The sequence below is a fragment of the Zoogloea sp. genome (assembly GCF_028689785.1).
In the GTDB taxonomy this organism is placed as follows: Bacteria; Pseudomonadota; Gammaproteobacteria; order Burkholderiales; family Rhodocyclaceae; genus Zoogloea.
In genome coordinates this window covers 112,824-168,883 of sequence record NZ_JAQVCN010000002.1, presented here as the reverse complement: position 1 = coordinate 168,883, position 56,060 = coordinate 112,824, and the positions used below count along the sequence as shown (strand labels likewise).

Annotated in this window: 55 protein-coding genes (2 of these 55 cut by a window edge); 15 read left to right on the top strand and 40 right to left on the bottom strand. The window is 65.6% G+C overall.

The features are described 5' to 3' along the window. Positions 1–444: the 5' portion of a TRAP transporter small permease gene (locus PHI64_RS01990; protein WP_299877875.1), read on the bottom strand. 249 nt of this gene lie to the left of the window's left edge; the window shows 444 of its 693 coding nt (coding positions 1–444); its start codon is at positions 442–444; its stop codon lies beyond the left edge, outside the window. 99 nt (positions 445–543) lie between these two features. Continuing rightward, a complete protein-coding gene (locus tag PHI64_RS01985) occupies positions 544–1,548 on the bottom strand; it encodes a TRAP transporter substrate-binding protein (protein WP_299877760.1) in 1,005 nt (334 codons plus the stop codon). A 173-nt stretch (positions 1,549–1,721) separates the two neighbouring features. Here PHI64_RS01985 and PHI64_RS01980 point away from each other — a divergent pair, with 173 nt between their 5' ends. Together PHI64_RS01980 and PHI64_RS01975 are read left to right on the top strand one after the other, a co-directional pair. Continuing rightward, positions 1,722–3,695: an ATP-binding protein gene (locus PHI64_RS01980; RefSeq protein WP_366945107.1), complete on the top strand. Its 1,974-nt coding sequence runs from the start codon at positions 1,722–1,724 to the stop codon at positions 3,693–3,695. Continuing rightward, complete coding sequence (locus PHI64_RS01975; protein ID WP_299877755.1) at positions 3,692–4,297, top strand: response regulator; 606 nt, start codon at positions 3,692–3,694, stop codon at positions 4,295–4,297. Before PHI64_RS01980 ends, PHI64_RS01975 begins: the two co-directional genes overlap by 4 nt. Positions 4,298–4,299: 2 nt before the next feature. On the opposite strand, the gene tilS is transcribed toward PHI64_RS01975, so the two are convergent. Together tilS and PHI64_RS01965 are read right to left on the bottom strand one after the other, a co-directional pair. Beyond that, a complete protein-coding gene (tilS, locus tag PHI64_RS01970; protein WP_299877753.1) occupies positions 4,300–5,631 on the bottom strand; it encodes a tRNA lysidine(34) synthetase TilS in 1,332 nt (443 codons plus the stop codon). Then, positions 5,618–6,586 carry an acetyl-CoA carboxylase carboxyltransferase subunit alpha gene (locus PHI64_RS01965; protein WP_299877750.1) on the bottom strand — a complete coding sequence of 323 codons (969 nt, stop codon included), beginning with the start codon at positions 6,584–6,586 and terminating at the stop codon, positions 5,618–5,620. Before PHI64_RS01965 ends, tilS begins: the two co-directional genes overlap by 14 nt. Positions 6,587–6,755: 169 nt before the next feature. Here PHI64_RS01965 and murJ point away from each other — a divergent pair, with 169 nt between their 5' ends. After that, positions 6,756–8,291, top strand: coding sequence for a murein biosynthesis integral membrane protein MurJ (gene murJ / locus PHI64_RS01960; RefSeq protein WP_299877747.1), 1,536 nt, complete (start codon positions 6,756–6,758; stop codon positions 8,289–8,291). 62 nt (positions 8,292–8,353) lie between these two features. Continuing rightward, positions 8,354–8,983 carry a YbhB/YbcL family Raf kinase inhibitor-like protein gene (locus PHI64_RS01955; RefSeq protein WP_299877744.1) on the top strand — a complete coding sequence of 210 codons (630 nt, stop codon included), beginning with the start codon at positions 8,354–8,356 and terminating at the stop codon, positions 8,981–8,983. A 32-nt stretch (positions 8,984–9,015) separates the two neighbouring features. Here the strand turns inward: PHI64_RS01955 and PHI64_RS01950 are convergent, their stop codons facing one another. The 7 genes from PHI64_RS01950 to PHI64_RS01920 all read right to left on the bottom strand — a co-directional run bounded on the left by PHI64_RS01950 (position 9,016) and on the right by PHI64_RS01920 (position 14,052). After that, positions 9,016–10,269: a 6-phosphofructokinase gene (locus tag PHI64_RS01950; RefSeq protein WP_299877741.1), complete on the bottom strand. Its 1,254-nt coding sequence runs from the start codon at positions 10,267–10,269 to the stop codon at positions 9,016–9,018. Positions 10,270–10,347: 78 nt separating this feature from the next. Further along, entirely contained in the window at positions 10,348–11,001 is a 654-nt protein-coding gene (gene adk / locus PHI64_RS01945) for an adenylate kinase (RefSeq protein ID WP_299877738.1), read from the bottom strand. Positions 11,002–11,048: 47 nt separating this feature from the next. Next, positions 11,049–11,822 carry a 3-deoxy-manno-octulosonate cytidylyltransferase gene (gene kdsB / locus PHI64_RS01940; protein ID WP_299877735.1) on the bottom strand — a complete coding sequence of 258 codons (774 nt, stop codon included), beginning with the start codon at positions 11,820–11,822 and terminating at the stop codon, positions 11,049–11,051. A 1-nt stretch (position 11,823) separates the two neighbouring features. Further along, positions 11,824–12,012, bottom strand: a complete 189-nt coding sequence (locus PHI64_RS01935) for a Trm112 family protein (protein WP_299877732.1) — start codon at positions 12,010–12,012, stop codon at positions 11,824–11,826. Beyond that, positions 11,993–13,003, bottom strand: coding sequence for a tetraacyldisaccharide 4'-kinase (lpxK, locus tag PHI64_RS01930; RefSeq protein ID WP_299877729.1), 1,011 nt, complete (start codon positions 13,001–13,003; stop codon positions 11,993–11,995). The genes PHI64_RS01935 and lpxK overlap by 20 nt, the downstream gene beginning before the upstream one ends. Before the next feature lie 11 nt (positions 13,004–13,014). After that, positions 13,015–13,437: a biopolymer transporter ExbD gene (locus tag PHI64_RS01925; protein WP_299877726.1), complete on the bottom strand. Its 423-nt coding sequence runs from the start codon at positions 13,435–13,437 to the stop codon at positions 13,015–13,017. Positions 13,438–13,446: 9 nt separating this feature from the next. After that, entirely contained in the window at positions 13,447–14,052 is a 606-nt protein-coding gene (locus tag PHI64_RS01920; protein WP_299877723.1) for a MotA/TolQ/ExbB proton channel family protein, read from the bottom strand. 299 nt (positions 14,053–14,351) lie between these two features. Here PHI64_RS01920 and xseA point away from each other — a divergent pair, with 299 nt between their 5' ends. The 3 genes from xseA to PHI64_RS01905 all read left to right on the top strand — a co-directional run bounded on the left by xseA (position 14,352) and on the right by PHI64_RS01905 (position 18,186). Beyond that, the gene (gene xseA / locus PHI64_RS01915; protein WP_299877720.1) at positions 14,352–15,704 is read left to right on the top strand and encodes an exodeoxyribonuclease VII large subunit; all 1,353 of its coding nucleotides are present in this window, start codon (positions 14,352–14,354) and stop codon (positions 15,702–15,704) included. Positions 15,705–15,807: 103 nt separating this feature from the next. Further along, on the top strand, positions 15,808–16,395 hold the full coding sequence (locus PHI64_RS01910) for a Fe-Mn family superoxide dismutase (protein WP_299877717.1): 588 nt from the start codon (positions 15,808–15,810) through the stop codon (positions 16,393–16,395). 105 nt (positions 16,396–16,500) lie between these two features. Further along, positions 16,501–18,186 carry an adenosylcobinamide amidohydrolase gene (locus PHI64_RS01905; RefSeq protein WP_299877714.1) on the top strand — a complete coding sequence of 562 codons (1,686 nt, stop codon included), beginning with the start codon at positions 16,501–16,503 and terminating at the stop codon, positions 18,184–18,186. A gap of 143 nt (positions 18,187–18,329) precedes the next feature. Here the strand turns inward: PHI64_RS01905 and PHI64_RS01900 are convergent, their stop codons facing one another. The 21 genes from PHI64_RS01900 to PHI64_RS01800 form a co-directional block, all read right to left on the bottom strand. Then, positions 18,330–19,199, bottom strand: coding sequence for an alpha/beta hydrolase (locus PHI64_RS01900; RefSeq protein ID WP_299877711.1), 870 nt, complete (start codon positions 19,197–19,199; stop codon positions 18,330–18,332). Between the two features lie 10 nt (positions 19,200–19,209). Continuing rightward, positions 19,210–19,899, bottom strand: coding sequence for a dienelactone hydrolase family protein (locus tag PHI64_RS01895; protein WP_299877708.1), 690 nt, complete (start codon positions 19,897–19,899; stop codon positions 19,210–19,212). Between the two features lie 131 nt (positions 19,900–20,030). Next, positions 20,031–20,468, bottom strand: a complete 438-nt coding sequence (locus PHI64_RS01890) for a hotdog fold thioesterase (RefSeq protein WP_299877704.1) — start codon at positions 20,466–20,468, stop codon at positions 20,031–20,033. A gap of 44 nt (positions 20,469–20,512) precedes the next feature. Next, positions 20,513–20,932, bottom strand: a complete 420-nt coding sequence (locus PHI64_RS01885; protein ID WP_299877702.1) for a PaaI family thioesterase — start codon at positions 20,930–20,932, stop codon at positions 20,513–20,515. Position 20,933: 1 nt separating this feature from the next. Beyond that, positions 20,934–21,683: an ABC transporter ATP-binding protein gene (locus PHI64_RS01880; RefSeq protein WP_299877700.1), complete on the bottom strand. Its 750-nt coding sequence runs from the start codon at positions 21,681–21,683 to the stop codon at positions 20,934–20,936. Continuing rightward, positions 21,680–23,440, bottom strand: coding sequence for a branched-chain amino acid ABC transporter ATP-binding protein/permease (locus PHI64_RS01875; protein WP_299877869.1), 1,761 nt, complete (start codon positions 23,438–23,440; stop codon positions 21,680–21,682). The genes PHI64_RS01880 and PHI64_RS01875 overlap by 4 nt, the downstream gene beginning before the upstream one ends. 29 nt (positions 23,441–23,469) lie before the next feature. Then, the gene (locus PHI64_RS01870) at positions 23,470–24,519 is read right to left on the bottom strand and encodes a branched-chain amino acid ABC transporter permease (RefSeq protein ID WP_299877698.1); all 1,050 of its coding nucleotides are present in this window, start codon (positions 24,517–24,519) and stop codon (positions 23,470–23,472) included. Positions 24,520–24,540: 21 nt separating this feature from the next. Beyond that, positions 24,541–25,542 (bottom strand): FAD-binding oxidoreductase, encoded by a 1,002-nt coding sequence (locus PHI64_RS01865; protein WP_299877695.1) that lies wholly within the window; start codon positions 25,540–25,542, stop codon positions 24,541–24,543. Positions 25,543–25,547: 5 nt separating this feature from the next. Further along, the gene (gene dmpG / locus PHI64_RS01860) at positions 25,548–26,609 is read right to left on the bottom strand and encodes a 4-hydroxy-2-oxovalerate aldolase (RefSeq protein ID WP_299877693.1); all 1,062 of its coding nucleotides are present in this window, start codon (positions 26,607–26,609) and stop codon (positions 25,548–25,550) included. A gap of 11 nt (positions 26,610–26,620) precedes the next feature. After that, positions 26,621–27,577: an acetaldehyde dehydrogenase (acetylating) gene (locus PHI64_RS01855; protein ID WP_299877690.1), complete on the bottom strand. Its 957-nt coding sequence runs from the start codon at positions 27,575–27,577 to the stop codon at positions 26,621–26,623. A gap of 75 nt (positions 27,578–27,652) precedes the next feature. Beyond that, positions 27,653–29,452 carry a feruloyl-CoA synthase gene (locus PHI64_RS01850; protein ID WP_299877687.1) on the bottom strand — a complete coding sequence of 600 codons (1,800 nt, stop codon included), beginning with the start codon at positions 29,450–29,452 and terminating at the stop codon, positions 27,653–27,655. Between the two features lie 12 nt (positions 29,453–29,464). Beyond that, entirely contained in the window at positions 29,465–30,610 is a 1,146-nt protein-coding gene (locus PHI64_RS01845; protein WP_299877684.1) for an ABC transporter substrate-binding protein, read from the bottom strand. Positions 30,611–30,667: 57 nt separating this feature from the next. Beyond that, on the bottom strand, positions 30,668–31,450 hold the full coding sequence (locus tag PHI64_RS01840; RefSeq protein WP_299877682.1) for a fumarylacetoacetate hydrolase family protein: 783 nt from the start codon (positions 31,448–31,450) through the stop codon (positions 30,668–30,670). 41 nt (positions 31,451–31,491) lie between these two features. Beyond that, entirely contained in the window at positions 31,492–32,496 is a 1,005-nt protein-coding gene (locus PHI64_RS01835; protein ID WP_299877679.1) for a nitronate monooxygenase, read from the bottom strand. Between the two features lie 66 nt (positions 32,497–32,562). After that, positions 32,563–33,357, bottom strand: a complete 795-nt coding sequence (hcaB, locus tag PHI64_RS01830) for a 3-(cis-5,6-dihydroxycyclohexa-1,3-dien-1-yl)propanoate dehydrogenase (protein ID WP_299877676.1) — start codon at positions 33,355–33,357, stop codon at positions 32,563–32,565. Between the two features lie 9 nt (positions 33,358–33,366). Beyond that, the gene (locus PHI64_RS01825; protein WP_299877673.1) at positions 33,367–33,903 is read right to left on the bottom strand and encodes a 3-phenylpropionate/cinnamic acid dioxygenase subunit beta; all 537 of its coding nucleotides are present in this window, start codon (positions 33,901–33,903) and stop codon (positions 33,367–33,369) included. After that, complete coding sequence (locus tag PHI64_RS01820) at positions 33,900–35,273, bottom strand: SRPBCC family protein (protein WP_299877670.1); 1,374 nt, start codon at positions 35,271–35,273, stop codon at positions 33,900–33,902. Before PHI64_RS01820 ends, PHI64_RS01825 begins: the two co-directional genes overlap by 4 nt. A gap of 30 nt (positions 35,274–35,303) precedes the next feature. Next, entirely contained in the window at positions 35,304–35,648 is a 345-nt protein-coding gene (locus PHI64_RS01815) for a non-heme iron oxygenase ferredoxin subunit (RefSeq protein ID WP_299877667.1), read from the bottom strand. Positions 35,649–35,657: 9 nt separating this feature from the next. Continuing rightward, positions 35,658–36,494 (bottom strand): protocatechuate 3,4-dioxygenase, encoded by an 837-nt coding sequence (locus tag PHI64_RS01810; RefSeq protein WP_299877664.1) that lies wholly within the window; start codon positions 36,492–36,494, stop codon positions 35,658–35,660. A 17-nt stretch (positions 36,495–36,511) separates the two neighbouring features. Then, positions 36,512–36,811, bottom strand: a complete 300-nt coding sequence (locus PHI64_RS01805; RefSeq protein ID WP_299877661.1) for a hypothetical protein — start codon at positions 36,809–36,811, stop codon at positions 36,512–36,514. 14 nt (positions 36,812–36,825) lie between these two features. Then, positions 36,826–37,647, bottom strand: coding sequence for an alpha/beta hydrolase (locus PHI64_RS01800; RefSeq protein ID WP_299877658.1), 822 nt, complete (start codon positions 37,645–37,647; stop codon positions 36,826–36,828). Between the two features lie 381 nt (positions 37,648–38,028). Here PHI64_RS01800 and PHI64_RS01795 point away from each other — a divergent pair, with 381 nt between their 5' ends. After that, positions 38,029–38,583 (top strand): TetR/AcrR family transcriptional regulator, encoded by a 555-nt coding sequence (locus tag PHI64_RS01795; protein WP_299877654.1) that lies wholly within the window; start codon positions 38,029–38,031, stop codon positions 38,581–38,583. Between the two features lie 83 nt (positions 38,584–38,666). After that, positions 38,667–39,926 carry a putative Na+/H+ antiporter gene (locus PHI64_RS01790; RefSeq protein WP_299877651.1) on the top strand — a complete coding sequence of 420 codons (1,260 nt, stop codon included), beginning with the start codon at positions 38,667–38,669 and terminating at the stop codon, positions 39,924–39,926. 49 nt (positions 39,927–39,975) lie between these two features. Here PHI64_RS01790 and PHI64_RS01785 read toward each other — a convergent pair whose 3' ends face one another. After that, on the bottom strand, positions 39,976–42,444 hold the full coding sequence (locus PHI64_RS01785) for a M28 family peptidase (RefSeq protein ID WP_299877648.1): 2,469 nt from the start codon (positions 42,442–42,444) through the stop codon (positions 39,976–39,978). 401 nt (positions 42,445–42,845) lie between these two features. Here PHI64_RS01785 and PHI64_RS01780 point away from each other — a divergent pair, with 401 nt between their 5' ends. Beyond that, the gene (locus PHI64_RS01780; protein WP_299877645.1) at positions 42,846–43,484 is read left to right on the top strand and encodes an alpha/beta hydrolase; all 639 of its coding nucleotides are present in this window, start codon (positions 42,846–42,848) and stop codon (positions 43,482–43,484) included. A 241-nt stretch (positions 43,485–43,725) separates the two neighbouring features. Then, positions 43,726–44,211, top strand: a complete 486-nt coding sequence (locus tag PHI64_RS01775; protein WP_299877642.1) for a hypothetical protein — start codon at positions 43,726–43,728, stop codon at positions 44,209–44,211. Positions 44,212–44,301: 90 nt separating this feature from the next. On the opposite strand, the gene PHI64_RS01770 is transcribed toward PHI64_RS01775, so the two are convergent. The 5 genes from PHI64_RS01770 to PHI64_RS01750 are packed head-to-tail and all read right to left on the bottom strand — an operon-like array spanning position 44,302 to position 49,102. Then, positions 44,302–45,246: a CysB family HTH-type transcriptional regulator gene (locus tag PHI64_RS01770; protein WP_299877639.1), complete on the bottom strand. Its 945-nt coding sequence runs from the start codon at positions 45,244–45,246 to the stop codon at positions 44,302–44,304. Continuing rightward, positions 45,246–46,355 (bottom strand): sulfate ABC transporter ATP-binding protein, encoded by a 1,110-nt coding sequence (locus tag PHI64_RS01765; protein ID WP_299877636.1) that lies wholly within the window; start codon positions 46,353–46,355, stop codon positions 45,246–45,248. Before PHI64_RS01765 ends, PHI64_RS01770 begins: the two co-directional genes overlap by 1 nt. Position 46,356: 1 nt before the next feature. Beyond that, on the bottom strand, positions 46,357–47,253 hold the full coding sequence (gene cysW / locus PHI64_RS01760) for a sulfate ABC transporter permease subunit CysW (protein WP_299877866.1): 897 nt from the start codon (positions 47,251–47,253) through the stop codon (positions 46,357–46,359). Then, positions 47,253–48,089, bottom strand: coding sequence for a sulfate ABC transporter permease subunit CysT (cysT, locus tag PHI64_RS01755; protein ID WP_299877633.1), 837 nt, complete (start codon positions 48,087–48,089; stop codon positions 47,253–47,255). Before cysT ends, cysW begins: the two co-directional genes overlap by 1 nt. Beyond that, complete coding sequence (locus PHI64_RS01750) at positions 48,089–49,102, bottom strand: sulfate ABC transporter substrate-binding protein (RefSeq protein ID WP_299877630.1); 1,014 nt, start codon at positions 49,100–49,102, stop codon at positions 48,089–48,091. The genes cysT and PHI64_RS01750 overlap by 1 nt, the downstream gene beginning before the upstream one ends. Before the next feature lie 194 nt (positions 49,103–49,296). Here PHI64_RS01750 and PHI64_RS01745 point away from each other — a divergent pair, with 194 nt between their 5' ends. Then, positions 49,297–49,815, top strand: coding sequence for a hypothetical protein (locus tag PHI64_RS01745; protein WP_299877627.1), 519 nt, complete (start codon positions 49,297–49,299; stop codon positions 49,813–49,815). Here PHI64_RS01745 and PHI64_RS01740 read toward each other — a convergent pair. Beyond that, positions 49,812–51,125: a hemolysin family protein gene (locus tag PHI64_RS01740; protein WP_299877624.1), complete on the bottom strand. Its 1,314-nt coding sequence runs from the start codon at positions 51,123–51,125 to the stop codon at positions 49,812–49,814. The two genes, PHI64_RS01745 and PHI64_RS01740, sit on opposite strands and share 4 nt — an antisense overlap. Positions 51,126–51,302: 177 nt before the next feature. Between PHI64_RS01740 and PHI64_RS01735 the strand changes: the two genes are divergently transcribed. From PHI64_RS01735 to PHI64_RS01725, 3 genes are read left to right on the top strand one after another with little or no spacing between them, the layout of a single operon-like run. Continuing rightward, positions 51,303–52,196 (top strand): hypothetical protein, encoded by an 894-nt coding sequence (locus PHI64_RS01735; RefSeq protein ID WP_299877621.1) that lies wholly within the window; start codon positions 51,303–51,305, stop codon positions 52,194–52,196. 55 nt (positions 52,197–52,251) lie between these two features. Then, a complete protein-coding gene (gene glpK, locus PHI64_RS01730) occupies positions 52,252–53,742 on the top strand; it encodes a glycerol kinase GlpK (RefSeq protein ID WP_299877618.1) in 1,491 nt (496 codons plus the stop codon). Next, positions 53,739–55,286, top strand: a complete 1,548-nt coding sequence (locus PHI64_RS01725; protein WP_299877615.1) for a glycerol-3-phosphate dehydrogenase/oxidase — start codon at positions 53,739–53,741, stop codon at positions 55,284–55,286. The genes glpK and PHI64_RS01725 overlap by 4 nt, the downstream gene beginning before the upstream one ends. 374 nt (positions 55,287–55,660) lie before the next feature. Here the strand turns inward: PHI64_RS01725 and cphA are convergent, their stop codons facing one another. Beyond that, positions 55,661–56,060, bottom strand: partial view of a cyanophycin synthetase gene (gene cphA / locus PHI64_RS01720; RefSeq protein ID WP_299877612.1) — the end only. The gene runs 2,171 nt beyond the window's last position; 400 of the gene's 2,571 nt are visible here — the last part of the coding sequence; the start codon falls outside the window, past its right edge — the gene reads right to left on this strand; it ends in the stop codon at positions 55,661–55,663.

Here is a 56,060-nt window from a genome sequence, read left to right as displayed (position 1 = left end):
CAGGTCCGGCGTGGTGGGGCCTTCGGGGATATCGCCGATCTCGGCACCGGTCATGTGCAGGAAGGCGTAGTGGGCACCGTTCTCCCATACAAAGTGGCCGCCCAGGGTCGCGACGATACCGGTAAAGAGGGCTCCGGCAAGCAGGCCGAAAATGATGAACTTGCTGCGGTTACTGTCGGAGAGGCGGTTGATCAGAACATCGACGCCCACGTGGATGCCGGTACGCACGCCATAGGCAGCGCCGAACTTCGCCATCCACACGAACATGATGATGCACAGCTCCTGGGCCCAGCTGAAGTTGAGCGAGAGCAGCCAGTCTTGCAGGCCGGGAATGCTGATACCCGCCAGATAGCGGTGCACCACCGACAAAAAAATGATGGCCGTAGCCCCGCCCATCAGGAAGGTGATGATCCACTCTTCCAGGCGATCTAGTAGTTTCATGATGAATCCTCGCAGTGAAGTGCGATCGGAAGCCCGGAAAGGAATCCGGGCCGGAGCCCCCCGCAGCGCGGAGGGCTCATTCAGATGTGAGGCGGGTGTCGCTTACAGCTTCGCGGGGTCGAAGCCGGTTTCCTTGTAGATGGACTGGATCAGATCCTTGCCGATGCGCCCTTCCATCTTCTGGTGCACCGGGACCATGGCCTTCTTGAAGGCCAGCTTCTCTTCCTTGGTCGGCACGTAGATCTGGGTCTTGCCGCTCTTCTTGATGCCTTCCAGAGACTTGTCGTTCTCTTCCTGGGCGATCTTGTTGGCGTAAACGGTGGATTCCTTCATCGCGGTTTCCAGTTGGCCACGGATGTCGGCAGGCAAGCCGTCCCAGAACTTCTTGTTGGCGATGACCGCGTAGCCCAGGTAACCGTGATCGGTCACGGTCAGGTGCTTCTGCACCTCATGCATCTTCTGGGTGAACATGTTGGAGTGGGGGTTCTCGGTGCCATCCACCACACCAGTCTGCAGGGCCTGGTAGACCTCGGAGAAAGCCATCACTTGGGGCAGGCCACCCACCGAGCGGACTTCCTCTTCAAGCACCTTGGAGGACTGGATGCGCAGCTTCTTGCCCTTCAGGTCAGCCGGGGTGCGGATCGGGGTGTTGGCGGAAAACGACTTGAAACCGTTGTCCCAGTAGGCCAGACCGACGATTCCCTTGGGTTCGAGCTTCTTCAGGATGCTGGCACCGACGGGCCCCTGGGTGATGCGGTGCAATTCGTTGTAATCATCGAAGATGTAGGGCAGATCGAAGACCTCGAACTCCTTCACGCCCAGGGGGCCGAACTTGGCGAGGGATGGGGCCAGCATCTGCACGGCGCCCAGCTGGAGCGCCTCCAGCTCTTCCTTGTCCTTGTACAGTGCACTATTGGCGTACACCTCGACCTTGACCTTACCCTTGGTCAGCTCCTCGGCGCGCTTCTTGAAGTACTCTGAGGCCTTGCCCTTGGGCGTATCCGCGGCCACCACGTGACTGAACTTGATCACGATCGGAGCCTGGGCAGACGCCGAGGCACAGAAACCCAGTGCAACAAGGCTGAACATTACAGTGCGCAGTTTCATTTTTTGTCTCCGTAATTGGAAGTTGTACTTGGTTAGAGCTGCCGAGGTAACGACAGGCTGCCCGTGTACTATCGACAAGCCCAGGACCCGCATCAATTGTGGTCATCCCCACTGTGGAAAGTTCCGATGGCCCTTCCAGCCCACTCCGGCGATAACGTGATCCCACTCCACCCGTGATTCTCGACCCTTTGCCACCCACCCCAACCTCCCCGCCCCCAAGCTGGTACTGGAGCCTGCCTTACGCTGCCGTCGCGCTGTTCATCGCCACCATGGCGGCACTGCTGTGGCTGACCCACCGGCAGGACAGCGAGGAACAGCGCGCCACACTGATCAACGATGTGCTGTGGATGGAACAGAACCTCGGTTTCCAGTTCGAGCGCAACAACAATCACCTCACCCAGCTTGGCCCCGATCTGCTCAAGGGCGGCCCTCTCTCGTCCACCACGCAGGCGCGGCTGCGTCAGGCGCTCGATCCGGAAAGCGGCCTCATCCGCATTCTCTGGCTGCACATCAATGGCGAAGTGCGAGGCGCCCAGCCTCCCTATACCGACAGCCACCTGGTGGGCGAGACAGGAGGCACCTTTCCCTCCAACTCTGCCTATCGCCTGTCCCGCTCCATGGGTCGGCCGGTGTATAGCGATGCCTACGCGGTCATCGAAAACCAGACCCAGTTCGAGGTACACGTACCGATATTCGACGGGGGGCGCTACCTCGGGTCGGTGGTCGGTGTGTACTCCCTCAACAACATGGTCTCCCATCAGGTTCCATGGTGGTTCTCGGAGCGCTACCGGGTGTCGGTGGCCAACCATCTGGGGGTGGAGATCGCCGCCAAATCAAGGGTTTCCCCCCTCTCCAGCCTGGCCTACGAGATCCCCTTCGAGCCACCCGGCCATGGCCTCACCCTCAATGTCACCGCCTACAAGAGCGAAGTACGCTGGATTCCATTGCTCCTCATGGGCTCCCTCGGGGTGCTGGCTGCGGCCATCGTCTGGAGCCTGTGGCAGCTACGTCGCCACATGCAGCGCCGGCAGGCAGCCGAGCAAGCCCTGCGCGCCGAACATGCCTTCCGCAAAGCCATGGAGGACTCCCTCAACACCGGCATGCGTGCCCGCGACCTCAAGGGCCGAATCACCTATGTCAACCCGGCCTTCTGTCGCATGGTCGGCTGGAGCGCAGAGGAGCTGGTCGGCCTGCTGCCCCCCATGCCCTACTGGGCGCCAGAAGCCCTGGAGCGGACCCTGACCGTCCACGAAATGGTCCTCGGCGGGAATGCACCCGCTCAGGGCATCGAGATTCGCCTGATGCGCCGCAATGGCGAGCGTTTCGACGCCCTGCTGATCGAAGCGCCACTGATCGATTCGGAGGGTCGGCACATCGGCTGGATGGGGTCGATGGTGGACGTCACCGAGCAGAAGCACGCCCAGGAGCTCTACCGCCAGCAGCAGGAACGCCTGCAGGCCACCGCCCGGCTGGTCACCATGGGAGAAATGGCCTCCACCCTGGCCCATGAGCTCAACCAACCTCTGGCCGCCATATCCAGCTACAACACTGGCTGCATCAACATGATCGACAAGGGGGACATGTCCCCCGGCGAGCTCAGTGGCATCCTCGAAAAGATCGGCAAACAGGCCCAGCGAGCAGGGCAGATCATCCGGCGGGTCCATGCCTTTGTCCGACGCAGCGAACCCAAGTGCGAGCCCGTCGACGTCAATGCCATCCTGCGCGAAGCCGTAGGCCTGGTGGAGCCCGACGCCGAGCGGCGCGGGGTGAGCATCCAGCAGGATCTGGCCGAGGCTCTACCTGCCGTCGCCGCCGACCCGGTGATGATCGAACAGGTGGCCATCAACCTTATCCGCAACGGCATGGATGCCATGGCCGACGCACCCCGCCCCCAGCGCAACCTCAATCTCACCACCCGCCTGCAGGACGGCATGCTGATCCTGAGCGTTGCCGACCGGGGCAAGGGCATTCCCCCCGAAGTGGCAGAGAAGCTCTTCGCCCCTTTCTTCACCACCAAGGAAGAAGGAATGGGCATGGGGCTCAACATCTGCCGCTCCATCGCCGAGTTGCACCGGGGCCGCCTGAGCTTCGAGGACAACCCCGGGGGTGGTACGATTTTCCACTTCTCCCTTCCCGTCCAGCCATGACCGCACCCCTCGCCCACATCGTCGACGACGACGAAGCCATCCGCGATGCCCTCACCTGGCTGCTGCGTACCCGCAATGTCTCGGCCCGAACCTGGTCTTCGGCCGAGGAGTTCCTCGCCGGATGGCAGCCGGACTTCAATGGCTGCATCGTGCTGGACATCCGGATGCGTGAAATGAGTGGCCTTGAGTGCTTCGACGCCCTGCTCGAACGCCGCAACCCCATGCCAGTGATCTTCCTCACCGGTCACGGGGACGTGCCCATGGCCGTCGGCACTCTCAAGAAAGGCGCCTTCGATTTTCTCGAAAAGCCCTTTGACGACAATGCCTTGGTGGACGTGGTGATCCGGGCCATGGAAAGCGATGCCCGCCGCCTGGCCAACCAGGAAACCCAGGCGACCGTAAGCGGCCGCCTGGCCCAGCTCACCCCCCGGGAGCACGAGGTGATGCATCTGGTCCTCGCCGGCAAGTTCAACAAAGTGATTGCGGATGAGCTGAACATCTCCATGCGTACAGTGGAAGTGCACCGCTCCCGCGTGTTCGAGAAAATGGGGGTGCGCTCAGCAGTCGAGCTGGCCCAGCTGCTCTCCCCCGGGCGCGACTGAATTCAGGCGGTTCCGGACCAGCCTGCCACCACCCCAGGCTCACCCGGCGGACAACGGAACTCCGCAGCAACCCCTACCCCGGCCACCCAGGCCAGGCGGCCATCCACCCACAGCAAAGGCAGCAAGGGGCGATACCAGGGCGGAACGGCCGCTTCCTGCAACAGATTCTTCAGGCTCCGACCCGGGCCATCGGGCCTCAGACGCAGCCGCTCGCCGCCACTCCTCCCACGCAGCTCACAGCACACCCCGGTCAGGGCCGCAGCCGCAATCCCTTGCCCCACCGCCGGAACAAGGCTCACCAAGCCCCCCGCCCAGCCCACCGTCTGCTCGTCCGTCCACGCACGCGCTGCAGGAACGGCAGGCAGTTCAGCCGGTTCGATCCACCAACCATCGCGGTATACACAGACGGCGTGCGTCCCGAGCACCAGCCGCCAGCCGGCTGCAGCCGTGCCACGGCGCAATTGCCGCTCCGCCTCGCACAGCCGGTCTTCGTCGGGCATCAGGGCCCCGGCGCGTTCCAGGGCACGGCGCATCACGTTGCGCAGACGGGGCGGCGCCAGACTCAAGGCTGCGGCATGACTGAAGCGCCCCGCCTCCCCACCTCCCATGGCCGCAAGATCCAGGTCGGCCAGATCATCGAGGAGATCGGCCGCCTCCGCGCACAGACGCCCGGTTCGGGCCAGCGCGGCAGCTGCGCCCGGCTGGCGCACCTCGATGCGGGGCAGCACGTCCAGACGCAGAAAATTGCGGGAAAAGCGCAGGTCCTGGTTGCTCGGATCCTCGACCCAGTCCAGGGCATGCGCCGTGGCGTAGGCCTGCAGATCCCGACGCGGCGCCTCCAGAAACGGACGCCAGATGCCGGCCCCTCCAGACCGGGCATCGAACACCCGCATACCCCCCGCTCCCCGCACCCCCGCCCCCCGGAGGGCGCGAAAAAGCACGGTTTCGGCCTGATCGTCCCGGTGATGAGCCAGAACCAGCAACGCACCGTCGGCGTCTTCTCCCAGGGCGGCATGGCGGGCCTCCCGCGCTGCGGCCTCAAGCCCGCCCGGGTGATCACGCCGGACCACCACCTCACGCACCGCAAATGGAACGTCCAGGCGCTCGCACAGCCGGGCACACGACTGTGCCCACGCGGCCGAACCGGGAATCAGCCCATGACTGACATGGATCGCCGTGAGTTCGAAGCCGAGCGCCTCGCGCAAACCGGCGAGGACATGCAGGAGAACACAGGAATCAAGCCCGCCGCTGAGGCCGACCCTGAGCCGGGCCGGCGCGACGGGAAGCTGCCGCCACTGACGGACGACAGCGGCAACGAGCTCAGTCGACGGCAATTTCCTTGAACTTGCCGTAGCTCATCAAACGCTCGAAACGCCGCTCAAGCAGTTCGGAGGGAGACAATTCGGAAACCTGGCGCAGGGCATCCTGGAGCGCCCGCTTGAGGTTCTGGGACATGGCTCGATGATCCCGATGGGCGCCCCCCACCGGCTCACTCACCACCTTGTCGATCAGGCCCAGGGACTTGAGCCGGGATGCGGTGATACCCATTGTCTCCGCCGCATCGGGCGCACGCTCGGCACTCTTCCAGAGGATGGAAGCGCAACCTTCCGGCGAAATCACGGAGTAGGTGGAGTACTGGAGCATCAGCAACTGGTCGCCGACGGCAATCGCCAGCGCACCACCGGAACCGCCCTCGCCGATGATGGTGCAGATCAGCGGCACCTTCAGCTCGGCCATCACGAACAGGTTGTGGCCGATGGCTTCGGACTGGCCCCGCTCTTCGGCGTCGATGCCCGGGTAGGCGCCGGGCGTGTCAACAAAGGTGAACACCGGCAGATTGAACTTCTCGGCCAGTTTCATCAGTCGCATGGCCTTGCGATAGCCCTCCGGCCGGGGCATGCCGAAATTGCGGTGGATCTTCTCTTTGGTGTCACGCCCCTTCTGGTGACCGATGATCATGCAGGACTGGCCATTGAAGCGGGCCAGACCGCCCACGATGGCCTTGTCGTCGGCAAAGCTGCGATCCCCGTGGAGCTCTTCGAAGTCGGTGAAGATGTGCTGCACGTAGTCGAGGGTGTAGGGACGCTGGGGGTGGCGTGCCACCAGGGCACACTGCCAGGGTGTCAGCTTGCCGTAGATGTCCTTGGTCAGGCCGTAGTTCTTCTGTTCCAGGCGGCCGATCTCCTCGGAGATGTCCACCGCCGAATCATCCTGCACAAAGCGTAGTTCTTCGATCTTTGCCTCGAGTTCCGCAATAGGCTGTTCAAAATCTAGGAACGTGGTTTTCATCAGGTCGAGCTCACAAAAATTTTTGCCATTTTACCCCATCGCCCTCCGCGACGGGCGCCACGGCCATGCCAAACGCGGCCGAACGCGGAAAATCGCATTGCTGCAGGGCGCCATAAGCCGCTAACATCGACCCTCTTTGCCCTTGCAACACCCTGATTCCATGGCCTCGATGAACCTCCTCCGCGCCCTTGCCACGGTCAGCGGCATGACCCTGCTTTCGCGCATCCTGGGGTTCGTGCGTGACTTCGTGCAGGCCCGCGCTTTTGGCGCCGGCATCGAGATGGACGCCTTCGTGGTGGCCTTCCGGTTGCCCAACCTGCTGCGCCGCATGTTCGCCGAGGGGGCCTTCTCCCAAGCCTTCGTCCCCATCCTCGCCGAATACAAAAACAAGCGCGGCGAGGAGGAAACCCACCGCCTGATCAATCACGTGGCAAGCGCCCTCGGGCTGGTGGTGCTGATCGTCTCCATTCTCGGCGCCCTGGCCGCCCCTGCCATCATTTACGCCACCGCCCCAGGCTTTTCGGACGACATCAAAAAGTTCGAGCTCACCGTCGAACTGACCCGCATCACCTTCCCCTACATCTTCTTCATGGCCCTGGTGGCTCTCGCCGGTGGCGTGCTCAACACCTGGAGCCGTTTCGCGATCCCGGCCTTCACCCCGGTGCTGCTCAACTTGAGCTTCATCGGCATGGCCCTGTTCGCCGCGCCCTACTTCAACCCGCCCATCCTTGCCCTGGGCTGGGCAGTGTTCATTGGTGGGCTGGCCCAGGTGCTGCTGCAACTGCGCCCCCTGGCACAGATCGGCATGCTGCCACGCTTCTCCCTCAACTTCTCCGACCCGGGCGTGCGGCGCATCCTGAAGCTCATGGGCCCCGCCATGCTGGGCGTCTCGGTGAGCCAGATCTCACTGCTCATCAATACCGTTTTTGCCTCCTTCCTGCCCAGCGGCAGCGTATCCTGGCTGTATTATGCCGACCGCCTGATGGAGTTTCCGGCCGGCATGCTGGGCGTAGCGCTGGGCACCATCCTGCTGCCCAGCCTTTCCAAGATGCACGCCGACGAGAAGCCCGCCGAATTTTCAGCCCTGCTCGACTGGGGCCTGCGCCTGACCCTGATGCTGACCCTGCCCGCCTCCCTCGGCCTGGCTCTGCTGGCGGTGCCGCTGATCAGCACCCTGTTCCACCACGGGGCCTTCGGCGCCGACGACGTCCTGCAAACCCGCACCGCCCTGATCGCCTACAGCATCGGCCTGACCGGGCTGATCCTGGTGAAGGTGCTGGCGCCGGCCTTCTACTCCCGCCAGGATGTGCGCACTCCGGTGCGCATCGGCATCTTCTCGCTGGTCATCACCCAACTGATGAACCTCGTCTTCATCGGCCCCTTCCAGCACGCCGGCCTGGCCCTGTCCATCGGCCTGGCCTCCTGCGTCAATGCCGGCCTGCTTTACCACGGCCTGCGCAAACGAGCGGTCTACACCCCTCTCCCCGGCTGGGGCAGGTTTGCGGCAAAGCTGCTCGTCGCCCTCATCGCGCTTGGGCTGTCCGTGCATTTTGCTGCCGGCAGCAACGCCCTGTGGCTGACTGCATCCGGGCTTGAGCGGGTGCTGCGCCTGCTGGCCCTCGTGATCGGCGGCATGAGCGTCTATTTTGCGGTGCTGTTTGCCCTCGGCTTCCGGGTCAGGGACTTCCGTCGCGGCAGTGCATGAGTGGCAACGCACCGGCCAAACTTGGCTAAAATCCCCTGACTTAAAGGGGAGAGCACAACACAATGCAAGTGACTAGCCAGAGCTTTGCCGATGGGGCCGTGATTCCCGGCTCCTTCACTTTCTGCATTCCCGCCGCCGAAGGGCACGTCTGCCTTGGCAGCAACCGCAATCCGCAGCTCAGCTGGAGCGGAGCACCAGCGGGCACCCGCAGCTTCACCGTGATTTGCCACGACCCCGACGTACCCAGTCGCGGGGACGACGTAAACCAGGAAGGCCGGCAGGTTCCCGCCGAACTTCCGCGGGTGGATTTCTTCCATTGGGTGCTGATCGACCTGCCAGAAAACACCACGAGCATCGCCGAGGGGGAACACTCCCACGAAGTGACGCCCAACGGCAAGCCGGGCCCCGACCTGCCCGACGGGAGCCGTCACGGCCTCAATGACTACACCGGCTGGTTTGCCAACGACGAGCAGATGAAGGGCAACTACTTCGGCTACGACGGCCCCTGCCCGCCCTGGAATGATTCGATCCGCCACCGCTACGTGTTCACGGTGTACGCGCTTGATGTACCCACGCTTTCCGTGTCCGGCCCCTTCGACGGCCAGCAGGCACGCAATGCCATGGTCGGTCACATCCTGGCCAAGGCCAGCCTCACCGTCACCTACAGCCTCAACCCGGCAGTTCCGGCCTGACGTCGCCGCAGAGTGCGGGCGTGCTCCTGCCCTCAGGGTTCGTAGCCCGGCAGCTTCCGCTCCAGCAGCGGGAGTTGCAGATGCAGGTAGTCCGGCAGTCCATCCACGAAGCGCGGCAGATCCTCACCCGCAATCAGCGGCCGGCACCAGTTACGAAAATCCTCAGTCACGCCCAGACCATCCGGCGCAATGAAATCGGGCGGCAGCGTGCGTTCCAGGTTGGCCACCTTCTCGAAGGCCTGCAAGGTGGTGCGCCAGCGATAGGGCCGCCCGGACAGGCGCTTGATACCGATGACCCCGGGGCTTCCGGCCAAAGCCCGGCGCACGGCAGCCTTGCCCACCGCAAAGGCCTGGGCGGTGTCGGTCTTTGAAGCCAGATGACGCGCAGCACGCTGCAGGTAGTCCGCCACTGCGTAGTGCACCTTGTAACCCAGCGCCGAATGAATGCGATCGGCGATGGCCTCCCCAGCCCCGCCCAACTGCACGTAACCTTTGGGATGCTGCGCCTGCATCGACAGGATCTGCCCGTCCGGCCCACGCAAACCTTCGGCAACAACGATAGCGCAAGACCCGAGGCGCTCAACCGTCTCCCGCACCCGGGCCAGGAAGGGCCTCTCGTCGAAAGGCACTTCGGGCAGCAGGATGATATGCGGTGCGCAATCAGATCGATCGGCGGCCAGCGCACATGCCGCTGCCAGCCAGCCGGCATTACGCCCCATCACTTCCAGCACAAAGGCCCGGCCGCCGGTGGTGGTCATGGCCCGCAAATCCAGCCCCACCTCCCGGACCGAGGTGGCCAGGTACTTCGCTGCAGAGCCGAAGCCCGGGCAGCAATCGGTATGCACGATGTCGTTGTCGATGGTCTTGGGCACGCCCACCACGGTCAGAGGATAGCCCCGGGCGCGGGCCGCAGCCTGGATCTGCCGGCAGGTTTCCATGGAGCCGTTGCCGCCGTTGTAGAGGAAGTAACCCACATCATGGGCGGCCAGCACCTGAAAGAGCCGGTCATACTGGGCCGGGTTGCGTTCCTCCGCATCCAGATCAAAGCGGCACGACCCGAAGGCGCCCCCCGGCGTGCCCCGCAGTCGCGCCAGATCATCGGCCGAGATGGCAGCCGTATCCACCAGGGTCTCGCGCAACACCCCGAGAATGCCGTTGCGTGCGGCCAGCACCCGGCCGATGCGCTCGCCGGTCTCCCGGGCGGTGGCGATCACCCCCGCCGCCGAAGCATTGATCACTGCCGTCACGCCGCCCGACTGGGCGTACAGAAGATTCATGGCCATCATTCGATCACCCGCAGCGGGACACCTGAAAAAGACAAGGGCCGACCCTTGGGCCGGCCCTCAGCGCCTGGCAATCGGAGCTTACTTGAGTGCTGCGAAAGCCCGCTCGCGGATCTCGTCAACCTTGCCGAGACCAGCGATCTTGCGATACTGGGGTGCGGTCGCATCGCCCTTGGCCGCCCAGTCGGAATAATAGGCAACCAGCGGCTTGGTCTGGGCGTGGTACACGTCGAGACGCTTCTTGACGGTTTCTTCCTTGTCGTCGTCACGCTGGATCAGCGCTTCACCGGTCTCGTCGTCCTTGCCTTCCACCTTAGGCGGATTGAACTTGACGTGATAGGTGCGGCCGGAAGCAACGTGCACACGGCGACCGGACATGCGACCGATGATTTCCTCGTCGGGCACATCGATCTCGAGCACGAAATCGATGGGCACGCCGGCGGCCTTCATGGCCTCGGCCTGGGGAATGGTGCGGGGGAAACCGTCGAACATGTAGCCGGACTGACAGTCGGCCTCCTTCAGACGGTCTTTCACCAGGCCAATGATAATGTCATCAGACACCAGGCCACCCGCATCCATGACCTTCTTGGCCTCAATGCCCAGGGGAGTACCGGCCTTGACGGCAGCACGCAGCATGTCGCCCGTGGAGATCTGGGGAATACCGAACTTTTCCTTGATGTAATTGGCTTGGGTGCCTTTGCCGGCGCCCGGCGGTCCCAACAGAATCAGACGCATGTCTTTCCCTCCTCTGGTTATTGTCGATGCGACATGGGATTGCGAAACTATCGCGAAACTTCCGCTAGGTCAAACGCCCGGCGGACACGTTCCAGATCTTCAGCGGTATCCACTCCGGCCGGAGGTGCGTGATCCAGCACCATCACCCGGATGGGGAAACCATGGGCCATGGCCCGCAATTGTTCGAGAGCTTCCCACTGCTCAAGCGGCGACGCCGCGAGCGTGGAGTAGCGCTTGAGAAAACCCGCGCGATAAGCGTAGAGGCCGATGTGGCGGTAAGCCGGCAACCCGGCAGGCAGCACATCACGGTCGGCCGCAAAGGCATCCCGTGCCCAGGGTATCGGGGCCCGGGAAAAATACAGGGCCCGCCCCCGCGCATCGAGCACCAGCTTGACCACGTTAGGGTTGAAGAATTCATCAGCGGAAACCAGCGGATGACAGGCCGTAGCAATGGCGGCCTCGCAGTCCTCCGCCAGAGCTGCAGCCGCATCGCCGATCAAGCCGGGCGGAATCAACGGCTCATCGCCCTGCACGTTCACCACTACGGTATCGTCGGACCAACCCAGACGCGTTGCCACCTCGGCCAGGCGGTCGGTGCCCGAGGGATGCTCGGCGCCGGTCAGGATCACCTGCCCACCCGCAGCCTCCACAACCTCGGCGATGCCCTGGTGATCAGTGGCCACCCACACCTCATCCGCCCCAGCTTCGCGAGCCCGGTCAAGGACCCGCACAATCATGGGCTTGCCCAGGATGTCCAGCAGCGGCTTGCCAGGCAGTCGCGACGAGGCGTGGCGCGCCGGTATGACGATCTTGAAACTCATTTCAACGGGCCTGGGCCAGCTCTTCCTCGGTCAGCGGACGGGCTTCGTCCTCGAGCATCACAGGAATGCCGTCGCGGATCGGGTAGGCCAGCCGGGCGCTGATGCTCCACAGCTCCTGCCTGTCCTTGCGGAAGTCGAGCGGCCCCTTGGTAATCGGGCAAACCAGGATTTCAAGCAGTCGGGGGTCCATCGAGCTTCTCCACAATCAGTTCCGCCGCGCCTGGCGCTACCCGCGCCCGGACCGGCCACACCCAGCTGTCTGCCGGGGCGAAAGGCCGGCATTTTACCGCATCCTTCTCGGTCATCAGCAGGACATCGCCGTCTTCTATGGCCAAATCGGCCACCGTATAACTGTAATGGTCGGGAAACGGGCGCCGCTCAAGCGTCAGGCCCATCGCTTCGAGCTGCCCGAAGAAGCGTTCGGGCCGGCCGATACCCGCCATGGCACACACGCGACGCCCACGGAAACGCGCCGGCTCGCAGCGCTCTGAGCGGTTCGCCACTCGCTCGAAAACATCACCCGCCAGGGAAAACTCGAACACCGGGGTTCCAACCAGCCGGCGCCTCAGCCCGGCAGAAAGGGCGCCATGGGCCATCACCAGGGTGCTGGCGGCGATCCGCCCGACGCCTTCCCGCAGGGGGCCTGCCGGCAGGCGCAGCCCGTTGCCGAGGGTCGCCTCATCCACCACAACCACTTCCACGTCCCGGCCAAGCCGGTAATGCTGCAGACCATCGTCGGTAATGATCACATCCACCGCCGGATACGCCGTCAGCAAGGCCCGGCCGGTCGCCGGCCGATCGCGCCCGACGAACACCGGGCAGCCCGAGACGGCCGCCATCAGCACCGGCTCATCACCGAAGTGACCTGGATCGCCGCCCGACGTCACCTCGGCCCCCCCTTCCACACGTCCGCCATAGCCCCGGCTGATGATGCCGGGCGTGTAGCCCCGCGCCTTCAGTTCAGCCGCCAGCCAGAGGGCCACCGGCGTCTTGCCGCTGCCTCCCACGGCAATGTTGCCGACCACGATGACCGGCACGGGCAAACGCTCGACGCGCAGCACGCCGGCGCGGTAGAACCAGCGCCGCGCAGCAGACAACAGGGAAAAAAGCAGGGAGAGAGGAAACAGGGCCAGAGCACGCAGGCCCCGGTGCCGCCAGAACTCCGGGGCGCTGCGCGGCATACCCGACAGCGTCAGCGCTGGGCCGCCTGGGTGGCGAAGGAGATGTGCACCAGCCCGGCCTGCTGGGCCGCCTGCATCACGTCGATCACACGCTGGTGGGCGGCCTTGGCATCAGCGTTGATGATGACCACCGGATCCTTGGCATCGGGCGGCACCACTGCCTGCATGGCCGCGACGATGGCCTGCAGGCCAGAGCCATTCACCGGACGCTTGTTGATGACCACATCACCCGCCGCGGTGACTGCCACGTTGACCTCGACGGTCTTCTCGCTGCTGGCCTGAGCATCGGCCGTAGGCAGGTTGATCTCCAGCCCGGCAAAACGCGAATAGGTGGTGGTCAGCATCAGGAAGATGATGATCACCAGCAGCACATCGATCAGCGGGATCAGGTTGATCTCCGGCTCCTCGCGGGAGCGGCCACGGCCAAAGTTCATGTCAGGCCCTCAGCGGCGATCGCCGTGGATCATCTCGACCAGGCGAATGGCCTGCTGTTCCATGTCGATCACCAGACTATCCACCGTTGCCCGGAAATGACGCCAGAAGATCATGCTGGGAATGGCAATCACCAGACCGAAGCCGGTGTTGTACAGGGCGATGGAGATGCCCTGGGCCAGCTGCTGGGGGTTGGAACCGCCGGGCGCCTGGGAGCCGAAGATCTCGATCATGCCGACGATGGTGCCAAACAGGCCCATCAGCGGGCTGATGGAGGCGATGGTGCCGAGGGTGGTCAGGAAGCGCTCCAGATCGTGAGACACGGCACGGCCGGTTTCTTCGATGGATTCCTTCATCACCTCCCGGGTGCTGCGCACATTGCGCAGGCCAGCAGCAAAAACCCGACCGAGGGGGGAGCTCAGGGCAACCCGGTTGATCATCTCCGGGGTGGCGCCACCCTGGCGCAATTCGACGACAACCTTCTCGAGGAGCCCGTCCGGCAGGATCTTGCTGCGGCGCAAGGTGATGAGCCGCTCGATGATCAAGGCCACGGCCACGATGGAAGCAAACAACAAGGGCCAGATTGGCCAGCCTGCAGCCTGGATGATGGCGAACACTCGAGCACTCCTGGGAATCCAATCAAGCTCGTGAATGTAACCCGGCAAACATCCCCTAGGCAACAGAGTTACATCCCGAGACAATCCACAAAATCTGTGGATAACTTTGTGGATTGATGCCCGACGATGCCCCTAAACCCGCAGTCCGTAAGGCTTTTTAGTCCTCGGGTCAAAAAATGAGCAACAACAACAGTTGTTTAAAATCAATAGCTTAGGTATTTTCCGGCAAGTCAAGCCCGATCAGGCGATTTTTTTGGGCTGATCCGGCGTAGATGTGGATTCCGGTAGAATCCGCCGCCATGAATTCCCCTTCGACAAGCCTCCGCAATGGCGCTGCCGACGTCGTTTCCGTGTCCTGGCTCAACCGCGCTGCCCGGGAGGCACTGGAAGGCAGCTTTCCCCTGATGTGGATCGCCGGCGAGGTCTCCACCCTCACCCGCGCCGCTTCCGGGCACCTCTATTTCACCCTCAAGGACGACCAGGCCCAGGTGCGCTGCACCATGTGGCGCAACCGCGCCCAATCCCTGTCCTTCCGGCTGGAGCACGGGATGCGGGTGGAAGTGCGTGCCCTGGTCACCCTGTTCGAGCCCCGCGGGGACTACCAGCTCAGCGTCGAGAACGTGCGCCAGGCCGGGGTTGGCAATCTGTATGAAGCCTTCCTGCGCCTCAAGGCCCGGCTTGAGGCCGAAGGCCTGTTCGACCCGGCCCACAAACGCGCCCTGCCGCGCTTTCCCCGCGGCATTGCCGTAGTCACCTCACCCCAGGCCGCCGCCTGGCGGGACGTGACCGCCGCCCTGGCCCGGCGGGCGCCCCAGATGTCGGTATGCCTCTACCCCACCCCCGTACAGGGCGACACCGCCCCGGCGCTGATTGCATCGGCCATCCAGCTCGCCGGAGCCCGAGCCGCCATGGACGGTAACGACGTGCTGCTACTGGTGCGCGGCGGTGGCAGCCTCGAAGACCTGGCCGCCTTCAACGACGAAAGGGTGGCCCGGGCGATCCGCGCCTGCCCGCTGCCGGTAGTGGTCGGCGTGGGCCACGAAACCGACTTCAGCATTGCCGATTTCAGCGCCGATCTGCGCGCCGCCACCCCCACGGCCGCCGCCGAGCTGGCCAGCGCGGCCTACGTCGAGCTGCGTGAGAACCTCGAACAGCTGGCAGCCCGACTGCGGCGCGGCATGGAAAGACGCATCGACGCCGCCGCCCAGCGCCTGGACCGGGCAGCAGCACGCCTCAGCCACCCACGGCAGCGCCTGGAGCGCAGCCAGTTGCGCCTCGCAATCCTGGATCAAGGCCTGCGCGCCAGCATGGCCCGCCACCTGGCCGGCCGCCAGACCTGCGTCGCCGGTCTGGGCCTGCGTCTCAAGGCCAGGCGCCCGGACACAGCCCAAAAGCTGGCGCACCTGAACGCCCTGGGCCAGCGCCTTCAGCGCGCCACCCACGGCCTGCTGGCACGTCATCAGGCGCGGCTGGACGCCCTGCAGCAGCACCTTGCCCACCTCGACCCCCGTGCCGTGCTGGCCCGCGGCTACAGCATCACCCGCAACGCCGATGGCAGCATCGTGCGCAGTGTCACCAAGCTGGCTGCGGGTTCAAGCGTCCGCATCGAGTTGAGCGACGGCTCGGTCGGAGCCACAGTGAACACGGATTGAAAAGGCGACGCTTTGCGCGTGCCCAATATCCTTACTGATTGTGCAGGAAACCCAATCCCGACTAGAATAGTCGGGCAATTTCCAAACCCCCGGAGAAAACCACATGGCTCACACCCTGCCCGAACTGCCCTACGCCAAGAACGCCCTGGCCCCCCACCTGTCCGAAGAAACCTTCGACTACCACTACGCGAAGCACCACAACGCCTACGTGGTTAACCTGAACAACCTGATCCCCGGCACCGAGTACGAGAACCTCTCCATCGAAGAGACTTTCCTCAAGGCCCCCGCTGGTGGCATCTACAACAACGCTGCCCAGGTGTGGAACCACACCTTTTTCTGGAGCAGCATGAAGCCGAACGGCGGCGGTGCGCCCACCGGCGCCCTGGCCGATGCCATCAACGCCAAGTGGGGCTCCTTCGACGACTTCAAGAAGGCCTTCCAGGCTTCCGCCGTGGGCAACTTCGGCTCCGGCTGGACCTGGCTGGTCAAGAAGGCCGACGGCACCGTCGACATCGTCAACACCGGCGCCGCCGGCAACCCGCTGAAGACCGGCGAAGGCAAGCCCCTGCTGACCATCGACGTTTGGGAACACGCCTACTACATCGACTATCGCAACCTGCGTCCGAAGTTCGTCGAGACCTTCCTGGCCAGCCTGGCCAACTGGGACTTCGCGTCCGCCAACTTCGCCTGAAGCCGGCTGCCTCAACCCGGTTTTCCGGGCTGAGGCCCAGTACGAAGGGAGCCCTCGTGGCTCCCTTTCTCATTTTCCGCCGCCCCTCACGCCAAGGAGAACGCAATGCCTGAATGGCGCCCCCGGGCCACGCTCGCCCTCAAAAAACTGGGGAGCCTGCTCGCCCTCGCCGGCCTGGCACTCCTGCCACCAGCAGCCGAAGCCGAAGCCCTGCCCCTCCCCGCCGAAGTCATGGCCGACGCCCGGATCGATCAGCGTGAGCGGGACGGACTGTGGGAAAAGACCCTGATCGTCCGTTTCCCCGAAGCGCGGCGAGCCTTGTCCACCAGCGACGGGCTCGTGGACAGCCGCGCTGCCATCAACCACGGCGCCCACCCGGAACTCTGGAAACGCGTATCCACGCGCTTCAACGGCCAGGACGGCCGCGGCGGCAAGGCCTACACCGAGCATGTACTCGGCACCGCGGCCGAAGGCCTCGGGCTGAGCAAGGCAGAGGTGACCCACATGGCCACCGCAGCCGATCTGGACAACCTGGCCATCGTCACCCGCAGCCACGGCCCGCTCACCGTCACCGTGCTGGCCACTGCCGGCGCCAAGAGCAACGCCATCCGCACCGGCGTGGACGAAGGCCGCTACATCGAGGGTGCCGAGCCTGCCGGCACCATCAACATCCTGGTGCTCAGCAACATCCGCCTGACCGACGCCGCCCTGGCCAGGGCGCTGATCACCGTCACCGAAGGCAAGACCGCTGCCCTGGAAGACCTGCAGGTGGCCAGCACCTACACCCCGGGTGTGCAGGCCACCGGCACGGGCACCGACAGCATCATCGTGGTTTCCGGCACCAGCACGCCAACCGCCAGCTACACCGGTGGCCACAGCCGCATCGGCGAGCTGATCGGCAAGGCCACCTACAGCGCAGTGGTCGAATCCCTAGGCAAGCAGAACGGCTTCTTCCTGCCCGGCACCCGACGCTTTGCCGACCCGCTGTCGGCCCTGCCCAAGCCCGCCGGCCACCTGCGCCTGGCGCTGCTCCACCTGGACCCGACACCGGGCGAGATCGCCGCCAACCGGGCGCAGATCGAGGCCGGCATCCGCGAGGCCGTCCGCCAGGGCGCAGACTGGGTGGTCACCCCCGAGCTGGCGGAGACCGGCTACAACTTCGCCAAGCGCATCGGCACCGACTGGATCGCCCCCTTTCCCGACACCTGGATGAGCACCCTCGCCGCCATCGCCCGGGACAACAAGGTGGCCTTGTTTGTGGGCTTCGCCGAACGGGATGCCCGCCATCACACCCTGCACAATAGCGTCGCGGTGATCGACCGCACTGGAAAGATCCTGGGCGCCTATCGCAAGCAGCGCGTCCATGGTGGGGCCGAGAGCTGGTCCGTGGCCGGCTCAGGCGGCCAGCCCTTCGTGGTGGATGGCGTGCCCGTGGGGGTGCTGATCTGCGCCGACAGCTACGCGCCGGAACCCGCCGCCCGCCAGCGTGAACAGGGCGCAGCCCTCCTCCTTGTGCCGGCCAACTGGCCGCCGGTGGACGGCATGGGGCCGGGCGACGTATGGGAGCGTCGATCCCGCGAGACCGGCATTCCGGTGGTGGTCAACAACCGCACGGGGCGCGAGCCGGAGCTGGACTTCACCCACGGCGAGAGCGCCATCTCGGTGGCCGGCCGCCGGCAGTTCAGCTTCAGCACCCCCGCCGGGCGCATGCTGCTGGTGGACTGGAACAGGGCAGACGGCTTCAACCCGCTCACTGGTGTGATCACGCCTTTCCCCGGCGCAAAACACTGAGAGCCTGCTGGCCCCTGCGAGGTCGAATTTATTCGACCTCGACACGCCAAGCCATCGACATGCCGGCGATCACAAGTCCGCGGTCGAATGAATTCGACCCCACAGGCTTAGCTGCGCTGGCCTTTGATCGCCAGCCCTTGCGCTCAGGCCGTCAGGAAAGCCTCCAGCGCCCGCGCCACCTGCAGGGGCTGGTCGTGCTGCACGTTGTGGCCTGAATCCGTGATGGTCACGACCTGGCGCTGGGGAAAGCAGCCGATGCGGCGCTCGAACTCCACCGGGTCGTCCCCCATCCGGTCATCCACGAAGCCCTTGTCGGCAATCAGCAGCAGCACCGGCGCCTCGATCTTGCGCCAGGCGGCCAGGGAGTCGTCGATGTGGTAGAGCGACGGGCCATGTACCCGGTGCCAGGGGTCGCAGGCCATCTCGATCTGCCCGTCCGGCCGGGGCCGGCTTACCGCGTGGGACAAAAAATCGGCCTGCTCGGGCGTGAGTCGCGGATTGACCATACGCAGGCGTCGCGCCAGGGCTGCCGCATCCGCATACGGACGCACCTGGGGCCTCTCCGCCACGGCATCCATCCACTGCACCAGCTGCATCGGCGCATCCACCTCCGGCGGCGGCCGGAGCCCCAGGAAGTCCAGCATGGCCAGCCGCGCCACCCGCTGAGGGCGCACCGCCGCATAGGTGGCAGCGATGTTGGCCCCCATGCTGTGCCCCACCAGCGTAGCCGGACCATCCGGCGAAAAGTGGTCGAGCAGCACGTCCAGATCGGCGTAGTAGTCGGGGAACCAGTACGGCCGGTCCAGCCACTCGCTGGCGCCATAGCCCCGCCAGTCCGGCGCGATGATGTGCCAGGGCTGTTCGAGGGCCTCCACCAGAAACTGGAAGGTGGGCGAGGAATCCATCCAGCCGTGGAGCAGGAAGAAAGTGGGTGCATCCCGCGGGCCCCAGTGGCGCACATGGTGGCGCAGGCCGCGGATGTCGAGGTATTCGGAGGTGCCGGTATCACGCATCGGCCAGACTCTACAGATGGCGTTCCAGGAAGGCCAGGGTCCGGGTCCAGGCCAGCGCCGCCTGGGCCGGGTCGTATACCTGGGGCCGGGTGGCGTTGAAGAAACCGTGGGCCGCCTCGTAGTGGTGGATCTCCGGCTGGGCACCAGCGCCGCACATGGCCTGCTCCAGCGCCCCGGCGGCGGCCGGGGTACACCAGGTGTCGCGGCTGGCGAAGTGCCCCTGGAAAGGAATGCGGATCTGCGCCGGATCGGCGAAATCCCTGGGCGGAATGCCGTAAAAGCACACCGCTGCCGCCACTTCAGGCAGATGCACGGCACTGGCCACCGTCAGCGCGCCGCCCATGCAGAAACCCAGCACCGCCACCGGCCCACTGCCCGCCTTCTGCAAATGCGCCACCGCACCGCGAATGTCCTGGAAGGTGGCGCCAGCAAAGTCGAGGCCGTCCATCATGTGACTGGCTTCATCCGGGTCCTGGGTAATGCGGCCACCGAAGAGATCCGGCGCCAGCGCATTGAAGCCCGCTGCAGCAAAGCGATTGACGACGCTGCAGATCTGCGGATTGAGCCCCCACCACTCCTGGAGCACCACCACACCCGGGCGGTCGGCGCCGGCTTGGGCGAAGTGGCCACGGCAGAAACTGCCATCGGGGCGGGGAAAGTCGATCAGTCCAGGCTGGGTGGGGTTCATCGGATCACTCATGAAATAAGATTGCGCGGCCCTGGCCAGATCACCCCAAGGGAGGTATGGCAGGGCGTTCGGAACACGCCGACGATGGCGGGAGGGCCGGCAGGGGCGATTGAAGTCACCTCCGCAGGACGACCCGAAGCGTCTTACTTGTACTCGCTCGGCTTGCTGAGCACGGCAGCGGTCATGCGCGAGATGCACACCAGCTTGCCTTCCTCGTTGGTGATGCGCACTTCCCAGACGTGGCTGGTCCGGCCGATGTGCAGGGGCCGGGCCTCGCCATAGACCCAGCCGCCGGTCACCGCGCGGACGTGGTTGGCGTTGATCTCCTGACCGACGCAGTGGTATTTGGCCGGGTCGACCGCATGGGCCGCCGACCAGGAAGCCAGGGTCTCGGCAAAGGCCACCGACACGCCGCCATGCAGTGCCCCGGCGGGCTGGCGGGTGCGCTGATCCACGGGCATGCGGCCGCGCAGGTAGTCTTCGCCGATCTCGATCAGTTCCATGCCCAGATGGCCGTTGGCGCAGGTGGCGCCACGGGCATTGACTTCTTCCAGGGTGAAGGGGGCAAACCAGATACTCATTGGGGGTCACTCCATCTTGTTGTTGCCGACGCCTTGGGCGCCGGTTAAAGGATCATCTGGGTGCAACGGTACAACACCAACTGGCGGCCGGTGGCCTCATCGGTGACCACCGCGTCCCAAACCTGGGTCCTGCGCCCCAGATGCACCGCCGTGGCGACGCAGGCAATGGCACCCTCCGTGAGGGTGCCCAGGTGGTTGCTCTTCAGCTCAATGGTGGCAAAGGAGCGGGCGCCGGCCGGCAGGTGCGCCATGGTCGCATGGCCGGTGGTGGTATCGGCCAGGGCGATCAGGCTGGCCGCGTGCAGACGCTGGTTGGGGGCCATGTGGATGGGCCGCAGGGGCATGCGGCTGCTCGCCCGCCCCTGCTCCAGGCTCAGGAATTCAACGCCCAGCGCGCCCGGCAGGCAGTCGGCCGCATCCCGGTTGAGGCTGTCCACGCTGAGATCAGTGCGCAGGATGCTCATCTCAGTGCTTCGCCCCCAGGTAGGCCTCGATCACCCGCGGGTTCCGGGCCAGCTCGCTGGCCTTGCCCTCCAGGGTCACGTCGCCCACCTCCAGCACGTAGCCGTAGTCAGACACCTTCAAGGCCGCGCGGGAGTTCTGCTCGATCAGCAGGGTCGCCACGCCGGTATCACGGAGATGGGAGATCACCTGAAAGACCTCGGCCATCACCCGCGGTGCCAACCCCAGGGAGGGCTCGTCGAGCATCAGCACCTTGGGGTCGCTCATCAGCGCCCGGCCGATGGCCACCATCTGCCGCTCGCCGCCGGACATGGTGCCCGCCAGCTGGTGGCGGCGCTCCTTGAGGCGCGGAAAGACGGCGTAGATGCCCTCCAGCCCGTCCCGGTAGGACCAGCCCGCCTTGCGCCGCCGGTAGGCACCCAGCACCAGGTTGTCCTCCACGGTCATGGTGGTGAACAGCTCGCGCTTCTCGGGCACCAGGGCCAGACCCTTGCCCAGGCGCAGTTCGATGGCGTGGTGGGACACGTCCTGCCCCTGATAGAGCACCTCGCCCTCGGCCTGCCCCTCGCTGGGCAGGGCGCCCATGATGGCGTTGAGCAGGGACGACTTGCCGGCCCCGTTGGGGCCGATCACGGTGACGATCTCGCCGGCCCGCAGGCTGATCGAGGTGGCCCGCAGAGCCTCGACCTTGCCATAGCGCACGCTCAGGTTGCGGGTTTCAAGAACGGGTTTGCTGTTGTTGTCGGCGCTCATTCCACACCTCCCAGGTAGGCCGCCAGCACGGCTTCATTGTTCTGGATCTCGGCGGGCAGGCCTTCGGCGATCTTGCTGCCGAACTCCATCACCACCAGCCGGTCGGTCAGGCCCATCACGAAGTCCATGTCGTGCTCCACCAGCAGCACCGACATGCCCTCACCCCTGAGCTGGCGGATCAGGTCGGCCAGGGCCTCCTTCTCCTTCAGGCGCAGGCCGGCGGCGGGCTCGTCGAGGAGCAGCAGCGTCGGATCGGTGCACAGGGCGCGGGCGATCTCGAGGATGCGTTGCTGACCCAGGGCCAGGCTGCCCGCCGGGGTGTGCATGTACTCACCCAGGCCCACCCGGCGGATCTGCTCGGCGGCCAGGAAAAGCAGCCGCGCTTCTTCATGGCGGTCCAGCCGCAGGGCCGCCGCCAGGGGGCTGCTGCGACCGCGCAGGTGCGCCCCCATGGCCACGTTCTCCAGCACCGACAGGTGCGGGATGAGGTGCACATGCTGGAAGCTGCGGCCGATGCCCATGCGCACGATGTGCCGGGAATCCAGCTGGTCGATGCGCTCGCCGCAGAAGCGGATCTCGCCGCTGGTGGCGGGCAACACCCCGGTCACCAGGTTGAACATGGTGGACTTGCCTGCCCCGTTGGGGCCGATCAGGCCGACCACCTCGCCGGCACGGATCTCGAAGGCCATGTCCTTCACCGCCACCAGCCCGCCGAACTGCTTGCGGGCGTCGCTGACCTCGAGGATCAGCGCCCCGGCCTGGGGCCGGGCCCGGCGCGGCAGGTCGCTGTAGCCATCGGGGGCGATGGCCGGCGCCACCACCTCCGGCTCGGGCGGATGGAACTTCGCCCACATGCTGGCCACCCAGGGCCACAGGCCGTCCCGCGACCACAGCAGGAGCAGCACGATCATCACCCCGAAGACCACGATCTCGAAGTTGCCGTTGCTGCCCAGCAGCAGGGGCAGCCAATCCTGCAGCTGGCTCTTCAGGCCGGTCATCACCACCGCGCCGAGGATCGCCCCCCACACGTGGCCGATACCGCCCACCACCGCCATGAACAGGTACTCGATGCCCATGTGCAGGCCAAAGGGCGTGGCGCTCACCGAGCGCTGCAGGTGGGCATACAGCCAGCCCGACAAACTTGCCATCAGCGCCGCCAGCACGAAGATCAGGATCTTGTACTGGGCGGTGTGGATGCCCATGGCCTCGGGCATGGTCTTGCCCTTGGCCAGGGCCCGGATGGCGCGGCCGGGCCGGGAGTTGAGCAGGTTGAGCACCAGCATCAGGCAGCCCCCGAGGCACAGCCAGATCACCCCGTACATCACCCGCGGTGAAGACAGATCGATGCCGAACACGCTCAGGGCCGGGATACCCGACAGCCCATCATACTTGCCCAGGAACTCGATGGTCCCGAACAGGTAGTACAGGGACAGCCCCCAGGCGATGGTGGCCAGGGGCAGGAAGTGGCCCGACAGGCGCACGGTGACGCTGCCGATCAACGCCGCCGCCAGGCCCGAAACCACCAGCCCGGCCCCCAGGCCCACCCACGGGGACCAGCCCAGGGTGGTGCTGAGATAGGCCGTGGTGTAAGCCCCCAGGCCAACGAAGGCCGCCTGCCCGAAGGAGGTCAGGCCACCGATGCCGGTGAGCAGCACCAGGCCGAGGGCCACGATGGAATACAGGCCGATGTAGTTGCCGATGGTGATCCAGTAGCCCGGCACGGGCAGAAACGGAAACACGAAAAACCAGCCGAACATCAGCCACTGGAGCTTCTTGGTGGACATCTTCATTCTTCGTCTCCATGGCCGGAAGTCAGCGAACGCCAGGCCAGCACCGGGATGATCAGCGTGAACACGATCACCTCCTTGTACGCACTCGCCCAGTAGGAGGAATAGCTCTCGAGCAGGCCGACCAGCAACGCCCCTGCCGCCGCCAGCGGATAGCTGGCCAGACCGCCGACGATGGCCGCCACGAAGCCCTTCAGGGCCACCACGAACCCGGTGTCGTAACCCACGGTGTTGAGGGGCGCGATGAGGGTACCGGCCAGGGTGCCCAGGCCGGCCGCCAGGCCGAAGGCCATGCGCCCGGCCTGGCTGGTGCCGATGCCCACCAGCTGCGCACCCTTGCGGTTCACCGCCGTGGCGCGCAGGGCCTTGCCATACAGCGTGCGGTCGAAGAACAGGTAGAGCAGGCCGATCAGGCTGCCCGCCACCGCCATCACCACCACGCTCTGCCCCGACACGGGCATCTCGCCCAGGGCAGTGCTCCACTCCGTGAAGGCGTGGGTGGTCGAACCTTCTGGCCCGAAGATGAACAGCCCCATGCCCAGCAGGGCGAAATGCACGCCCACCGAGACGATCAGCAGCACCAGCACCGAGGCCTCGGCCATGGGCTGGAAGGCGACGCGATAGATCATGATGCCCAAGGGCACGGTGATGGCCAGGGTGAACAGGATCTGCACCGCCATCGGCATGCCCTGCCAGTCGAAGCTGTGGGCCAGCAGCCAGATGAACTGGGGGTAGATCAGGTTCTCGATGACGCTCCACATGAGCAGGCGCCGCGGCAGCGGCTTGTAGCGCCGCTGGCGCAGGGCCGAACCCAGCTCCACCAGAAAGGTGAGCACGCCGATACCGATGAGCAGCCAGATCAGCCTGGGAAACTGGCTGCTCTGCAAGGCCGCCACGGTGAGGGCACCGAAGCCGATGAACTCCCCCTGGGGCAGAAAGATGATGCGCGTCACCGAAAACACCAGCACCAGGGCCATGGCCAGCAGGGCGTAGACCGCCCCGTTGGTGACCCCGTCCTGGGCCAGGATCGCGAAGATACTGAAATCCATGAAAATCTCCTCCGGCCGGGTTCAGCTATTGACGACGAAGGCGTCGGCAAGGAAGCGCTCCGCCGGCAGCCCCGCCGTGGCGGTGAAGCTGCTGCGCGCCGCATCGATCATCAGCGGGTTGCCGCAGGCATACACCTCGTGGGCTGAGAGATCGGGCAGATCCGCCAGCACCGCCGCGTGCACGAAACCACGCCGTCCAGCCCACTCCGGACCAGCCTCGGAGAGCACCGGCACCAGGCGAATGCCCGGGTACTGCGCCTCCCAGGCGGCCACGCTGTCCACCGCGTACAGGTCGGCCCGCTGGCGGCCGCCCCAGTACAGCACCGCCCCACGGCGGGCCATCTCGGCGCCGTGGGTCTTGAGCAGCGCGGCGATGGGGGCGTAGCCCGTGCCCGAAGCCAGCAGCACGATGGGCGCGTCGCCCGGCTGCAGCACGAAGTCGCCGTAGGGCCCCTCGATGCGCAGCAGGCCGCCGGCCTTGAGCTTGTCGTAGGCGTGGGTGGAGAAACGCCCGCCTTCCATGCGGCGCACGTGCCACTCGATGACACCCGCCTCCTCCGGATCGTTGGCCATGCTGTAGCTGCGCTTCGCCCCGTCCTTGAGGATCACGCTGGCGTACTGGCCGGCCTTGAAGCTGAAGCCGGCGGCGGGCGGCACCTGCAGGCGGATCACCACCACATCGTGGGACGGGCGGCTCACCTCCACCACCTTGGCGCCGGTGGTGACCACCCGCTGCCCCGGCTCGGCCGGCACCTTGGGCGCGTCCAGCAGCAGCTCGGCGGTGGGCACGGCCTGGCAGGTGCGGCACTGGCCGGCCGGCACATCGGTGCCGTCCGGACGGGTCGGGGCGTGTTCCACCGCCCCTTCCAGCAAGCCCAGGTGGCAGCTGTTGCAGGTGCCGGTGCGGCAGCTGTGGGGCAGCCAGTAGCCGGCGGCCAGGGCGGCGTCGAGCACCGTCTGGCCCGGCGCACATTCAAAGCTGCCGCCGTTTGGCGACAGCCGGACGAGGAGATTCGTGCCCATGATGCTCAGCCCGCTTCGCTCATGGTGGGAATGGCATGCACGGCGTCGTGCTCATGGCCCTTCAGCAGGTCCAGGGCCACGTCCACGATCATGTCCTCCTGCCCGCCCACCATGCGGCGGCGGCCCAGCTCGACCAGGATGTCCACCGCCTTCAGGCCATACTTCTTGGCGGCCACTTCGGAATGGCGCAGGAAGCTGGAATACACGCCGGCATAGCCCAGGGCGAGGGTCTCCCGGTCCACCCGCACCGGGCGGTCCTGCAGGGGGCGCACGATGTCGTCGGCGGCGTCCATCAGGGTGTACAGCTTGCAGCCGTGGTTCCAGCCCATGCGGTCGGCTGCGGCGATGAAGACTTCCAGGGGGGCGTTGCCGGCCCCGGCGCCCATGCCCGACAGGCTGGCGTCCACCCGGTCGCAGCCCTCCTCCACCGCTACGATGGAATTGGCCACGCCCAGGCTGAGGTTGTGGTGGGCATGGATGCCGGTCTCGGTTTCGGGCTTCAGCACATCCTTGAAGGCCCGGAAGCGCTCGCGCACATCGTTCATGGACAGGGCGCCGCCCGAATCCACCACGTAGCAGCAGGTGGCGCCGTAGCTCTCCATCAGCTTGGCCTGCTGGGCCAGGGCCTGGGGCGTGGTCATGTGGCTCATCATCAGAAAGCCGACGGCCTCCATGCCCAGTTCCCGGGCCACCTCGATATGCTGGCGCGACACGTCGGCCTCGGTGCAGTGGGTGGCCACGCGCACGATGCGGGCGCCGGCGCTGTAGGCGGCCTTCAGGTCATGCACGGTGCCGATGCCGGGGAGCAGCAGGGTCGCCACCTTGGCATGCTTCACCGTGTCGGCCACCGCCTCGATCCACTCCAGGTCGGTGTGGGCGCCAAAGCCGTAGTTGAAGCTGGAGCCCTGCAGGCCGTCGCCGTGGGCCACCTCGATGGAATCCACCTTGGCCTTGTCCAGGGCACGGGCAATCTGCACGGCCTGCTCGACGCTGTACTGGTGGCGGATGGCGTGGGAGCCGTCGCGCAGGGTCACGTCGGAGATGTAGATCTTCTTGTCGGGGTTCATGTGCGGTCTCCTCAGGCAGCGGTGGCGGCGGTGGCCAGGATGCGGGCGGCCATGCGTTCGGCGGTGGTCTTGGCGGCGGACGTCATGATGTCCAGATTGCCGGCATAGGCCGGCAGGTAGTGGGCGGCGCCTTCCACTTCGAGAAACACGGAGGTCTTGAGGCCGCTCATGCGCGGGCCGACGCCGGGGATGTTGATGGGGCGCGAGGCCGGAATGATGTCGAACTGCACCTTCTGCTTGAGGCGGTAGCCGGCCACGTACTTCTGCACGTCGGCGGCCATGCGCTCCACCGAGGCGGCGATCTCGTCCTCGTCGGCCATCTCCGACAGGCAGTACACCGTGTCACGCATCATCAGCGGCGGCTCGGCCGGGTTGAGGATGATGATGGCCTTGCCCTTGGCCGCCCCGCCCACCACTTCGATGGCTTTGGAGGTGGTCTCGGTAAACTCGTCGATGTTGGCGCGGGTGCCGGGGCCGGCCGACTTGCTGGAGATGGAGGCGATGATCTCGCCGTAATGCACCTTGGCCACGCGGCTCACCGCCGCCACCATGGGGATGGTGGCCTGGCCGCCGCAGGTGACCATGTTCACGTTGAGGGCGTCGTCATGCAGGGCGCCATTGACCACCGGGATGCAGTAGGGGCCGATGGCCGCCGGGGTCAGATCCACCATGCGGATGCCGGGCTTGAGGCTGCGCAGAAAGGCGTCGTTCTTGACGTGGGCTCCGGCGCTGGTGGCGTCGAAAACGATGTCGATGTCGGCAAACACCGGCAGGCGGGTCAGCCCTTCCACCCCTTCGTGGGTGGTGGCGACGCCCATCCGGGCCGCCCGGGCAAGGCCATCCGAGGTCGGGTCGATGCCCACCATGGCACCCATCTCTAGGTGCTCGCCGTGGCGCAGGATCTTGATCATCAGGTCGGTGCCGATGTTGCCGGAGCCGACAATGGCTACCTTCAGTTTCTTGTTCATGATTGCTCCCGTGGGGAAATTCAGGCCGAGCGCGCCCCGGCCGGGCATGGCCAGGGGCGCTGCGTCCTTGGGGATTTATTTGAGGAAGACCACCCGGTCGAGCTTGGGCGAGGTGTGCAGGCTGAGGACTTCATCCGCCCGGCGGGCCAGAACCGCCCGCTGGTTGATGTAGCCCTTGTCGGTGATCTCGCCCGCGTCCATGCTCGGCGGTTCGTCGAGCAGCATGGCCCGGGTTGGGCTCTGGGACGACCCGCCGCCGCCCTCGGCCTTGAGCTTGCGCAGCCCTTCGCGCACGTGGGCATGGAGCTGATCGGCCGGTACATCCTTGGCGGCGGGTGCCGGGAAAACCAGCAGGCCCACCTCGTCCCGGTCGTGGCCGGTGACCACCACGTCCTGGGCGTAAGGCGCGAGGGCCGTGACGGCGCGGACCCGCAGAGTGCCCACCGATACCCAGGTGCCGGTGGTGAGCTTGAAGTCCTCGGCTACCCGCCCGTTGAAGGCGATGCCCCGCTCCGGCCGGGCCGGGTCGATCAAGAGGCCGGCGTCACCGATCTTGTAGTAGCCGTCCTCGTCGAAGGCCTCGGCGGTCTTCTCCGGGTTGTTGAGATAGCCCGGGAACACCTGCGGCCCCTTGACGCGCATCTCCAGCTTGTCACCGTTGGGCAGGAACTTGATGGAGGTGCCGGCCACCGGCAGGCCGATGCAGCCGGGGCCGTCGAGGCGCCAGTGCACATTGGTGAGCAGCGGCGAGGCTTCGGTGGCGCCCCAGGCGGAGGTGAACCAAACCTTCTCGCCGAGCACCTTCTGGGCGGATTTTTCCAGGCGGTCCCAGGTGGACTGGGGCAAGGCCGCCGCGGCATAGAACACCGCCCGCAGGCGCCCGAAGAAATCCCGGGCGAAGGATTCGTCCTGCTCCAGGAAGGCGATCAGGGCATCGAAGCCACGGGGCACATTGAAGTACAGGTTGGGCTGCACCTCCCGCAGGTTGCGCACCGACTTCTCCATCAGGCCCGGCACCGGGCGGCCTTCGTCGATGTAGAAGCTGCCGCCGTTGCACAGCACCAGGTTGAAGTTGTGGTTGGCACCGAAGGTGTGGCTCCAGGGCAGCCAGGACACGATCACCGGCTTCTCTTCCTTGAGGAAAGGCCAGCTCTGCTGGATCTGCTTCTGGTTGGCGCAGAGCATGCGGTGGGTGTTGATGGCGATCTTCGGCCGCCCGGTGGAGCCCGAGGTGAGCAGGTACTTGGCGTGGGTCTCCGGGGTGATCTTGGCAAACTCGGCCATCACCGCCGGGGTTTCCCGGGTGCGCATCAGCTCGGCCAGGGACAGGCTGCCGTCCAGCTGGTAGGCGTTGGTGCTCAGGATCACCGGGCAGGACACGGCGCTGGCGCGGATTGCCGAGGCATACACCGCGCCGTCGCCCGCATACACCACGCCGGGGGCCAGCTCCTGGAGGATGGTGGCGACCTTGCTGTAGTCCTTGGCCAGCCGCGAGTAGGCGCTGGACACCGTGGCGAAGGGCCGCCCGATGTGCATGGTGGCCAAGGTCAGCAAGGCCTGATCGAGGCTGTTGTCGGACAGGCACACCACTGGCGCCGTGGGCCCAATGCCCAAGTCGAGCAGCCCCTGGGCCAGCTTGCCGACCTGTTCGCGGACCTGGGCATAGGTCATGCGCACCCATTCGCCCTCCGCATCCCGCTCCGCCAGGAACAGGGCATTGGGGGTGCGGGCGGCCCAGTATTCCAGCCAGTCGCCGATGCAGCGGGTGACCTCTTCCAGGGGGTCGGAACAGGCCAGGATGAAGCCGCCCCTGGAGAGGTCGATGCGGGTCACCCTGGGCGGGGCCAGCATGCCGGGATTGTCAAAAAAGCTCATGGCCGCCTCCGCTTACTTCAACAGCTTCCAGCTGTTCTGTTCGATGGTGATCAAGGTGCGGGCGCCTTCACCGAGGCCGGAGTGATCGGTGGCCGACATGGTGTTGATACCATGGGTCAGGGGCAGGTTGCTGGTCTTCTCCAGGGCATCGCGCAGGGCGGCACGGAATTCCGGCGTACCCGGCGCGGCCTTTTTGCCAACGGTGGCCACGGCCTTGTCGAGGAGCAGGTAGGCGTCATGGGCGTAGGCACCGAAGGGGTTGCGGGAGCCGGCGCCGTGTTTGCCCTCATAAGCCTTCAGGTAGCTCAGGGCGACCTTCTTGCTCGGGTTGCTGTCGGGCAACTGTTCAGCCACCAGCACCAGTCCGGTGGGCAGGATCAGGCCTTCGTCGGTGTTGCCGGCGACGCGCAGGAAGTCGTTGTTGGCGGCGCCGTGGGTCTGGTAGAACTGGCCCTTGAAGCCACGCTCGCGCAGGGCGCGCATGGGCAGCGCCGCCGGGGTGCCGCTGGCGGCGATGAAAATGGCGTCAGGCTTCTTGCCGACCAGCTTCAACGCCTGGGCAGTCACCGACTGGTCGGTGCGGGCATAGCGCTCGACCGCCACCAGCTTGATGCCGCTGGCTTCGGCGCGCTTTTCCACGTCCTTCAGCCAGGCTTCGCCATAGGCGTCGCTGAAGCCGATGAAGGCGATGGTCTTGGTGTCGCGCTTCTTCATCTCCTCGAACAGGGCTGCAGACATCACGCCCACGCCATGGGGCAGCGGAAACACCCACTGGATCTGCTTGGGCGGGAACGGCGCCAGGGCGATCTGCGGGATCTTCGCTTCGCTGGCCACCTCGGCCACGGCCAGGGAGGTGGGCACGGTGGTGGAGCCGATGATGGCGTCCACCTTGTCGGCGTCGGCAAAACGGCGGGCGTTCTTGCCGGCGGCGGTGGGGTCGGAGGCGTCGTCGAGGAGGACGTAGTTCACCGGCAGGCCGCCCAGGGTCTTGGGCAGCAGCTCGATGGTGTTCTTCTGGGCAATGCCCAGGGAGGCGGCCGGACCGGTGGAGCTGACGCTCACACCGATGGTGACGGTCTGGGCCTGGGCCTGGCTGGCGCCGCCGAAGGCGAGCATCAGGGCGGCGGACAGGCTGGCAAGAAAGTGGCGGCGGTTCATGGTGTTCGTCTCCTCAGGGTTGATTTTGTAACTGCTATAAACACGGTGAAACGGGGTTCAAGCGGTGCGGCAGTCGACGCTGCCAAGTCCGGCGATGGACAGGTGCAGGTGGTCGCCGGCGACGAAGGGGAACATGGGCCCCAGGGCGCCGGAGAGGATCACGTCACCGGCCTTGAGGGGGTCGCCGAGCTGCTGCATGTTGCGGGCCAGCCAGTAGGCGGCGAGCAGCGGATTGCCCAGGCAGGCGACGCCGCTGCCCACCGACACGGTGTGGCCGTTCTTGCGGAAATCCATGCCGGCCAGGGCGAAATCCACCGTGCCGATGGCGCGGGGTTCGAGGCCCAGCACGTAGAGCCCGCAGGAGGCGTTGTCGGCCACCGTATCCACAAGGGTCAGCTTCCAGTCCTGGATGGCGCTGTCCACGATCTCAATGGCCGGCAGGGCGTATTCGAGCCCGAGCAGGAAACGCCCCCAGCTCAGGCTCTCGCTGTCCAGGTCGCGCCCCACCACAAAGGCGATTTCGCCCTCGGCCTTGGGCTGGATCAAGCGGCTGGCCGGCACTTCGCTGCCCGACAGAAACTCCATGTCGGCAAACAGCACGCCGTAGTCGGGCTGGTCCACGCCCAGCTGCTGCTGCACGGCCTGGGAGGTGAGGCCGATCTTCTTGCCCACCACGCGGCGGCCTTCGGCGATGTCGAGCAGGCTGTTGCAGCGGGCCACGGCGTAGGCCTCGTCGGCGCCGTGGATGCCGAACTGCTCGGAGATGCGGGGGATGGCCACGCGCGTGGCGCGGGCCTGCCGCAGGGCCGCGGCGGCGGCCTTGATCTTGTCCTGATTCATGCTGTGTTCTCGGGGAAAGGGGTCGGCCTTACAGGGCCGGGTTACATGGCTGGGTAACGGCTGCGCAGCCGGGTCAGGTCGGCCAGCTCGTCGTCGAGACAGGCGGCGTATTCCCGGTACAGCTGGCGGACGATGGCGTCGGTGCCGGCGATGGCGTCGATGCCGCCCACCCCGTGGCCGGCGGACCACACCGTCTTCCAGGCCTTGGGGGCTTCGACGATGTCGCCGGAGAAGTCGATCTTCTTCTCTTCGCGCAGCTGTTCCGGGGTAAAACCGGCCTTGTCGAGGGTGGGTTTGAGCCAGTTGGCGAGCACGCCCGACACCGCCTTGGTGGCCACCAGGTCTTCCAGGCTGCTCGTGACAATGAGATCCCGGTAGGCCGGCTCGGCCAGGCTTTCGGGGGTGGCGATGAAGCGCGTGCCGGCCAGCACGAAGTCGGCCCCCAGCAGCTGGGCGGCGCGGATGTCGGTGCCGGTGGTGATGGCGCCGGCCAGGCCGAGGGGGCCAGACCAGAACTTGCGCACCTCAGCGAGCAGCGCAAAGGGGTGGTAGTGGCCGGTGTGCCCCCCTGCCCCCTGGGTCACCAGCACCAGCACGTCGGCACCGGCGTCGGCGGCCTTGCGGGCCAGGGCCGGGTTGATCACGTCGGCCATCACGATGCCGCCGTAGCCATGCACGATGTCGAGCACCCGGCGCGGGCTGCCCAGGGCGGTGGACACGATCTTGGGCTGGAACTCCTGCACCAGGGCCAGTTCCGCGTCGAAGCGGTCGTAGCTGCTGTGCACGATCATGTTGAGGGACCACGGCGCGCCGGGGCGGTCGGCCTGGATGGCGTCGCGGGTGTGGGCCATCCACTCCCGGAGGGTGTCCACGTTGCGGGCGTTGGCCGCCGGGTAGGAACCGATGATGCCGGCCCTGGCGCAGGCAATCACCAGCTCGGGCCCCGAGACCAGGAACATCGGTGCGGCCATCAGCGGCAGGGTGCTGCGGCCGATGATGTCGACAAAGTCCTGCTGCGGCGCAGTCAGGCTACGCGTGAAGCTCATTTCTTCCTCCGTTGGGTGCTCTTTGCTGCGTCGTTTCTTATGTTTTTTGGCGCGGGCGGGGCAGGCTCATCGCATGGGGCGTATCTCCCATCCACCGTCGCTCTGGATCACCGTGGCGGTGGTGGCCCGGCTGTTGTCCCGGGACGCCAGCAGCACGTAATGGCCGGCGTGGTCCTCGGGCTGGGCGATCATCTTCAGGGGCATCGCGTTGGCGACGTTCTCCTGGAAGTTGGGGATCTCCGACAGGCGCCGTTCGCCCTTGCCCAGGCTCTCCGGGCCGCGCAGGGGCGTGACCGTTCCCCCGGGTGCCACACCATTCACCCGCACGTCGGGGGCGAATTCGTAGGCCAGCTGCCTGATCAGCCCCAGCCCGGCGTGCTTGGAGGCCACGTAAAGCGGGCCGCCGCCGCCGGCATAGAAAGCCGAGTTGGACAGGGTGAAGATCATGCTGCCCTTGCTCTCGCGCAGGGCCGCCGCCGCGGCGCGGGCGGCCAGCACATAGCCCTTCACATTGACGCCGAAGATCTCGTCGAAGCTCTTGTCCAGCTCGTCGAGGCTCATCTTCTCGAGGCGGGTGAAGAAATCCCACACACCGGCATTGCCCACCAGGGTGTCGAGCTTGCCGAAGCGCCGCAGGGTGGCATCCACCGCTTTCTGGTTGTCGGCGCCGGAGCGCACGTCACCAAGGCTGGTGACCACCTGGTCGCCAAACTCGGCGAGCAGGCTGTCGGCCTGCTCCTGGCTGCGCACCATCACGCCCACCCCTGTGCATCCTTCAGCAATGTAGCGTTTGACGACGGCGCGGCCGATACCCGAGCCGCCTCCTGTCACCAGTGCCACGTAGCCATTGAGCCAGCCCATGGTCGTGCCTCAGAGGAAGGTGTTGAGGTTCTTGGCCATCAGCACCGACTGGGTGATGATGATCTTGCGCCGGGCCAGCCTGAAGCCGTCGCCATCGGCCCGCAGCACGTCCTCGCGACGCCCCACCAGCAGGTCGTTGTCCTTCTCGACACGGCTGCGGTAGTTGACGAAAGTGCTATGCACGATGAACTCGCCGGGGGCTTCGCCCTGGTACACCTCGATGCCGGCGACCACGTGGGCATGCCGGGTGGCCGGGTCTTCGGCCCAGGCGGTGGGCTGCTTGAAGCGGGTGACGCGACGGGTCAGGTCCACCAGGTTGTCGTTGTAGAGGGCGCCCCGGTCCACCGCGTAAGTACCGTTCTTGTCGGCACGGCGGCGGTTTTCCATGGTCGGCATCCAGTAGTGGATGTCCTCGGCCATCAGGGCCAGCCAGTCGTCCCAGCGCTCGTTGTCGAGCAGGCGGGCCTCCCGGTAGAGGAATTGCTCAACCCGGCGCTGGGTCTCGGCATCCACCCCGATCTCGGGCAAGGCGGTCTTGGCGTTCATACACCCTCCTTCATCTTCGGCACGTCGCGTTGGGGCACGTTTTTCCAGCTCTCGGACTTCATCAGGTCGAGCCAGCGCTGGTAGAAGGCGCGCTGGTTGGCCTCGTTGATCTGGCCCTGGAAGACGTTGCCGGGCAGGTCGGTATCCTCGACGCGGGTGTCGTGGCCCAGGCCCAAGTAGAGGTCCTGCTGGCGGGTGACGAAGCCGGCATTGCTGCGGGTGGAGTATTCCCAGTTCTCGCCGTCGTCCATCTCGAAGACGCCGGAGGGGCTGAAGGTCATCATGGTGCCCTTGCGCCATTTGTCCTTGATTTCCTGGGGCGCATTCTTATTGACGAAGGTCCAGGTGTGCAGCTCGATCTGCCCCGGGCCGCGGGGGTGCCAGGTGCGGAAGGTGTTCTGACCGGGCAGGAAGGAGGTATTGGGGAACAGGGTGCAGGATGAGATGGCGCCGATCATCTTCGAGCGCAGATCACCCAGGCGCTCGGCCACCTTGGGCTGCAGCACGTACAGGTACTTGAGCAGCTCCTTTTCGCCCAGGGTGGCGCAGTTGCCAACGATGTCCTGGTTGAACTCCCAGCCGTGGCCGTTGAAGTTCACGTGGTAGGACTGTTCGGGCGTCTTGTGCACCTCGGCCACCGGGCCGCCGACCATGGCCTTGGCGCCGGAGTCGTGGGTCCAGAGCGCGTGCAGAATGTCGCCGACGAAGTTCTCGGAGGCGTACTTCCAGTTGCATTGGATCACCGACTTGACGCAGCCGCCGATGAATTCGGTGCCGCCCTCGTCCATGTCGAAGATGGCGTCCAGGTAGTAGCGCATGTCGCCCAGGTATTCGGCCAGGCTGGGCGCGTCCGGGTCGAGGGTGGCGAAGATCAGGCCGCGGTAGCTGTCGATCTGCGCCACCGGGTGCAGGCCGTGCTCGGACTTGTCGATACCGGCCGCTTCATAGGTTTCAGAGGCGGCCATGCCCTTCAGGCCGCCATCGATGCCGAAAGCCCAGCCGTGATAGTTGCACACGAACTGGCGGGCGTTGCCCAGATCGGCAAAGCACACCTTGTTGCCCCGGTGCGGGCAGGTGTTGAGGAAGCCCTTCACGCTGCCGTCCTTCTGGCGGACGATCAGCACGTTGTCCTCACCCATGTAGGTGGACACGTAATCGCCGGCCTTGGGGATCTGGGATTCGTGGGCCACGAACAGCCAGCAGCGGGCAAAGATGCGCTCCAGCTCCTGTTCGTAGATGTCCCGGTCCCAGAACAGGTCGCGGGACATGCGGCCCTTTTCCAGGTTCATCAGCTGATCCAGGTTCTCGATGGACTGGGCGATGGGCCGGCGCTTGAGGCGAATCGGCGTGGCGCCTTGGGTTGTGCACATGGTGGTGTGTCTCCTCGCTACGTGTTGTTGTCAGACGGCGTCGGCCGCTTCGTCGGATTCCTGGTCCAGATCCACCAGCACGTCGTCACCTTCATCGATCACTTTGAAGGTGCGGATGGGGTGCTCACAGGGAAAGCTCATGGGCTGGCCGGTGGGGATATGGAAGGTGCCGTCATGCACCGGGCAGGCAATGCAGTCGTCGTCCACGATGTCACCCTCGGAGAGCGAGGCGGTGGCATGGGTGCACCCGTCCTGGGTGGCGTAGAAGGTGCCGTTGAGGTTGTAAACCGCGAGCGCCTGGCCGCCGACTTCGCACTTGCGCACCTTGCCGGGTTCGAGATCGCCACGCTTGAGCAGCAGAATCGGATGGGACATGGGTGTTCCTCAGGCAAACAGTTGCACGAAGCCCAGGCCGGTGACCCATTCACGGACCGGGGCGTAATCGATGATTTCCCCGCGGGCGCCGGGCATGGCGCCCATGGCCACGGCCCACTGGCGAATTTCCATGCCGCCATTGCCACCGTTGTCGAGGATGTAGTCGTCGGACAGGGCCTGGATGGCGGCGAGGTTGCCGGTGCAGGCGTAGTCCATGATTTCCCTGTCGAAGGCCTCGTTGACCTTGCCCATCTCGGGAGTACCGACCCAGTGGCTGATGCCGCCACTGCCGATCACCACCACGCGCTCGTCGTCGGGCATGGCCTCGACCGCCGCCTTGATGGCGCCGCCCAGCTCGATGGCCCGCTTCATCTTGATGAAGGGGTCGACGCCCGCCGCGATGTACACCGGGATGGTGCCGATGGACTGACCGCGGGCGCGCACCGGGTCGATGATCAGGCGGTCGGGGATGGCCACCGCGTGGTCCACCGTGAAGGCCCGCGCCACGGCCCAGTCAAAGCCATTGGCGTGGCCGTGATCGGCGATGAAGCCGGCCAGCTTTTCGCTGGCGGGGATGATCTGGCGCTTGAGGCCGGGCAGCACATCCAGCGGGCCGTCCACATCGCCGGTACCGATGATGTACTGGGGCAGGCAGCCGGTGCCGAAGTTGAAGTAGTGGTCGGCGCCGATGATCACCACGCTGGTGGCCTCCAGCCCGGCCAGACGCTCGGCACAGGTGTCGAAGGCACCCCACATGCGCTTGCGGATGTCTTCCGCCGGCGCCTCGGGCGCGACGAACATCACCGGGTCATGCGGCACGAGAAAGCCGCCTACGATTTTTCCCACGGGAAACTCCTGAGTTCTTATTGCTTGAGGCCGGCCGAGAAGACCTGGCCTTCGGCGGCGGCGGCACCACGCAGGGCCTTCATGTAGGCGGCGGGGTGGCGGTTGGGGGCGTTCTCGGTCCAGAAACCGAGGGTAAGCATCGGATTGACCCCGTGCTTCTGCATTCCAGCCACATCGAAGCCGGTGACCATGGCGCGCTCCTCTTCGCTGAGGGCGTAGCGGGCCAGCAGGCCTTCCGGGTCTTCCTTGAAGCGCTGCTTGACGGTGCGATCGACGCACAACTGGTGCATCAGCTTTTCCAGCACATTGCGGCTCATGGTCAGCTCCGGGGTCAGGCGCAGAAATCGCGCACGAGCTGCAGGAAGCGGGTGCGGTGCTCCGTCTGTACCCAGTGGCCGCACTGACCAAACAGATGCAGTTCGGCCTTGGGAATCGCCCGGGCCAGCAGGAAACCGCACTCGGGGGGCACCACGCCATCCTCACGACCGTGCAGGACGAGGGTGGGCGCTTCGATCTTGACCACGGAGGCTTCGGGGAAGCCCTTGACGAGGGTAGGGCCATCGCTGTTGGGCTTGGGGATCAGCTTGCGCAAGGCGTCCTGGGCGCCGGGGCGGGCGCTGGCCTCGAAGCGGGTGCGGATCATCTCCTCGGTGATGATGTCCTGGTTGAACGGGAACAGACGCATGGTCTTTTCCATGTTTTCCATGGACGGCTCGTATTCCCACGCGGAGCGCAGGCCCGGGGTCTGCACGAACTCACCGGCCGGGGTACCCAGCAGCACCAGCTTGTCCACCCGCTGGGGGGCAAACAGGGCCAGGCCGATGGAGAGTGCGCCGCCGAAGGAGTTGCCGACAAAGGAGGCCTTCTCGATGTCGAGGGCATCCATGATCCCGGTGAGGTGGCGGACCCACAGCTTGATGTCGTACTTGCTGTCGGCCTTGAACTCGGTAAAGCCGAAGCCGGCGATGTCCGGGGCAATCACCCGGAAGTGCGGCGCCAGATCGGGCATGACCTTGCCCCAGTTGGTCCAGGCCGAAACGCCGGGGCCCGAGCCATGCAACAGGAACAGCGGCTTGCCGCTGCCTTCTTCCAGGTAGTTGGTCTGGTGCTCTGCGGCAAGAAGGGTCTTGCCAATGCCGGGGTGCTTTTCCATTCTGTCTCCGTGTTCAATACACATGTGTATGTGTATGGTACGGATATTTTCCTGCATGGCAAGCGTTTTTGATCCAGATCAAGGCCAAAGAGCATCCAGTTTATGACTTTTCGTTTTATTTTCAATGCAATAAAAGCATAAACAATTTTTACCCATCCATAGACAAACCAAAGACATAGATTTTCAATACACTTATGTATGTTTATAGACATCAACAAACTCCCCCCTTCAGCCCCCTCCGGACAGCATCCGCCCACCTGGCGCCAGGCCGGAAATGCACGGGGAAGCTGATACAATCCGCCATCCGCTGGCCCCCCTTTTCTCATGTCTGCAACCGACTCTCCCGCCCCTCCCGCCTCCCCCTCTACAGCGTCCGGAAAAGTGCAGCTCACCCCGGCCGACTGGATCAAGGCCGCCACTGACGTTTTGGTGGACAAGAGCATCGATGCCGTGCGCGTCGACGTGCTGGCCAAGGGCCTCAAGGTCACCCGTGGCAGCTTCTACTGGCATTTCCAGGATAGGGACGACCTGCTCAAGCAGTTGCTCAGGTCGTGGCGCGATGCGGCCACCGAGCAGATCATCGGCCGCTTCGAAGGGAGCGGCGCCGATCCGGAAGCCCTGGTGCGAGAGCTTGCCTCCCTGCCCTTCCGCGGCACGGCGGCCTTCAACTCGGCCTCCATCGAACTGGCTATCCGCGCCTGGGCACGGCGGGACGACATGGCCCGCCAGGTCGTGGACGAAGTGGACGCCAAGCGCCTCTCCTATGTATCCCAGTGCTTTGTGGCTCTGGGCTTCAACTTCCAGGAGGCGGGCATGCGCGCCTTCGTGCTGTACAGCTACATGATCAGTGAATCGCTGATGCGCGGTCAGGGCACCGAAACCCAGCGCCAGCAGCGCCGGGAGTTCGTCGAGAAGTTTTTGCTGCAAAAGCCCTGACCCTAGAGCCCAGCCCGGAACTCATGCCCGCCGGGCAAGTCTGGAATGGAACCCCTGCACTGACCTTCCCCCAGGAGCCCTGCGTGACAGCAACCCCAATTCAGTTCATCGGCGCTGCACTCTTCGCCATCGCCATCCTGCACACCTTTGCCACCAAGTTCTTTGAGAAGCTGGCCCACGCCGGGCCCCGGCACGCGGGCCTGTGGCACCTGCTGGGCGAAATCGAGGTCGTGTTCGGTTTCTGGGCCATGATCCTGATGGTGGCCATGTTCGCCCTGCTCGGCTCGGCGCCGGCTATCGAGTACATCGAGTCACGCAACTTCACCGAGCCCATGTTCGTCTTTGCGATCATGGTCATCGCCGGCACCCGGCCCATCCTGCAGGCCGCCTCCGCTCTGGTGCGCCTGATCGCCCGGGCCCTTCCCATGCCCGGCTCTGCGGCGGCCTATTTCACGGTGCTGTCCGTCGTGCCCCTGCTCGGCTCCTTCATCACCGAGCCCGCCGCCATGACTCTTGCGGCACTCATCCTGCGCGACCAGTTCTTCATCCGTGGCCTCAGCACCCGGCTGATGTACGCCACCCTGGGAGTGCTCTTCGTCAACATCTCCATCGGCGGCACCCTCACGCCCTTCGCCGCACCGCCGGTGCTCATGGTGGCCGGCCCCTGGGGCTGGGACATCCACTTCATGCTCAGCCAGTTCGGCTGGAAGGCCGCCATCGCCGTCGGCGTCAACGCCCTGGGTGCGACCCTGCTCTTCTACCGTGAGCTGGCCGCGCTGGCCCCTGCCCCCCGGGATGAAAGCACGCCCCGTGTACCCCTCATCCTCACCCTGGTACACATCCTCTTCCTCTGCGGCGTGGTGGTCTTTGCCCACCACCCGGCCATCTTCATGGGCCTGTTCCTGTTCTTCCTGGGGGTGGCCCACGCCTACATCCGCCATCAGGACCGTCTGATCCTGAAGGAGGGCCTGTTGGTTGCCTTCTTTCTGGCGGGGCTGGTGGTGCTGGGTGGCCAGCAGCAATGGTGGCTCCAGCCCCTGCTGATGAGCATGAGCAGTGACGCCGTCTTCATCGGCGCCACCGCCCTCACCGCCGTCACCGACAACGCCGCCCTGACCTACCTGGGCTCCCTCGTCGAAGGCCTCTCCGATGACTTCAAGTACGCCCTGGTTGCCGGCGCGGTGACCGGTGGTGGCCTCACCATCATCGCCAACGCCCCCAACCCGGCCGGCGTATCCATCCTCAAGGGCAGCTTCAGTGACGAGGCGGTGAATCCGCTGGGGCTGCTCGCAGCAGCCATTGCACCGACGCTGGTGGCGGGGCTGGCGTTCAGGTTGTTGTAAGGCGACGCCTGCCCTCGATGCACTGATACAGACCGCCGGGGCGGACGGTCTATTTCACGCTCGTGCCTTCCGCAATCCCGTGTCTGTCACGAGAAAACACAGGAGACTGACGGGCAGCGCTAGCAGTATGCAAGGCTGTTGTCTGCGTGCTCGCCAAGGGCAGGTCAGGCCTCATCGCGAAGTGCCATGAGGCTGCCAGCACCGCTTGAACGTTGAAGCGGAACGCGCTGTTGTCGGCGTTGGCTAGAACATCGCAGACCTTGTGATAGCAGGGGTCATAGGCCGCACCACTGGTTCCGCCCCAGAGTGCTGCCTGCTCTGCCGATTTGATACCGTCGTGGCCAGAGAAGATGCCTCCGACAGGAATGCCGGCCGATACAAACGACAGATGGTCAGTCGACAGCCACAGCGCCACTCCACGGGGCTGAACCCCATGCCAGCGATAGTAGTCTTCGAGAACGCGCTCGATCTCGCCAGAACCCGCCGGCCCGGCAACACCCCCCCCTGATCCATCGCCGTCGTACACGAAGAACCCGGCGTTGGGCGAGCCGATCATGTCGAAGTTCAAGTAGAGCGCCAGAGCCTCCTTCTCCGCGGGCGAAAGCGCCCCGACGTAGAACTGCGACCCCAGGTCGCCTGGCTCTTCGGCCCCCCAGAGGGCGATACGGACGGTGTTGTAAGGCCTGGACTTGGCCACGTGCGCTGCGGCCAAGAGCAACGCCGCCACGCCGCTCCCGTTGTCGTTGATACCCGGCCCGGCATTTACCGAATCGAGATGAGCACCCATCATCACAACGCGCTCCGGGTTGGAACCGGCAAACTCGGCGATCACGTTGCTCGTGCGGATATTTCCACGGACGGTCTGCGCCTCCAGCCGCATCCGAAGCCCCTCCGTTCGGGCCAGACGCTCGCCGGCCTCCTGCGTGGTTGATACAACAGGAATGTTGGGAGTGAAGTCTTCCAGCAAGTTGATCCTGAGCTCTCCCTCCACATTGTTGTAGATCACGACCCCGCTCGCTCCTGCAAGGTAAGCGTTCCGGGCCTTCACCGGGAAGGTGCAGTCACCACGTCTGATCAAGGCAATACTGCCCACCGGAAAGCCATCAAAGGCCGTTGCCGTGCACCCGGTTAGCGAAGACGGCTGAGCGACGGCCGCCGTCACGCTTCCGCTCCCTGAGTACAGCGCAATGATGTTGGCAATGCTGCCACCCGCAGCCGGCGCAACTTGCTCCAGGCGGCCCGGTGCAACCCAGAAGAAGCCATCAAAGTCGAAATACTGCCGACTCACCGAGAACCCAAGGTTTCGTAGAACACGCTCGGCATAGGTCGCGGACACATCGAAGCCGGCTGATCCGGCGGCACGGTGACCTCCGTTCGCGTCGGCGATTGCCTGCAGAGCGGCCAGATGCTTGCGGGCAGCATCCGCCACCGAGCTCGTCATATCCGCTCGAAGTACCGCAAAGCCGGCGCCGTCGGACAACTGGACATGGCGGTAGCGCCGTCGCCCCACAGAGATATACAACGAATTGTCAGGCCCCATCGCGAGAGCATCGGGCAGCCGCAGGCGACCGGGCAAGGCACCGGTCACCACCTTGCCACCGATGAGATTGGGGTCGTCGTTGCTTACACCCGAACTCGGCGCGTTCGTGGGAAGCACACCGATCACGGTGCTGACAGTTCCGTCGGGCCCGATCTTTCTGATGGCTTCGTTGAGCACATCGGACACATAGACATTCCCGACATTGTCCACGACGATGCCTTCGGCGTAGTTGAAGCGTGCGCCATTGGCAGGCCCATCCATGGCACCCATCGTCCCGGTCGTCGTCGAGCCTGCCAGGATCGACGCCTTGCCAGCCGTGTCGATCTTCAGCACTGATGAACTGTCTCTCCACCCAAAGCACCGGTCGATGCACGCGACCATCATGCCCGTATTGACGGTAAGGTAGAGCGACCCAACCGAGTCAACAGCCATCCGCCCAGGATTGGAATAGGCCCCCAGGAGACCACCGGCAACAGGCTTCACCTCTCCGGTGGTCAACAGCTTGCGCACCTGCCGGCCCACAGCCGGGTCGGCTCCGAGGCTGTCCACGACGAAGACGTTCCCGCCGCGGTCAACCGCTAGCTCGCGGGGCGCCATCCAGCGTACCGAGCTGGCCTGGCCGTCGACCACAGCCGCCTGGCCCGCAACCCCGGATACGGTGGTGACATCGCCTGATGGACTCACCTTCCGGATGACCGCATTGCCCGTATCGCTCACGAACAGGTTTCCATCCCCGTCCGAGGCCACCCCGTAAATCCCGCTGAAGCGGGCCGCCGACCCGCTGCCATCGCTGTAACCGCAGCTGCCGCCCACAAAATCCTGCACAAGCCCGTCGGGGCCGACACGCCTGATTGCACAGTCGTAGGCCAGGTACAGCAGGCCCGACGGCGCCACCGTCATCGTCGTGAAGTACTGGTCTTCAGGCTTTGACAGCATCGCCCCCCGCTCGGAATCGGGATCACCGGTCACTACAGACATAAGGTGCTGGACCACCGGCACCTCACCACCGCCACCGCCAGTACTCCCGCCACTGCCGCCGCTCCCCCCACCTCCCCCACCTCCCCCACCGCCACACGAGGCCAGGAGGACGGCACCGATCAAGACAACGATCCGGGCAGCTCGTCTGCTGTTCAACACATTCATTCCGCTTCCTCATTCAACAGCAACTGCCATCGCAACGCCGCACTTCACCGCATGGCGAGGCATACCAATCGACTCAAATGGCATCACTCTAGCCAGACTGATGACACAATGATATGAAGTGATTCACTTCGCCCCATCCTCGTCTGAGGAATAAGCTTCGAAGTATTAATTGGTTCGGCCGGCCGGGTTCGGCACCTAGACTCAGATTCCCCCCGCAGCACCCCGGAGGTCGCAGCATGCAGCACACAACTTTGATCGTTCCCGGCTTTCACGGCAGTGGCCCGGCCCACTGGCAGAGCTGGATGGAGGCGCAGTTGCCCGATGCGCAACGCGTCACGGGTATCGACTGGGAGCAACCTGTGCTGGCCCACTGGGCCCAGGCCGTGCGCGACGGCATCGACCGTGCGCCGGGCCCGGTGTGGCTGGTGGCCCACAGCTTCGGCTGCCTGGCGGCGGTTCTGGCGGCGGGCAGCCGCCGCGAACGGGTGGCCGGCCTCATGCTGGTGGCGCCGGCCGACCCGGAGCGTTTCACGCCCCAGGGCTTGCGTGACGCCAAAACGCTGCCGGAGTTGCCCAGCCTGGCACGCTGGATTCCCCGTAGCCCTCTGGGCGCGCCCAGTCTGGTGGTGGCCAGCACCAACGACCCCTGGGTGCGCCTGTCTTCAGCGGCCTACTGGGCCCAGTGTTGGGGCAGCCAGCTTGAGAACATAGGTGCTGCCGGGCATATCAACGTTGATTCGGGCCACGGCCCCTGGCCTCATGGCCTGGCGCTTTTCAAGGCACTGCAGGCCGCCCAGGGCGACATACCCCTGGGCACCATCACATGCCGCTCCCGGTGCTGCGACAGCCTTCCAGTGCTGCACGAGACAGCTTGAAAGCGCCCATGCGGCAGCATGGATGACGCGCATCGGCAATGCCGCCTGCTCACATCAGCCTCCGTGGTCGAATTTATTGGCGATGTTCGCGTTAAGCGTGGAAAGCGTTTTCGCTTTGACAGACAAGGCTCACCGAGCCCGGCGAGGCACACAAAAATCGGGATTTGCCGCGGAAACCCTTACACTGCCAGGCCCCGCAAACGGACGATTGACGTCCTGCCGGTCTTCAAGAGGTTTAAAGATGTACCCGACTCACGATGCAGATGCCCTCCTCATGCTGGCCGCCACGCTGGCCACCAAGCGCCGCCCGGCCGAGCTGATGGAGGTCATCGCCGCCTTCGACCTACTGCAGGAGCCGGTGCCCTCCAGCGGCCGCCTGATCGACAGCATCCAACGCCTGTCGGCCCACGGCCTGCTGTGCGAGGTGGACGGCGGCCTGGCCCTGAGTGCCGAAGGGCAGCTGCTCATGTCTGCCCTGCCCAAGCGCGGCGACACCGCCCAGCGCGTGTTCTTTGTACGGGAAAAGCTGTCAGCCCATCCGGGTCGCGCGGAACATCCATCGATCAGCCTGGATATGGCCCGGGTGGATGCCGCAGTCCTGGCCCAGCGTGCCCAGGCCAAGGCCCCGGGCAAGAACCTGCTGATGCCCAAGCCCAAGCTTGAAGAGGATGAAAGGCGTCGGCCCGCCCCCTGGCACAAGCACCCCGGCGCCCAGCGGCGCCGCTGACGTACCCTTGTGGGGTCGAATTCATTCGACCCCACAGCCCCTCCAGCCAGCGTCGGAGCATCTTGGAAGGGATGCGGGTTCATCCGCCTCTCAGTAGGATGAATCCCCATCCGCATCCGGGCGTAGGGCTGCCCGGACCACGGTTTCGGACAGATCCGCCGAACACAGCTCGATGAACCGATAGGCAAAGCCGCGCAGGAAGTGCCCCTTGCGCACGGCGATGCGGGTCACGTTCTCGTCGAACAAATGGCTGCTGGCCAGCATGCGCAGACCCTGGTCGCGGTTCGGGTCATAGGCCATCGAGGCCACGATGCCCACTCCCAGGCCCAGCTCCACATAGGCCTTGATCACGTCGGCGTCCAGCGCCGACATGACGACGTCGGGCGTCAGGTTGGCCTTGGCGAAGGTCTCGTCAATACGTGCCCGGCCGGTGAAGCCCTCGTGGTAGGTGATGACCGGATGTTCGGCCACCGCATCGAGGGTCAGCGGTTCGACCGACTCCAGGGCATGCCCTGCCGGCACGATCACCGAGTGATGCCAGCCATAGTATGGAAAGGACACGAAGTCACTGACGCCCGCCAGGGACTCGGTGGCGATGCCGATGTCGGCGCGCCCGTCCTGCAGCATGGTGACGATCTCGGTGGGGCTGGCCTGGTGCAGAACCAGGTGCACCTTGGGGAAGGCCTGCTTGAACTGGGTGACCACCCGGGGCAGCGCGTAACGGGCCTGGGTGTGGGTGGTCACTACGGTGAGTTGGCCGTGATCCTTGTTGCTGAACTGCTCGGCGATACTCTTGATGTTGCGGGCATCCATGAGCATGCGGTCGACGATGTGCACCAGCTCCTGCCCCGGCTCGGTAAGCCCGAGCAGGCGCTTGCCCTTGCGGATGAAGAGCTCCAGGCCCAGTTCGTCTTCCAGATCCTTGATGTGCTTGGACACCCCCGACTGGGAGGTGAACAAGGCATTGGCCACCTCCGTCAGGTTGAAATTGCGGCGCACCGTTTCATGAATGATGCGCAGTTGCTGAAAATTCATCAGATCACCCAGTTTGGCGCCTGGCTGGCGCCATTTGCCGCTGCATTGCGTTCAAAGATTCTCAGACGCGAGGGTACCAGACGCACGGCCTGACCTTCTTCCAGCCCCAGGCGTTGTACCTCGTCCCGGGTGATTTCCACCTCGAAGAGCTGCCCGGTGGAGCCGTTCAGGCCATCCAGCTCGATGCGCGCAGTGACACCGAAAGCCAGGATGCGGCTGATGCGTGCCGCTACCCCGCCCGCCTCCTGGGAGTCAACCACGATGGTGAGCTCATGGGGACGGGCAAAGGCGAAGACCTCGGAGCCATGGGCCAGATCCACCTTGCCAGTGGCCAGACGATCATCCCCCACGTGCACCGCACCGCCATCCACCCTGCCGTGGAACAGGTTCACCGAACCCAGGAAGCCATACACGAAAGGCGAGGCCGGATGGCGGTAGACCTCTTCCGGCGTCCCCACCTGCTCTACCTTGCCGTGGTCCATCAGCACCACCCGGTCGGCCACTTCCAGGGCTTCTTCCTGGTCGTGGGTAACGAAAATGGAGGTGATGTGCAGCTCGTCATGGAGGCGCCGCAGCCAGCGCCGCAGCTCCTTGCGCACCTTGGCATCGAGGGCGCCGAAGGGCTCGTCGAGGAGCAGCACCCGCGGCTCCACCGCCAGGGCCCGGGCCAGGGCGATACGCTGACGCTGGCCGCCGGAAAGCTGGGCCGGGAAGCGGTCGGCCACCCAGTCGAGCTGCACCAGCTTGAGCAGCTCCGTCACCTTGGCCTTGATGGCCTTCTCGGAAGGCCGCGTGCTGCGCGGCTTCATGCGCATGCCGAAGGCCACGTTGTCGAAGACGGTCATGTGCCGGAACAGGGCGTAGTGCTGGAACACAAAACCCACCTGACGCTCACGCACATGAGTATCGGAGGCGTCCTGCCCTTCCAGCAACACCTGCCCCCCATCGGCCGACTCCAGGCCGGCGATGATGCGCAGCAGGGTGGTCTTGCCGCAGCCCGACGGGCCCAGCAGAGCCACCAGCTCGCCGGTGGGGAAGTCCAGGGACACGTCCTGCAGCGCCGTGAAGCTGCCGAACTGCTTGCGGATGTTCTTGACTTCGATGCTCATATCATTCGTCCTCGGATTCAATGGAGGCCTTGCCGGCCTGGCGTTCGACCCACACCTTGATGACCAGGGTCACGATGGCCAGCAGGGCCAGCACGGAGGCCACGGCGAAGGCAGCGGCGAACTGGTATTCGTTGTAGAGAATTTCCACGTGCAGGGGCATGGTGTTGGTGTAACCGCGGATATGGCCCGACACCACACTGACCGCGCCAAACTCGCCCATGGCACGGGCGTTGCAAAGGATCACTCCGTAGAGCAGGCCCCACTTCACGTTGGGCAGGGTGACATGCCAGAAAACCTGCCAGCCCTTGGCACCAAGCACCACAGCCGCCTCTTCCTCTTCCTTCCCCTGGGCCTCCATCAGCGGGATCAGCTCCCGGGCGACGAAGGGGAAGGTAACAAACACGGTGGCCAGCACGATGCCGGGGATGGCAAAGATCACCTTCAGGTCATGCTCGGACAGCCATGGGCCAAACCAGCCCTGGGCCCCGAACACCAGCACGTAGATCAGGCCCGACACCACCGGCGACACCGAGAAGGGCAGATCAATCAGGGTGATCAGGAAGTGCTTGCCCCGAAAATCGAACTTGGTGATCGCCCAAGCCGCCGACACCCCGAAGACCAGGTTAAGAGGCACCGAGATGGCCGCGGCGATCAGGGTCAGCTTGATCGCCGACAGGGCATCGGGATCAAGCAGCGCCCCGATATAAGTCTCCCAGCCCTTGCGGAAAGCCTCGACGAACACCGCCACCAGGGGCAACAACAAGAAGAACGCGAAGAAGCTAAGGGCAATGGTGATCAGCCCCCACTTGATCAGCGCCGGCTCACGGGTCGCGGCTTTCGATTCAAAGCGGGCGGCGTGATCCGCCGACCCATGCAGCACTGCAGCAGCACCAGCCATCAGCGGGCCCTCCCGGTACGTTTCGCCGTCCATGCCTGCAGCCCGTTGATGATCAGCAGCAGGATGAAGGAGAAGATCAGCATAACCACGGCCACCGCTGTAGCGCCGGCATAGTCGTATTGTTCAAGCTTTGTGATGATCATCAGCGGAGTGATCTCCGACACCATGGGGATATTGCCGGCGATGAAGATCACCGAGCCGTATTCCCCCACCGCCCGGGCAAAGGCCAGGGCAAAGCCGGTCAGCAGCGCCGGGAAGAGGGTCGGAAAGACCACGTGGAGGAAGGCCTGCCAGCGGTTGGCGCCAAGGCTCACTGCCGCCTCTTCATACTCGGTCTCCAGGTCCTCAAGGATGGGCTGAACTGTGCGCACCACGAAGGGCAGGCCAATGAAGACCAGCGCCACCAGCACGCCCAGGGGCGTGAAGGCGACCTTGATGCCCAAGGGTTCAAGCACACTGCCCACCCAACCGTTCTTGGCATACAGGGCAGTCAGGGCAATGCCCGCCACCGCCGTGGGCAGGGCAAAGGGCAAATCCACCAGGGCATCCACCAGGCGCTTGCCGGGGAAGGAATAGCGCACCAGCACCCATGCCAGCATCAGGCCGAAGACGGCGTTGATGCCGGCGGCGATCAGGGATGCACCGAAAGAAAGCTGGTAGGACGCCAGCACCCGGGGCGACGTGGCGGCTGCCCAGAAGTGGTCGAAACCCAGGGAGCCGGCCTTGAGGAACACCGCGGCCAGCGGAATGAGCACGATCAGCGACAGATAGCCGATGGTGTAGCCCAGGCTCAGGCCGAAACCCGGCAAGACACGGAAGGAGGTGGATGACGCCATCAGCGTTTCACCACGATCTGGTCATACACACCACCGTCGGAGAAGTGCGTCTTCTGCACTGCGTCCCAGCCCCCCAGGCGCTCTTCCACGCTGAAAGTCTTCACGCTCGGGAAACGGCTGGCGTATTTCTTGAGCACGGCCGGATCACGGGGGCGGAAATAGTGCTTGGCAATGATCTCCTGGCCTTCCGGCGAGAACAGGAAGTTGAGGTAGGCCTCGGCCGCCTTGCGGGTGCCGCGCTTGTCCACCACCTTGCTCACCACGGCCACCGGGGCCGCGGCCTCGATGGACAGGGACGGGTAGACCACGTCGAACTTGTCGCCGCCCACTTCCTGATCGATCAGGGTCGCCTCGTTTTCAAAGGTGATCAGCACGTCGCCGATGTCGCGCTGGGTGAAGGTGGTGGTGGCGCCCCGCCCGCCACCATCCAACACCGGCACATTGGCGAACAGCTTGCTCACGAAATCCCGGGCGCCGGCGTCGTTGCCGGATTTCTGCAGGGCATAGCCCCAGGCGGCGAGATAGGTGTAGCGGCCGTTGCCGGAGGTCTTGGGGTTGGGCACGATCACCTGCAGGCCCGGCCGGATCAGGTCGGACCAGTCCTTGATGCCCTTGGGGTTGCCCTTGCGCACCAGGAAGATGGTGGTCGTGGTGTACGGCGCCGCCGCATGGGGGAAGGCCTTGCGCCAGTCCGCGCGGACCAGTCCGTTCTTGGCCAGCATCTCGATATCGGGCGGCTGATTCATGGTCACCACGTCCGCCTCCAGGCCCGCCACCACCGACCCCACCTGCTTGCTGGAACCGCCGTGGGACTGATTGATGGTCAGCTTGTCACTGGCAGAACGTTGCCAGCGTGCGATGAAGGCCGGATTGATGTCCTTATAGAGCTCCCGGGATACATCGTAGGACACATTGAGCAGCGTAGTGTCGGCAGAAGCCGGGGCCGCCTGCAGCACGGCAAGGCCGGCGAGGATGACAACGATGGGGCGAAGCGCAGCGCGAATCGGCGACATGGAAAGCTCCTTTGTTCGAATAGGGTTCGAGTCTAAGGAGGCACCGCGGCGCACCAAACCAATAAAAATGGCTTTATATATTCCGTAGCGTGCAATACAAAAGATCCTATCCTTTCATGTGGTTATTAACCCTCGCCATCGGGACATCCACCAGGCCGCCTACAATGCAAACCTCAGCCGCAGGATCTGCCTCCATGAAAAGCACCATCACCCTCCTCACCACCCTGCTGGTCACGGCCTGCGCGCCCTTGGGCGGCCCCAAGCTTCAGCCCGGCAATACGCTGCAGGACACCTACCGCATGCTGGGCGAGCCCGCAATGCGCTGGCGTCAGGCAGATGGCGGAGAACAGCTCGCCTTTCCTACCGGGCCGATGGGCTATCACACCTGGATGGTGCACACCGACGACGCCGGCAGGGTGAGATCCGTGGACAACGTGATGGACATGACCCACTTCGCGCGCATCCAGCCCGGCATGAGCCAGGATGAGGTGCTGCGCATCCTCGGGCCGTCCTATCCGGGCTGGACGATCTACTACAAGGCCCGGGACGAGCTGGTTTGGGAGTGGCGCTACTGTGATGTATGGTCAGAGCCCGCACGCTTCGACGTGCTCTTCGACGGCAGCAGCGGGAAGGTGCGCAGCACCCTGAGCCAGGTGGAGAGACTGTCCCAGCCCTGGGGCCGTGGCGACCGCCGGGAATGGTGCGGCCGCTAGTCTTCCTGTGCCAGGGGGGGCAGCACCGACAGCAGCACCTTGTCCACCCGGTTGCGGTCCATGTCCATGACTTCGAAGCGCCAGCCTGCGGCATCAAAATGGTCGGTCGGTGCCGGCACCCGGCCCAGGGTGTGCATGATGAAGCCGCCCAGGGTGTTGAAGGAGTTCTCGTCCTCCCCGGGCAGGTCATCCACGATATCGAGCACCGACTTCAGCCGTTCAATGCCCACGTCGCCATCCACCAGCCAGGAGCCATCCTCCCGCTGCAGCATGTCCCGGTCTTCCGGCGCCTCGGGCACCGACAGTTCGCCAACAATGGCCGCCAAGACATCGGTGAGGGTCACCAGGCCCTGCACGTCACCATACTCGTCGATGAGCAGCGCAAACTGCAGGCGGGCGCGGCGGAAGCTCTCCAGCAGCTGGGTGGTGCTCACCGTCTCGGGCACATACAGGGGCGGACGCAGCAGCGCTTCCAGATCGGCCAGGGTGACGCCTCCGCCTCCCAGGGCCTTCTTCAGCAGATCTCCGGTCTGGAGCACGCCGAGCACATGCTCAAGGCCATCCCGGCACACCACCACGCGGGAATAGGTGGTCTCCATCAGACGCTGCCAGACGATCTTCTCGTCTTCTTCGAGATCGATGACGAACATCTCCCGGCGCGGCGTCATGATCGCCGAAATGCGCTGCTCGTCCAGGCGCAGCACGTTGGAGACGATCTCCTGCTCGCTCTCGTGGAAGACGCCGGCCTCGGCGCCCTGCTCCATCAGCACCTTGATCTCGTCGTCGGTCACCGGCGGCTCATCCTTGCGACGGGCGCCGAGCAGCCGCAGGATCGCCGCCGACGAGCCCGACAGCACCGCCACCAACGGGTGCGCCAGCCGGGCCAGGATCATCATCGGACGGGCGATCAGGGTGGCGATGCCCTCCGGTGCCAGCAGGGCCAGACGCTTGGGAACGAGTTCGCCTACCACTACCGAAAAATAGGTCAGGCCAACCACGGTGAGGGTCAGAGCCACACCCCGGGCATAGGGCTCGATCATTGCAAAGCTGCCCAGCCATTCGGCCAAGGGGTCAGCCACGGCGGCCTCGCCAATGGCACCACTGAGAATGCCCACCGAAGTGATGCCCACCTGGATGGTGGACAGGAAGCCTGACGGCTCCTGGTGCAGCACCAGGGCGGAACTCGCACCCGGACTGCCGTCGTCCGCCAGATTCTGCAGGCGTGACTTACGGGATGAAACCACTGCCATTTCCGACATGGCAAAAACGCCATTGAGCAGAATCAGCAGCAACAACAGGACTATATCCATCAGCAAGGCCACCCCATGTCATAAAGACCGCGGCCCCAGGGTCGAAAGGAAGGCATTGTAGCCGGCCCTTTGGGCTTGCCGTAAACCAAAGCACTGCGCCACAGGGCACCTGAAGCCGGTTGTCACCCCATGTAAAAGCCCACCCGCCACCCTGCCGGCGGGTCTAGAATCCGGCCGATGTTTCAACCGCACTACCAACCTTCCCCGCGGCCCCTGCGCCTGGCCATCGCCTTTTCGCTGCTGGTCCACGCTCTTGCCTTGCTGATCCATATCAGCCCGCCTCCCCAGGAACGACCCGAAGCATCCCCGCTGCAGGCACGGCTGGCACCTGTCCGGCCAGCCCGCAAGCCCCCCGCCGAAACCCGCCCCGCACCGCCCCCCACCCCGAGCAAGGCGCGGCAAGTCAAGCCTCCCCCCAAGGAGCCGCGGCCACAGATACTCACGGCGCGCAAGAACGCGGCGCCGACGGTGCGCGCGGCCGAACCAACACCCAGATGGAGCGTGGCCCAGAAGCAGGAGATGGACAATTTCCTCAACGAGCTGGCCACCGAAGCCAAGGCCCGCCCCAAGCCTGATCTGGCCGAGCGCTCCATGGCCATGGCCCGGGACATCGCCCGCGAAGCCGGCCGGGACACCCACGAGCGGCCCCAGGACGGCGGCAGCCGTCGCCGCAGCGACCTCACCGACCTCATCGAGCGCATCCCCGACAGCCCGCCGGTGGACCCGTTCAGCCTGGAGTTCTACATGGACGCCCTGGTCAAGAAGCTGAACCGCAGTGCCTCCTTCGTCAAGAACGACCCCCGCGCCCGGGGCATGCACAGCGCCGCAGTAGAGGTGCGCCTCAACCCGGACGGTAGCCTGAAGAGCTTCAAGGTGGTCAATGCCGGCGACCAGCAGGAAGAGATCGCCTTCGTAAAATCGGTGGTCGAGCGGGCCGTGCCCTTTGCTGCCTTCCCGCCCGACATCGGCAGATCGGCACGCTCCCTGGCACTGATGATCTGCATCCAGCCCACCGGCCTGGGCGGTGACGGCTTCGGCTTTACCCGCCGCCCCGAGGGCAGCCGCTGCTAAGGATTCCCGCCGGGCTGCCGTATCATCGGCACACTCTCTGCCGGAGGCACGCCCAATGCCTTACCTCCTCGCCCTCGACCAGGGCACCAGCAGCAGCCGCGCCCTCGTCTTCGACGAACGGGGCCACGTCCTGGCCACCGCCCAGCAGGAATTCCGCCAGTCCTACCCCGCACCTGGCCTCGTCGAACACGACGCCCTGGAGATCTGGCACAGCCAGCTCGACTGCGCCCGCCAGGCCCTCGCCGCCGCGGGCATCAGCGCCCGCGAGGTGGCCGCCATCGGCATCGCCAACCAGCGGGAAACCACCGTGTTATGGGAGCGTGCCACCGGGCTGCCGCTGGCCCCCGCCATCGTCTGGCAGGACCGCCGCACCGTTGCCGACTGTGAGAGTCTGCGCCAGGCCGGCCACGCCCCCCTGATCCAAAGCCGCAGCGGGCTCGAACTGGACGCCTACTTTTCGGCCACCAAGCTGGCGTGGCTGCTGGATCACATCCCGGGTGCTCGTGCCAGGGCCGCAGCCGGCGAGCTGGCCTTCGGCACCATCGACAGCTGGCTGGTCTGGCAGCTCAGCGCCGGCACCCGCCACGTCACCGACGCCAGCAATGCCTCACGCACCCTGCTCTTCGACATCCACCGCCAGTGCTGGGACGCGGAGCTGCTGGCCCTCTTCGACATCCCCGCCGCGCTGCTGCCGGAGGTGGTGGACAGCAGCGGCGTGCTCGGCGAGACGGCCGCCTCGCTGTTCGGCGTGGCCATCCCCATCGGCGGGCTGGCCGGCGATCAGCAGGCCGCCACCTTCGGCCAGGCCTGCCTGCAACCCGGCATGGCCAAGAACACCTACGGCACAGGCTGCTTCCTGATGCTCAACACCGGCGCCCAGGCGGTAACTTCGCGGCAGCGCCTGCTCACCACCCTGGGCTGGCGCATTGGCACGCGCACCGACTACATGCTCGAGGGCAGCGTCTTCATCGGCGGAGCGGTGGTCCAGTGGCTGCGCGACGGCCTCGGCCTGATCGATCGGGCCGCCGACATCGAAGCCCTCGCCGCCTCGGTACCGGACAGCAATGGCGCCCTGCTCGTCCCGGCCTTCGCCGGCCTCGGCGCCCCCTACTGGGACGGCTACGCCCGCGGCACCCTGGTCGGGCTGACCCGCGGCGTGGGCAAGGCCCACATCGCCCGGGCGGCGCTGGACGCCATCGCCCTGCAAACCGTCGATCTGGTGCACGCCATGAACCGCGACGGCGCCGGCCCCCTCACTGAACTGCGGGCAGACGGCGGCGCAGCGCGCAACAACCTGCTCCTGCAGATCCAGGCCGACCTGCTCGGCGTACCGGTGATCCGCCCCCGCCAGACCGAGACCACGGCCCTGGGCGCCGCCCTGCTGGCCGGGCTGGCTGTGGGCATCTGGCACACCCCGGACGAGCTGGCCCACCTGTGGCAGGCGGAACGGGTTTTTGAACCCGGTCGCAGCGCCGACTGGCGCGACCAACGTCTGGCTGAATGGCATCGGGCAGTGGAGCGCAGCCGCGACTGGGCCCGGCCATGAAACGCGAGGCCCTGCTCGCCCGCCTGCGCAGCACACCCCGATGGGACGTGCTGGTCATCGGTGGAGGAGCAACGGGGCTGGGCTGTGCGGTGGACGCCGCCGCCCGGGGCTACACCACGCTCCTGCTGGAGGCCCACGACTTCGCAAAAGGCACCAGCTCCCGCTCCACCAAGCTCATCCATGGCGGCGTGCGCTACCTGGCCCAGGGGCGCCTCGGGCTGGTTCGCGAAGCGCTTGAGGAGCGCGCCATCCTGCTCGCCAATGCACCGCACCTGGTGCATCCCCAGCGCTTCGTGGTGCCGGTGTATCGCCAGTGGGACCGCCTGATGCTTGGCGTCGGCCTCACCGCCTACGACTGGCTGGCCGGCAGCCGCAGCCTCGGGGCGAGCCGCCTGCTGTCGGCCGGCGACACCGTAGCTGCCCTGCCCACCGTGAAGCGGGAAGGACTGCTCGGGGGCATCGCCTACATGGATGCCCGCTTCGACGATGCCCGCCTGGCCATCACCCTGATGCACTCGGTGCTCGATCTGGGGGGCCTGGCCATCAACTACCTGCCCGTCACCGCCCTGCGCCATGAGGGCGGGCGGGTAGCGGGTGTCGACGCCCATGATGGGGAGAGCGGCGAGCACTTCAGCATTGCCGCCCGGGTGGTCATCAACGCCGGCGGCGTATGGGCCGACGCCCTACGCCAGCTCGACGACCGCCAGGCCCCCGCCCAGCTGGCCCCCAGCCAGGGTGCGCACCTGGTCCTCGACCGGGATTTCCTGCCCACCGACTCCGCCCTGCTGATCCCCCACACGCCTGACGGCCGGGTGCTCTTTGCCATTCCGTGGAAGGGCAAGGTCCTGCTCGGCACCACCGACACACCCCGCACCGATCTACCCCTGGAGCCCCGCCCCCTGGCTGGCGAGATCGATTTCATCCTGGAAACCGCCGGCCGCTACCTCACCCGCCCGCCCCGGCGGAATGATGTGCGCAGCGCCTTCGCCGGCCTGCGCCCGCTGATCGGCAGCGGGCCAGCGGGCGTGAAGGGCGGCGGCACCGCGACCCTGTCCCGCGAACACCTGATCCAGGTTTCCCGGCAGGGGCTGGTGTCGGTGGCCGGCGGAAAATGGACCACCTACCGGCGCATGGGCGAGCAGATCGTCGATGCCGCCATCCCCGTCGGCGGCCTGCCGAAACGGCCCTGCAGCACCCGCGGGCTTCCTCTCCATGGCCATCCTGGCACGCCCTGCGAGGATGTCTTCGGCCTCGACCGCCCCAGGGTAGACGCCCTGCCCGGCGCCCGCCGGCGGCTCCACCCTGCCCTCACCCTCACCGAAGCCGAAGTCCGCCATGCCATCCGCCACGAGCAGGCCCGCAGCGTCGAGGACGTCCTCGCCCGCCGCCACCGCGCCCTGTTCATCGACGCCCGCAGCGCCCGCGACGCCGCCCCGGCGGTCGCCGCCCTGCTGGCGGAAGCGCTGGGCCTCGATGACAAGCAGACCCGTGAGCAGACAGAAGCCTTCCAGCACCTGGCCGAGGGCTTCCTCACCCCGCGTTGACGTGAGCCGGTCAATCAAGGCGCGAAGGTCGAATCCATCCTGACCTCCTTCGTTTGACCCGTCGTCTGACGGTCGATGCGGTCTTTCCGCAGGGGTGACTTCAGTCGCCCATCCGCGCGCCGATCACGGGCATCCCCTTTATCGAAGTTCGCGGGCGACTGAAGTCGCCCCCACAGCCCCTCCGTCTCCAATAGCCCCTTCAGCTTCACCCATGGGGTGATCCGGCCGAGGAAACCCAAGCACCCGCCAGCATTGGGTATGCGTCCGCTTCAGGGAGGACAACGGAGGAAAGCCGGCTCACTCCACCGCCCCACGTGAAAAGAGCGACTCGCGTCGCTCTTTTCACTGTACTTCGGGCACCGCCCGAGCCAGGCTCAGGCCTCAGCGATGCGCCTGGCGATATGCTCCAGCGCCTCCTCCACCTGGTCGATCAGGATCAGGCACAGGTCGCCGGCCTGCAGGCGACCCAGGGCCTGGTCGATGGCCAGAAACTCGCCACGGATCTCGCACACATTCTTCGTCCGCGGAGCATCCACCAAGCCCTGTTGCAGCAGGGCCAGCACCTCGCCGTCGGCGCGGCCGCGCTGGCATTCGTCCTGGTACAACACCACGTCGTCGAAAACGGCGCCGAGAATGCGGGTCTGTTCGCGGATGTCCTCGTCGCGGCGGTCGCCCGCCCCGCTGATGACCACCGAGCGGCGCGCGGCAGGCATGCTTTCAACGGCCTGCACCAGGGCCAGGATGGCATCCGGATTGTGGCCGTAGTCGGCGATC

Bases quoted from the DNA above. Each gene is read 5' to 3' on its own strand.
- PHI64_RS01865 (WP_299877695.1), bottom strand. From the start codon at position 25,542: ATGGGCACGAATCTCCTCGTCCGGCTGTCGCCAAACGGCGGCAGCTTT.
- murJ (WP_299877747.1), top strand. From the start codon at position 6,756: ATGAACCTCCTCCGCGCCCTTGCCACGGTCAGCGGCATGACCCTGCTT.
- glpK (WP_299877618.1), top strand. From the start codon at position 52,252: ATGCCTTACCTCCTCGCCCTCGACCAGGGCACCAGCAGCAGCCGCGCC.
- lpxK (WP_299877729.1), bottom strand. From the start codon at position 13,003: ATGCCGCGCAGCGCCCCGGAGTTCTGGCGGCACCGGGGCCTGCGTGCT.
- PHI64_RS01985 (WP_299877760.1), bottom strand. From the start codon at position 1,548: ATGAAACTGCGCACTGTAATGTTCAGCCTTGTTGCACTGGGTTTCTGT.
- PHI64_RS01955 (WP_299877744.1), top strand. From the start codon at position 8,354: ATGCAAGTGACTAGCCAGAGCTTTGCCGATGGGGCCGTGATTCCCGGC.
- PHI64_RS01725 (WP_299877615.1), top strand. From the start codon at position 53,739: ATGAAACGCGAGGCCCTGCTCGCCCGCCTGCGCAGCACACCCCGATGG.
- PHI64_RS01895 (WP_299877708.1), bottom strand. From the start codon at position 19,899: ATGAGTGATCCGATGAACCCCACCCAGCCTGGACTGATCGACTTTCCC.
- PHI64_RS01900 (WP_299877711.1), bottom strand. From the start codon at position 19,199: ATGCGTGATACCGGCACCTCCGAATACCTCGACATCCGCGGCCTGCGC.
- PHI64_RS01745 (WP_299877627.1), top strand. From the start codon at position 49,297: ATGAAAAGCACCATCACCCTCCTCACCACCCTGCTGGTCACGGCCTGC.
- PHI64_RS01850 (WP_299877687.1), bottom strand. From the start codon at position 29,452: ATGAGCTTTTTTGACAATCCCGGCATGCTGGCCCCGCCCAGGGTGACC.
- PHI64_RS01965 (WP_299877750.1), bottom strand. From the start codon at position 6,586: ATGAAAACCACGTTCCTAGATTTTGAACAGCCTATTGCGGAACTCGAG.
- PHI64_RS01845 (WP_299877684.1), bottom strand. From the start codon at position 30,610: ATGAACCGCCGCCACTTTCTTGCCAGCCTGTCCGCCGCCCTGATGCTC.
- PHI64_RS01975 (WP_299877755.1), top strand. From the start codon at position 3,692: ATGACCGCACCCCTCGCCCACATCGTCGACGACGACGAAGCCATCCGC.
- PHI64_RS01910 (WP_299877717.1), top strand. From the start codon at position 15,808: ATGGCTCACACCCTGCCCGAACTGCCCTACGCCAAGAACGCCCTGGCC.
- PHI64_RS01765 (WP_299877636.1), bottom strand. From the start codon at position 46,355: ATGAGCATCGAAGTCAAGAACATCCGCAAGCAGTTCGGCAGCTTCACG.
- cysT (WP_299877633.1), bottom strand. From the start codon at position 48,089: ATGGCGTCATCCACCTCCTTCCGTGTCTTGCCGGGTTTCGGCCTGAGC.
- PHI64_RS01775 (WP_299877642.1), top strand. From the start codon at position 43,726: ATGTACCCGACTCACGATGCAGATGCCCTCCTCATGCTGGCCGCCACG.
- PHI64_RS01835 (WP_299877679.1), bottom strand. From the start codon at position 32,496: ATGAGCTTCACGCGTAGCCTGACTGCGCCGCAGCAGGACTTTGTCGAC.
- PHI64_RS01740 (WP_299877624.1), bottom strand. From the start codon at position 51,125: ATGGATATAGTCCTGTTGTTGCTGCTGATTCTGCTCAATGGCGTTTTT.
- xseA (WP_299877720.1), top strand. From the start codon at position 14,352: ATGAATTCCCCTTCGACAAGCCTCCGCAATGGCGCTGCCGACGTCGTT.
- PHI64_RS01875 (WP_299877869.1), bottom strand. From the start codon at position 23,440: ATGTTCGGCTGGTTTTTCGTGTTTCCGTTTCTGCCCGTGCCGGGCTAC.
- PHI64_RS01735 (WP_299877621.1), top strand. From the start codon at position 51,303: ATGTTTCAACCGCACTACCAACCTTCCCCGCGGCCCCTGCGCCTGGCC.
- PHI64_RS01815 (WP_299877667.1), bottom strand. From the start codon at position 35,648: ATGTCCCATCCGATTCTGCTGCTCAAGCGTGGCGATCTCGAACCCGGC.
- PHI64_RS01820 (WP_299877670.1), bottom strand. From the start codon at position 35,273: ATGTGCACAACCCAAGGCGCCACGCCGATTCGCCTCAAGCGCCGGCCC.
- PHI64_RS01800 (WP_299877658.1), bottom strand. From the start codon at position 37,647: ATGGAAAAGCACCCCGGCATTGGCAAGACCCTTCTTGCCGCAGAGCAC.
- PHI64_RS01855 (WP_299877690.1), bottom strand. From the start codon at position 27,577: ATGAACAAGAAACTGAAGGTAGCCATTGTCGGCTCCGGCAACATCGGC.
- dmpG (WP_299877693.1), bottom strand. From the start codon at position 26,609: ATGAACCCCGACAAGAAGATCTACATCTCCGACGTGACCCTGCGCGAC.
- PHI64_RS01840 (WP_299877682.1), bottom strand. From the start codon at position 31,450: ATGAATCAGGACAAGATCAAGGCCGCCGCCGCGGCCCTGCGGCAGGCC.
- PHI64_RS01870 (WP_299877698.1), bottom strand. From the start codon at position 24,519: ATGGATTTCAGTATCTTCGCGATCCTGGCCCAGGACGGGGTCACCAAC.
- PHI64_RS01750 (WP_299877630.1), bottom strand. From the start codon at position 49,102: ATGTCGCCGATTCGCGCTGCGCTTCGCCCCATCGTTGTCATCCTCGCC.
- PHI64_RS01880 (WP_299877700.1), bottom strand. From the start codon at position 21,683: ATGAGCGCCGACAACAACAGCAAACCCGTTCTTGAAACCCGCAACCTG.
- PHI64_RS01885 (WP_299877702.1), bottom strand. From the start codon at position 20,932: ATGAGCATCCTGCGCACTGATCTCAGCGTGGACAGCCTCAACCGGGAT.
- PHI64_RS01785 (WP_299877648.1), bottom strand. From the start codon at position 42,444: ATGTCTGTAGTGACCGGTGATCCCGATTCCGAGCGGGGGGCGATGCTG.
- PHI64_RS01905 (WP_299877714.1), top strand. From the start codon at position 16,501: ATGCCTGAATGGCGCCCCCGGGCCACGCTCGCCCTCAAAAAACTGGGG.
- PHI64_RS01925 (WP_299877726.1), bottom strand. From the start codon at position 13,437: ATGAACTTTGGCCGTGGCCGCTCCCGCGAGGAGCCGGAGATCAACCTG.
- adk (WP_299877738.1), bottom strand. From the start codon at position 11,001: ATGCGTCTGATTCTGTTGGGACCGCCGGGCGCCGGCAAAGGCACCCAA.
- PHI64_RS01890 (WP_299877704.1), bottom strand. From the start codon at position 20,468: ATGAGTATCTGGTTTGCCCCCTTCACCCTGGAAGAAGTCAATGCCCGT.
- hcaB (WP_299877676.1), bottom strand. From the start codon at position 33,357: ATGGGCTGGCTCAATGGCTACGTGGCACTGGTGACAGGAGGCGGCTCG.
- cysW (WP_299877866.1), bottom strand. From the start codon at position 47,253: ATGGCTGGTGCTGCTGCAGTGCTGCATGGGTCGGCGGATCACGCCGCC.
- PHI64_RS01770 (WP_299877639.1), bottom strand. From the start codon at position 45,246: ATGAATTTTCAGCAACTGCGCATCATTCATGAAACGGTGCGCCGCAAT.
- PHI64_RS01780 (WP_299877645.1), top strand. From the start codon at position 42,846: ATGCAGCACACAACTTTGATCGTTCCCGGCTTTCACGGCAGTGGCCCG.
- PHI64_RS01825 (WP_299877673.1), bottom strand. From the start codon at position 33,903: ATGAACGCCAAGACCGCCTTGCCCGAGATCGGGGTGGATGCCGAGACC.
- PHI64_RS01935 (WP_299877732.1), bottom strand. From the start codon at position 12,012: ATGGACCCCCGACTGCTTGAAATCCTGGTTTGCCCGATTACCAAGGGG.
- kdsB (WP_299877735.1), bottom strand. From the start codon at position 11,822: ATGAGTTTCAAGATCGTCATACCGGCGCGCCACGCCTCGTCGCGACTG.
- PHI64_RS01950 (WP_299877741.1), bottom strand. From the start codon at position 10,269: ATGATGGCCATGAATCTTCTGTACGCCCAGTCGGGCGGCGTGACGGCA.
- PHI64_RS01805 (WP_299877661.1), bottom strand. From the start codon at position 36,811: ATGAGCCGCAATGTGCTGGAAAAGCTGATGCACCAGTTGTGCGTCGAT.